The sequence below is a fragment of the Luteimonas sp. A482 genome (assembly GCF_054072655.1).
Genome location: NZ_JBSVRO010000002.1, coordinates 344,081 through 400,931, shown reverse-complemented (window position 1 = coordinate 400,931; position 56,851 = coordinate 344,081). Strand labels below are relative to the sequence as shown.

Below are 56,851 nucleotides of genomic sequence, written 5' to 3'. Positions count from 1 at the left end.
ATCCGCGAGACCTTCGAGTCGGCCGTGTCCTTCGGCGAAGCGGCGCTGCGGGCGGTCGGCGTGCCGGCCGACGAGGCGACGCAGATCGCCGCCCAGGTGCGGCGCCTGGACGCAGAGCGCTTCGAGCTGGAAACCGCGGAGAACGCGACCAGCGCGGGCATCCCGCTGCTGCTCAAGAACACCGATGGCGGCGCCGCTCCGCGGCCGACGCCGTTCACCCCGCCCCGGCGCCAGAGCCAGCGGATCGACGGGCCGGGTGGAGACCATCCTCCCGGAGCGTCGGGCCCGCCGGAAAGCTGACCGCCTGACCGCCTGATGCCCTGATTCTGCACGCCGGGGCCGGCACCGCCTGGACCGGGCCGGCGCCGCGCATGACCTCCGACACCCGCAGGCTGCCGGGCGCGGGCGTACAGTGCGCCCACATCGGCGTCGGCGGGGCCGTCGTCGCCGTCCACAGATCCGGAGACTGCCTTGAGCGCAACCGCCCCACGCCTGCTGCTGCTTTCCCTTGCCGTGACCCTTGCCCTGTCCGCCTGCCGCGGGGACGACGCGCCCGAAGCGGCGACCGAGGCGCCGGCTGCGACGCCGCCCGCCTTCACCCTCGACGAGGCCAGCCTGCCGGCCGTCAACCGCTTCCAGTTCGCCGATCTGGACGACAGCCGCAACGCCTGCGTCGATTTCGCCGGTTACGCGAACGCGAAGTTCCTCGCCGCCAACCCGGTGCCGGGCGACCGCACCAGCTGGGGCGCGTTCGAGATGCTCGACGAGCGCTCCACCGCGATCCAGCGCCAGCTGGCCGAACACGCCGCAGGCCTCGACAACGCCACCGGCGTGGAGAAGCTGGTCGGCGACTTCTGGGCCACCGGCATGGACGAGGCCAAGATCAATGTCCAGGGCATCGAGCCGCTGAAGGACGAACTGGCCGCGATCGACGCGCTGTCCGACAGCGCGGGCATCGTGCAGTGGCTGCAGCAGACCGCGGCCAAGGGCCAGGGTTTCCTGATCGGCGTCGGCGCAATGCCCGACTTCCAGGATTCCTCGATCAACATCGCCGCCACCGGCCAGGGCGGCCTGGGCCTGCCCGATACCACCTACTACAGCGACGACAAGCACGCTCAGATCCGCGAGGCCTACGTGGCCCATATCGCGAAGGTGCTGGAACTGTCCGGCGTGCCCGCGGCCGATGCGCAGCAGCAGGCCAAGGACGTGATGGCGTTCGAGACGCGGCTGGCGAAGGTGTCGAAGTCGCGCGCGGAGCTCTCTCGCGATGTCTCGCTGTACTACAACCCGATGCAGGTCGCCGACGCGGACAAGCTGACGCCGAATTTCTCGTGGACGAAGTTCTTCGAGGCCCAGGGCATCGCGCAGCCGAAGCTGTTCTCGGTGTCGGTGCCCGACTACTTCAAGGAACTCGACGCGATGCTGGCCGACGTGCCGGTCGAGCAGTGGAAGAGCTACCTGCGCTTCCACGTGGTCGACGGCGCGTCGCCCTACCTGTCCGACGCGTTCGTGCAGCAGCACTACGAGTTCCACAACAAGACGCTCAGTGGCCAGAAGGAAATGAAGCCGCGCTGGAAGCGCGTGCTCGACACCATCAACGGCCAGGTCGACGAAGCGATGGGCCAGATGTACGTGGACGTGGCCTTCCCGGCCGAGTCCAAGGCCAAGATGGAAGCACTGGTCGCCAACCTGGGCGATGCGCTGAAGGCGCGCATCCAGAACCTGGAGTGGATGAGCGAGGAGACCAAGGCCAAGGCGCTGGAGAAGCAGGCCGCCTTCACCACCAAGATCGGCTACACCGACAAGTGGCGCGACTGGAGCGGCCTGTCCACCAGCCGCGACAGCTATCTCGACAACGTGCTGGCGGCGCAGGCGTTCAACTACCGCTTCTCGATCGGCAAGATCGGCGAGCCGGTCGACAAGACCGAGTGGCAGATGCCGCCGCAGATGGTCAACGCCTACTACAACCCGCTGCAGAACGAGATCGTGTTCCCGGCCGCGATCCTGCAGCCGCCGTTCTTCGATCCCGAGGCCACCGACGAGGTCAACTACGGCGGCATCGGCGCGGTGATCGGCCACGAAATGAGCCACGGTTACGACGACCAGGGCAGCCGCTTCGGCGCGACCGGCAAGTTCGAGAACTGGTGGACCGAGGCCGATTCGGCCGCGTTCAAGGAGCGCACCGGCAAGCTGGTCGCGCAGTTCGACGGCTACAAGACCGCCGACGGGCGTGCGCTCAACGGCACCCATACGCTGGGCGAGAACATCGGCGACCTGGGCGGGCTGGCCATGGCCTACGACGCGATGAAAAAGGCTACCGCAGGCACGCCGGATCCGATGACCGACGGGCTGACGCGCGACCAGCGCTTCTTCCTGAACTGGGCCACGGTGTGGCGCCGCAACTTCACGCCCGAAGAGCTGAGCAAGCGCCTGGTCACCGATGAGCACGCGCTGGCCGAATTCCGCGCCATGGGTGCCCCGTCGAACCTGCCGGCGTTCGCCGCGGCCTTCAACTGCAAGCCCGGCGACCCGATGGTCCGCGACGGCGACAAGCAGGTCGTGATCTGGTAAGCGGACGTTCTCGTTACGCGCTCCTGGAAAAGCCCGGCAAATGCCGGGCTTTTTCTTTGTCGAAGCGAGTGGCTGCGCGGAAGTTTGTCGGGATTCCAACCTGCCTTCCCGTTGCCTGGCTTCGGCCAGAAGCCCCGCCCTGTCGCCTGGGAGTCGCTTTTCCCTCGGTCAGGGCCTCCTGCCCTGACTCGGGCGCGCGCCATCCATGGCGCGCTTGTCGCGACCCCCAGCCGCCAGTGCGGGGCTCGCGCCAATTCAATCTCCGGACTTCGGTGGGAAGGGAGGTCATTCGACAGTCCTTCCTTGCTCCGGCAGCCTCCCCAGATCAATCATCCACGAGCTCGCCGTGGACTTGGCAACCCGCAGGCACGACACCAGAAGTCGCGACGCCGCAGTGACCCGGGGGGAGAGGGCGCAAGCGGCACATGAATGTGCCGCGGCCGCGAGTGCGCACATGGACGTGTGCCCGAGCGGTGCGCCCTCTCACCCCGGGGCGCTGCGGCCCATCCGAAGTCGCGTGCGGCGGGGGTGAAGGCGACAACGGGGGTCTTGCTAGAATCCCGGGCTCCCCGTCATCCCGGACCTGCTCCATGCCGATCCAGAAGCCGCTTGTCGTTGCCCTCGCCGCCAGTCTCGTGCTGGTGCTGGCGTCCAGTGATGCCGACGCCCAGCGCAAGCGCCGCGCCGCGCAGCCGGCGACGCCCGCGATCACCGCGTGCAGTGACTTCTACAGCTTCGTCAACAAGGACTGGCTGGCCGCCAATACCGTCGTCGCCGGCAGCGGCCGGGTTTCGGCGCTCGGCACCCTGGGCCAGCGCGCACTGCTGCAGCAGCGGGCCCTGCTCGACGAGGCCGTGCTGAACCCGCAGAACGACGTGCAGCGCCTGCTTGGCGACTTCTGGGCGAGCGGCATCGACGAGGCGGCGATCGAACGCGACGGCGCCCAGCCGATCGCCTCGCTGATCAGCCGCATCAACGCCATCAAGCGCAGCAAGGATGTGGCGCCGTCGATCGCCGCCCTGCACCAGGTCGGGATCCCGGTGGCGTTCAACTTCACTGCCGACATCGACATGGGCGACTTCAACCGCCATGTCGGCTATTTCTCGCAGGGCGGCCTGGCCCTGCCCGATCCGGCCTTCTACACCCGCGAGGACGCCGACACCCGCGCCCTGCTCGGCCGCTACACCGAGTACGTCGAGAAGATCCTCGCCCTCACCGGCACGCCCGCCGACCAGCTCAAGGACGAGATGGCGCTGGTGCTGGACCTGGAAACCCGCATCGCGCGCTTGTCGCGCCCGATCACCTCGCTGCGCGACCCACGCGAGAACTTTGCGCCGGTGCCGACCGCAGGCTTCGCCAAGCAGTTCCGCAACCTGCAGCTGGCCGACTTCCTGGAGGCCCAGGGCGTCACCGCCGAATCGGTCTCGATGGTCCACCCCGACTACTTCACCCAGCTCGACGGCCTGGTGCGCACGCTCAAGCCGGCGCAGTGGAAGGTCTACCTGCGCTACCAGATCGGCAACGCGATGGCGCCGTACCTGTCGAAGGATTTCCGCGACGCCGACTTCTCCTTCAACGGCCGCGTGCTGCGCGGCTGGTCGGCACCGCCGGTGCGCGACGCACAGGTGCTGGATGCGATCAACCGCGCCGCCGGCCCGATGATGGCGCGCGAATACGTCGCCAGGTTCCTGCCCGAGACCACCCGCTCGCGCGCCGAATCCATCGCCGGCGATGTGCGTGGCGCCCTGCTGCGCGCGGTCGAGCGCAACAGCTGGATGTCGGACGCCGCGCGCACCGAGGCCAAGGCCAAGCTGGAATCGCTCGCCATCGAGGTCGGCGCCCCGCGCGACGACATCGACTACACCGTGCAGCCGATGGGGCGCACCAGCTTCGGCAGCAACATGCTGATCGCATCGACCTGGCACCATCGCGAAGAGATGCGCCGCATCGGCCGCGCCGACGCGCATCGACGCTGGGACCTGCTGCCGCAGGAACCTGCGCTGGCCTACGACCTGGCCCACAACCGGCTGGTCGTCTCCGCCGCCGCGCTGCAGGCGCCGGTGCTGGACATGGAGCAGGACATGGCCGCGCAGTACGGCAGCTTCGGCGCCCTGGTCGGCCACGAACTCAGCCGCGCGGTCGACCTCAAGGGCCAGCTGGTCGATGCCTCGGGTAACGTGCGCAGCTGGTGGACACCGGAAGACGAGGCTGCGTTCGCCGCCCGTGCCAACCAGCTGGCCACGCAGTACGCGTCCTACCCCTATCCGGCCACGACCGGGCTGCGCGTCGACGCCGCGCTGACGCGCGAGCAGAACGTCGCCGACCTGGCCGCGGTTGAGCTGGCCTTCGACGCCCTCGCCAGCGCCCAGCCGACGCTCGACAACGCCGCGCGCGAGTCGTTCTTCGGCGCCTGGGCCGGGCTGTGGCGCGAACAGCTGGCGGCGGACACCGCGACCCAGGACGCCTCGACCCGGCCCCATGCACCGGGCCAGTGGCGCGCGAACGGGCCGCTGGTCAACCATCCGGCCTTCGTCGAGACGTTCAAGTGCAAGGCGAGCAACGCGATGACGCGCAAGCCCGAGGAGCAGGTTTCGATCTGGCGCTGAGTGAACGCCCCTGTAGGAAGGCTTCAGTCGCGCGCTCACGAATGGCGCGCGATCCCGGCATCGCGCCGCGGTGTTCGCGGCTGAAGCCGCTCCTACAAGCAGCACGGCGAAGGCGAACCGTTCCTGTTGTAGGAGCGGCTTCAGCCGCGATCGCCACCCCAACGACTCATCCCGCCCCGTGGGTGTTTCCTAGACCACGCGCCGGATGCGCCTGCCGCCGAACGGCGGCTGGCCGCGCCAGTGCCGGATCAGCAGCCAGCCGAACAGCATGCCGCCCAGGTGCGCGAAGTGGGCCACGCCCGAACGCGTGCCGGTGACGCCGAGCACCAGTTCGACCAGGCCGTAGACGATCACCAGCGTGCGCGCCTTCATCGGCACCGGCGGGATCAGCAGCATCACCCGCTGGTTCGGGAACAGCATGCCGTAGGCGAGCAGCAGCCCGAACACGCCGCCCGATGCGCCCAGCGTGGGGTAGAAGCCGCCACCGTTGCGCACCCCCCAGGACACCACCGCCAGCTGGCACAGCCCGGCGCCGACCACGCACACCAGGAAATAGGTCAGGAACCGGCGCTGGCCCCACGTGTATTCGAGCTGCGCGCCGAACATCAGCAGCGCCAGCATGTTGAACAGCAGGTGCGCGATGTTGCCGGGGCTGTGCATGAAGCCGTGGGTGAGCAGCTGCCAGGGCATGAACCCCTGCTGCGCATACGGCGCCAGCTCGGACGGCAACCAGGGCCAGAGCATCAGCGGATCGAGCGCGGACCCGAGCAGCAGCTGCAGCGCGAAGACCGCGCAATTGGCGATCAGCAGGGCCTTGGTGACGGGGGGAAGGTTGGTGAACATCGGCGCTCCTGCACGGTCGTCCATGATAACGGTGGATGCCTGCGCGGCCGGTCGACGCGCGGCGGGATGGTCTTTCCCGCGGATATCGCGGCGCTCAGGCGCCCGGCCCCCACAGCGCGGCATCCAGGTCGTCGTCCGCATCGGCGCGCGGCATGCGCACGCGGCCCTTCTCCAGCACCACGCCTTCCGCGCGCAGCCGCCGCACCTGTTCACGGAAGCCAGGCGAGCCCGGCGGAAATGCGATCTTCCCGTCGCTGCGCAGGATGCGGTGCCAGGGCAGCGTATCGTCCTCGTTGCCGGACAGCAGCCGCGCCACCATCCGCGCGCGCCCGGGCAGGCCGGCGCGGCGCGCGATCTGCCCGTAGCCGGCAACCGCGCCACGCGGCACGTCACGGATCGCGGCCATGATGCGGGCGGCGGGCAGGTCGGCAGACACGGCGTCCATCGGCGACTAGGATATCCGTTCCGTCCGTGCGAGCCATCCGCGCCATGCAGAACTTCGAACAGATCCGCGGTCACCTCCTCGGCGGCGAGTTCCGGGTCACCATGCAGGAGCCGTACGTGATGTGCGTGGAGCTGACGCTCGACGCGGGGCGCCGCCACCAGGCGATCTTCCTGTCCGAGATCCAGGACGACGATGGCCGCAACTACCTGCGCACCAGCACCGTGATCGCGCCGATCACCGGCATCGACGCGCGCCGCGCGCTTGCCTTCAACTGGAGTACGCGCGTGGGCTACCTGGCCATCGGCGAACTCGATGGCGTGCCCTACCTGCAGCTGTGCGAGAACCGCCCCTACGACGGCCTGACCGCCGCCGAAGTCGGCCGGGTCCTGTACGAGATCGGCGGCATGGGCGACCGCCTGGAGCGCGCGCTCTCGGCCGAAGGCGACCTGCTGTAGGGAAACCGGGGTCGGATCAAAACTGGAAACCGGGGTCAGAGTCCCTTTTCGCTGTGTGATATCGCGGGTGCAGTACGTTGCCAGAGCGAAAAGGGACTCTGACCCCAACCCCGCGCCTTACGCCCAGCCCATGCCCTGCATCAGCCGGAACAGGCCGTAGGCGATGCCGGCCGACATCGGGATGGTCAGGATCCAGGCCCAGATCATCTTGTGGACCACGGTCAAGTTGATCGCGTTCAGGCGCTTGGCCGTGCCCACGCCCATGATCGCCGCCGAGATGTTGTGCGTGGTCGAGACCGGGATGCCCAGCGACGAGGCCGCCAGGATCACCGAGGCGGCGCTGGTCTCGGCCGCGAAACCGTGGATCGGATGCAGCTTGACCAGCTTGTGGCCAAGCGTCTTGATGATCCGCCAGCCGCCGGCGGCGGTGCCGGCCGCCATCACCAGGGCGCAGCTCACCTTGATCCAGGTTTCGATGTCGCCATCGACCAGCGCGCCTTCGGACGGGTGCAGGAACGCCAGCCAGCCCGGCAGATCGTCCAGCGTGCCGGCCGCCTGCGCGCTGACCAGGGTGAGCGCGATGATGCCCATGGTCTTCTGCGCATCGTTCATGCCGTGGGCAAAGCCCATGCCGGCGGCGCTGACGATCTGCGCCTTGCCGAAGAAGCCGTTGACCCAGCGCGGCCGCGCGAGCCATGCCAGCACCCCGCCGCTGCGCGCCATCATCGAAATCACGAAGAACAGCACGCCCATCATCAGGAAGCCGGCCGCGAAGCCCAGCACCGGCGAGGACACCATCGGCACGACCACCTTCCACAGCACGCCGGCGCTGTGGTAGATCGGCTCGGCCGGCTCCGACCAGATCACCACGCCGACGTCGTTGTAAGCCGCCGCCAGCGCCGCGCCGATCAGGCCGCCAATCAGCGCATGCGAGGACGAGGACGGCAGCCCGAACCACCAGGTGACCAGGTTCCAGGTGATGCCGCCCAACAGCGCGCACAGGATCAGCTGCGAACCGACCTCGATCACGCCGGCGTCGATCAGCCCCGACGCGATGGTCTTGGCCACCGCTGTGCCGGCCAGCGCGCCAATCAGGTTCATGGAGGCTGCCAGGCCCACCGCCTGCATCGGCGAGAGCACCTTGGTCGCGACCACGGTCGCGATCGAGTTGGCGGTGTCGTGGAAACCGTTGATGTACTCGAACACCAGCGCGGTGATCACCACGATCAGGACCAGGGTCAGCATCGTCGCGGCCCGGTCAGGAGTTCTTGAGCACGATTTCGTAGGCGACCACGCCGGCCTCGCGGCAGCGGTCGATCGCCTTTTCCAGGATCTCGAAGAATTCCTTGAGCAGGAACATCTGCAGCGGATCGAGCCTGCCCGAATAGATGTCGCGGTACAGCTCGAGCATCAGCCGGTCGGCCTCGTTCTCCAGTGAGCGCAGCCGGTCGTTGAGCGCCTTCATCGGCTCGAGCTTCATCGGGCGCAGGGCCTTGACCATCTGCACCACCACTTCGGAGGCCTGTTCGAGCATCGCCGCGCGCGGCGCGAAATCGATGTGCTCCAGGTGCTGGGTGGCCAGCGAGTAGCGGTCGGCGAACTTCTCGATCTGCTTGGGGATCTTGTACAGGGCCGAGCCCAGCGCCTCGATGTCCTCGCGCTCGATCGGGGTGATGAAGCTGTCCACCAGCGCCTGGCTGATCTTGTCCGAGGCTTCGCGCTCGCGCAGCCGGGCGAGCTTGAAGGCATCCAGCGCCGGCTGGCGGTCGGCCTCCTTGAGCATGGCGTGCAGGGCCCTGGCCGCGTCGTTGGCTGCCACCGCGGCGTCCTCGAGCAGCGAATAGAACTGGTTGCCCTGGCCGAACATGGTCTGCAAGGAGAACATCGGAAGATCCCGCCGTCTCGGGGTGGACGGCCTTCGGGGCGGAATTATGACCGTTCGATGACGCCCACGGCCATCGCCGCAAGTTCCCGCATGCGAGATGGCCTTGCCGGACAGGGTGTTATGATCCGCTGCCGCGCCCCCGTGCCGCGCCGCCGCCCCATGGACGACGACCCTCCCCCGCCTCTCCGCTGGCCAAGCAATGACCGTCCCATCCGCCCGGCGCCTGCATTGAGCGTCGCGCGAACGGCATCCGCAGCGGCTCCGGCCACGCATCCAGCCGCGCAGGTCCGCGATGCTTGAGCTGCTCATCGTCCTGGTCCTGATCGGCTGCAACGCCTTCTTCGCACTGTCGGAGATGTCGGTGGTCACCTCGCGCAAGGGCCGCCTGCGGCAGATGGCGGCGGGCCACCGCGGCGCGCGCAAGGCGCTGGAGCTGGCCGAGCACCCCGAGCGCTTCCTGTCCACCGTGCAGGTGGGTATCACGCTGATCGGCATCCTCACCGGCATGTTCGGCGGCGACGCCATCGGCGCGACCATCGGCGGCTGGCTCGTGCAGAACGTGCCCGCGCTGGGCAGCTACGCCGGCACCGTTGGCCTCGTCGTGGCGGTGGGACTGATCACCTTCCTCACCATCGTCCTGGGCGAGCTGCTGCCCAAGCGCCTGGCGCTGCTGGCCCCGGAACGGCTGGCGTCCATCATCGCCCTGCCGATGCACGGGCTCTCGCGGATCGCGACGCCCGCCGTCTGGCTGCTGACCACGTCCGTGCGCGCCTTGCTGCGCTTGCTGCGGCTGCACAAGACCGAGGCCGCGCAGGTCACCGAAGAGGAGATCCGCCTGCTGGTGAGCGAAAGCCATGAGCAGGGCGTGATCGACTCGGACGAGCGCAACATGATGAATCGTGTGCTGCGCCTGGGCGACCGCACCGCGGCCAGCCTGATGACGCCGCGCACGCGCATCGCCTGGCTGGACGTCGCCGAGGGCTTCGACGAGAACCTGGCGGTGATGCGCGCCACCCCGTTCTCGCGCTATCCGGTGTACCGCGGCAACGATGCCGACGTGGTCGGCATCCTCGAGGTCAAGTCGCTGATCGACCGCCTGGAGGAGCCCGAGTTCGACCTGTTCAAGTACCTGCGCGAGCCGCTGTTCGTGTCCGAATCGACGCCCGCGCTCAAGGTGCTGGAGATCCTGCGCGAGGAGCAGTACTCGCTGGCGCTGGTGGTGGACGAATACGGCGACGTGGCCGGGCTGGTGACGGTCAACGACGTGCTCGAGGCGGTGATCGGCCGCACCCAGACCGGCGAGGGCGCCGATGCGGTGTCGCAGATCACCACCCGCGACGACGGCTCGCTGCTGGTCGACGGCGGCGCTTCGGTGGAGACGGTGCGCGAACTGATCGGCCTCGGCGCCCTGCCCGGCGAGGAAGATCACGACTACCACACCGCGGCCGGCATGGTGATCGCGCGCTTCGGGCGGATCCCCAACGTGGGCGAGCACTTCGAATGGAGCGGTTGGCGCATCGAGGTGGTCGACCTGGATGGCCCTCGGATCGACAAGCTGCTGTTGCAGCGTGTGGATGCGAGCGACCGTGGACACTGAGGACGCCGCCGCATCCACCGGTCGCGCGGCGTCGGGACCCCTGGGTACGCGGGAACTGTTCGACGCCCTGGCCAGCGGCAACGGCGAAGACCACCTGCGGCTGGAGGACCTGCTGGCCGGGCTGAGCCGGCAGGTGTTCGGGATGCTGCTGTTCGTCTCGACCCTGCCAGCGTTCATCCCGATCCCGGGCGTGGCCGGCGCGATCAGCGGTCCGGCGACGATGCTGGTCGGGGTCCACCTGCTGGTCGGGATGCGCAGGCTGTGGCTGCCGCGTTTCGTCGCCCGCCGCGGCCCACGCCGCGCCACGCTGCAGGGGTTCCAGCGCACGCTCGATCCCTGGCTGACCCGGCTCGAACGCGTGGTCAAGCCGCGCCTGACCGCGGTCATCGAACACCGCGCCGCCTCGATGTTCACCGGCCTGCTGCTGGTGCTGCTGGGCATCCTGCTGGCGCTGCCGATCCCGTTCACCAACTACCTGTTCGGCAGCCTGCTGCTGGTCTACGCCTTCGCCCTGCTCGAGCGCGACGGCGGGCTGATGCTGGTCTGCTGGACCGCAGGCATCGTCGCGATCGTCGTGTTCGGCATCCTCAGCGGCACGCTGGCAGCGGCGGCCACGCAGTGGCTGGGCGGCCTGTTCGCCTGAAGCGACAGGCGGCCGCCCACGCGGTTCGCATCCCGCTGTTCATCCAGGTCCACCAAGGCGCAGCCGCACCGCGTCAGCACATCACTGCGCACGTCGAAGCGAAGTACCCCGGGCCACGAAGCCGCGGGGACGCGCGGGGACATGGCGCAAGCGGCACATGGATGTGCCGCGGCCGCGAGTGCGGACATGGATGTCTGCCCGAGCGGTGCGCCATGTCCCCGCGCGGCGCTGCGGCCCATCCGAAGGGCGTGACCTCACCGCGTCGCACCCTACCCCAGCAGCCGCACGAACTCCGCATTGGCCACCGGGTGGCCGAGCCAGAAACCCTGGGCCATGTCGCAGCCGCGTTCGCGCAGGATGGCGTACTGCCCCTCCTTCTCCACGCCCTCGGCGACAACCTGGATGCCCAGCGAATGGGCCATCGCGATGATCGCGGTGGTGAGCGCGAGGTCGTCCGGATCGCGCAGCACGTCGGCGATGAAGCTGCGGTCGATCTTGACCCCGTCCACCGGCACCCGGCGCAGGTGGCTCAGGCCCGAGAAGCCGGTGCCGAAATCGTCCAGCCAGACCTTCACCCCGGTGTTGCGCAGCCGCGCCAGCACGCTGCTCACGCGCGCCTCGTCGGCGATCACCGCGGTCTCGGTCAGCTCGATGTGCAGGTGCTGCGGCGCGAGCCCGGTCTCACGCAGCACCGCCTCGGTGTGTGCGGCCAGGTCGCCCGCGCGCAGCTGCCGCGGCGACACGTTGACCGACACGAACAGCCCCTGCGCACCGGCCACGGCGCGCTGCCAGCCGCGCGCGTCGATGCACGCCGCGCGCATCACCTGCGGCCCGATGACCTCGATAAGGCCACTCTGCTCGGCCACGTCGACGAACAGCGCGGGCGAGACCTGGCCGTGCTCCGGATGCCGCCAGCGCAGCAGCGCTTCGGCGCCGACCAGCTTGCCGTCCGACAGCCGGTACAGCGGCTGGTACGCCAGGCTCAGCTCGCCGCGCTCCCACGCGCCGCGCAGGTCTTGCTCCATGCGCACGCGCCGCTCGACCGCCTGGTCCATCACCCGGCTGTAGAAGCGGTAGCAGCTCTTGCCGGCGACCTTGGCCTGGTACATGGCGATGTCGCCGTTCTTCAACAGCGACGGCACGTCTGTCGCGTCGTCCGGGAACAGCGCGATGCCGATCGAGATGCCCAGGAACACCGGGCGCCCGCGCACCGGGATAGACCGGCCCAGCTCGGCCACCAGCACGTCGGCCAGGTGCCCGGCGCGCTCGCGGATATCGCTGCCCGGCTCGCCCTGCAGCAGGATCACGAACTCGTCGCCGCCAAAGCGCGACAGTTCCGCACCGGGGCCGCCGTGCGCGTCGATGACCTCGCCGATGCGGCCGGCGAACTGCATCAGCACTTCGTCGCCGGCATCATGGCCGATCGTGTCGTTGACGCGCTTGAAGTCGTCGATGTCGGTGAACAGCAGCGCCAGCTGCCGCGCCGCGCCATTGCTCTCGGCCACGCGCTGGTCGAGCATCTCGCGGAACGCCAGCCGGTTCGACAGCCCGGTCAACGCATCGGTGTAGGCCATGCGGCGGATATCGCGGTCATGCCGCGCGATGCTGTCGCGCATGTGCGTGAACGCACGCACCAGCTCGCCGATCTCGTCGGCACGGCGGGTGACCGGCACGACCGCCGCGAAATCGCCCGCCTCGATCCCGCGTGCGGCGTCGGCCAGCTGCCGGATCGGCGAGACCAGCTTGCGCTGCACGACCAGGCCGATCGCCGCCAGCAACGCGACCAGGCCGGCGAGCAGCAGCCCGAGCCACAGCAGCTGGCCACGGCTGACCTCGCCCAGGCGCCCCGACATGATGCCGCCGATCTGGCGCTCGTCGGCCTTCACCGCCTCCAGCGAATAGCCCACCCGTACGCCACCCAGGCGCTGGTCGCCCATCCGGATCGGCGCGGCGACGTCGAGCAACTGCTCGCCGGTCTGCACGTGGGGGCCGTTGATCGACAGCACCTCGTAGGCGAAGGGATCGGACATCGCCTGGCCATAGGTCGAGATGTCCGGGCTGCCGTCGTGGATCACCTGGCCTTCGTTGTCGTAGACGATGACGTAGGCCACGTCCGGCTGGCGCAGCACGTTGCCCAGCGCCGAACCGATCGCCTCCAGGTCGAAGTAGTACAGCGGATTGACCAGCGAGTCGGCCAGCTGCACCACCTGCGCCCGGCCCTGCGACAGCAGGCGCCGCGAAGAAAAATCGTCGATCGCCTGCAGGCCCAGCGTCTGCACCTCGCCGTGCAGCTCGTTCTGCCGCTGCAGCACCAGCGCCACCAGCAACAGCGTTGCCAGCAGCACGAAGGCACCGAGCAGCGCGAACCGGGCCTGCAGGCCGAAGCGCGGCTTGTTCACTCGACCTCCCGGACCACGCGCGCCACGCCCAGGCGCAGGCGTCGCAACCCGGCCGCGATGTCATCGTCGATTGGCGCGAAGCGCGTGGTCTTGAAGAACCGCAGCAGCGCCTCGTCCGCGTCCGGATCGGCGGCGGCGCCGAGCAGCACTTCGCGCAGCCGCTCGCGCACCCTCGGATCGAGATCGCCGCGCACCATCTCCAGCGCGCGCGGGAATTCGCCGGTCTCGCGCACGATGCGGAAGTCGCGGCGGTACGAGGGCGGCACCCGCTGCGGATTGACCCAGTCCAGGTTGCTCATCGCGCCGGCATCGACCAGGCCCTTGTGCACCCAGGCCGACACATTGAGTTCGGAACGCCCGAACACGTAACCGACCGAATCCGCGCCGGGCCGGTCCATCGGCGAAAGCAGGACCTCCAGGCGCAGGCCGATCCCGAGCAGTTCGTCCGCCGGCACGTAGTAGGCGCTGGTGGAGGAGCGGTTCTGGAACGCGATGCTGTGGCCGCGCAGGTCGGCCAGTTCGCGCACCGGGCTGTCGTTGCGGACGAAGAAGATCGTCCGGTAGCGGTCCACGCCGTCGCGTTCGGTCATCAGCAGGGGCAGCGCCCCGGCGCGGTCGGCCAGCACCATCGCGGTGCCGGCGGTTTCGGTCACCCAGTCGACGCGGCCCCGGCGCATGTAGCTCTGCATCTGCTGCACATCGCGCGCCATCAGCACGCGCCCCTCGCGGATGCCGACGTCGGCCATGCGCGGCACCACGTAGTCGAGCAGCGGCTTGAGCTGCTCGTAGTGGGCCTTGGGGTCGTCGCTGATGCGTCCAAGCACAAGCACGCCATCGTCGGCCAGCGCCGGCGCCAGGGAGGCGAACCAGAGCACCAGCAGAAGCAGGAGGCGATGGGAACCGGCTGGAGACGCAGGCAAGGGACGGTTCCGGATTCGGCTCGGGCACGGGTACCGCGGCGAGCCTAGCCGAAAACCGCCTTCGCCGGTAGCGACTGTTCGCGCTGCGCACGGGTTTGCGATGCGGATGGCCGGGTCATCGCGGGACATTCGATGTCCTGCCGTGGCCCCGCACACGGTGGGCGACCGCAGCAACGGCCTCGCAACGGCTCAGCCGTTGCGTTCGCCCGCCAGCCGCGCCATGCGCTGGGCGTCGGCCAGCACGCCGCGCAGCAGGCGCACGTCGCGATCGTCGAGGCGGCTGCGCAGGAAGATCCGGCGCAGCTTGCGCATCGCCGACTGCGGCGCGCGACCCTTGTGGAAATCGATCGCATCCAGGGTGTCGCCAAGCTGCGCGAAGAATCCCTCGAGTTCCGCGTGGCTCGCCGGCAGGTCGCCATCGGCGGCCACTGCGGGCAGCGGCGCCTGCGTGGCCCCGCGCAACCCGAGCATTGCAATGCGCAATTCGTACGACAGCACCTGCACCGCCGCGGCGAGGTTGAGCGAGCTGTACACCGGATCGGCCGGGATGTGCACCGCCGCATGGCAGAGCTGCAGCTCGGTGTTGTCCAGGCCGGTACGCTCCCGGCCGAACACCAGGGCCGCCGCGGTGCCGCCGCCGGCCGCGCCCAGCAAGCGCGCGGCGGCATCGGCCGGCAGCAGTTCGTCGAGCGCCACGCGCCGGCTGCGCGCGGTGCAGCCCAGCACCAGGCGACAGTCGGCCACTGCCTCGGCGAGGCTCGATACCCGTGTCGCGGCTTCAAGCACGTCGTCGGCGCCGGCCGCCATCGCCGACGCATCGGCGTGGGGAAACCGTTCGGGCGCCACCAGCACCAGCCGGCCCAGCCCCATCGTCTTCATCGCGCGCGCCGCCGCTCCGATGTTGCCGGGATGCTGGGTGCCGACCAGGACGATGCGGATGTGGTCGGCCGCGTGCAGGAATTCGCTCATGGCGCGGATGGTAAACTGCGCGCCCGGCCCTCGCGCCGGTCCGCTCTTTCCACCCGCCGCCCGCCGCGCCCCCACGGAGTTCCCCCCGATGCTTGCCCCCGCCGTCAATGTCATGGTCAAGGCCGCGCGCGCCGGGGGCAACGTGCTGCTGCGCCACATGCACCGCCTGGACGCGCTGAACGTGGTGGAAAAGGACCGCATGGACTACGCCAGCGAAGTGGACGGGCTGGCCGAGGAAGCGATCATCAAGGAACTGCGCCGGGCCAATCCGGACTACGCCATCCTCGGCGAGGAAGGCGGCGCGCAGAAGGGCAACCGTGGCCCCAGCCGCTATACCTGGGTCATCGATCCGCTCGACGGCACCAGCAACTACCTGCACGGCATTCCGCACTGGTGCGTGTCGCTGGCGCTGTGCGAAGGCCCGGAGCCGCTGCACGCGGTGGTGTTCGACCCGCTGCGCAACGAGCTGTTCACCGCCAGTCGCGGCGGCGGCGCCCAGCTCAACGAGAAGCGCATCCGGGTGTCCGAGCGCAGGGACCTGTCCGGCGCGATGCTGGCAACCGGCTTCGCGCCGCGCGAGCGCAAGCGCATCGGCGCGCAGCTGGACTGCCTGAAGCTGCTGATGGCCGAAGCCGAGGACGTGCGCCGCACCGGTTCGGCCGCGCTCGACCTGGCCTGGGTCGCAGCCGGCCGCTGCGACGCCTACTTCGAGGGCGGCGTGCAGGCCTGGGACGTCGCCGCCGGCGTGCTGCTGGTGCGCGAGGCAGGCGGCCGCGTGGCCGACTTCCGCGGCGCCGCGACGGCGCCGATGCATATCCCGGGCGCGGCGACCGGCCGGCAACTGCTGGCCGGCAACGTCAAGGTGACCGACGCGCTGCAGAAAGCCATCGTGGCGTCGGGATACGCGGCAGCGTTCGACTGATCTTCGACTGGGGCGTTGCGTCCCCACTTGGGCGAGCGGCACAGGTTGCGGCGGGGCGCCGGGGCAGAAAGGAGTTCTTTCGTGTGCGTGGAGCCTGCCATGGTGCGGAGGCGGACTCCCGCCTTCGGCCGGGGGGTCGTCCCAGGCCGGGGATTACTCCTCGGCTCGGTCAGCCATCCATGGCTGACTCGCCGCCGCAGCGCATCCATGCGCTGCTCTCCGCAACCCCCGCCCCGGAACGCCCATCGCCCAGTCACTGGCATGGCTCCGACAAGCTGCCCATCGAAGCGTCGCAGCCCCAATCCTAGTGAGCCGTGCACTGGCGACCGGGGATCGCGACAAGCAAAACATGGATGTTTTGCGCGCGAGTCAGGGCAGGATGCCCTGACCGAGCGAAAAGCGACCCCGGTCGACAGGGCGCGGCGTCCACCCGAAGACGGGGGCCCCATTTGAACAGCCTCCAACTCCATCGTGAGAACAGGCAAAGAAAAGGCCGCGCATTGCGCGGCCTTTTCGCATGGATCAGGGCGTGACCGCCCCCGTCATGGCCGGCGTGCCAGTGCCTCTTCGTCGCGGGCCTTTGGCAGCAGGTCCTGCTTGCTCACGCGCAGCACGCCGAAGGTGAGCAGCGGGCAGGCGACCAGGATCGAGGATGCCGTGCCGATCACGATGCCGATCATCATCGCCTCGGACATGCCCGCCAGCGAGCCGCCGCCGTACACGTACAGCGCCAGCACGGTCAGGAACGCCACCACCGAGGTGATGATCGTGCGCGAGAGTGTCTGGTTGATCGAGGCGTTGAGCACCGCCAGCGGTTCGGCGCGCATGCCGCGGAAGTTCTCGCGCACGCGGTCGAAGACCACGATGGTGTCGTTGATCGAGAAGCCCATCACCGTCAGCAGGCCGGCCAGCAGGGTGAGGTCGAACTCACGCCCGGCCAGCGAGAACCAGCCGGCGACAATCAGCAGGTCGCCCAGCGTGGTGACGATGGCCGAGACCGCGAACTTCCATTCGAACCGGAACCCGATGTAGATCAGGAACCCGAGCACCACGAACACGATCGCGTAGACGCCCTTCTTCGCCAGGTCCTGTCCGACCTGGGGACCGACGTAGGAGCGGCCCTTGATCGTGGCGGGATTGTCCTCGGTGCCCGCGGACCTCAGCACGTCGTCGGCGGTGCGGTTGATCGCCTCGGCATCGCTGCCCCCGTCCTTGGGCTGCAGACGGATCATCAGGTCGCTGGCCGTGCCCATGGTCTGCACCTGCGCGCCCGGGTAGCCGGCGGCCTCGAGCCGCTCGCGCACCGCGTCCACGTCGGCAGGCTTCTCGAACACCAGCTCCACCGAGGTGCCGCCGGTGAAGTCCAACCCGAAGTTGAAGCTGTTGACCGCGATCTGCACGATCGAGGCGACCATCAACACCAGCATGAAGCCGACCGTGACATGCCGCCACCGCATGAAATCGATGTGGGTGACGGCCGGGATGAGTTTCAACGGGAAAAGAGCCATGTGTCTTCCAGTGTGTCGAGCGATCAGATCGCGATCGACTTGAGTTTGCGCCTGCCGCCATAGAGCAGCGTGGCGACGCCGCGCGAGACGGTGACCGCGGTGAACACGGAGGTCAGGATGCCGATCACCATCGTCACCGCGAAGCCGCGCAGCGGCCCGGTGCCGAAGGCATACAGCGCCACGCCCGCCAGCAGCGCGGTCATGTTGGAGTCGAAGATCGTGCCCGACGCCTTTTCATAACCGGTGGCGATCGCCGTGCGTGGCGGCAGGCCCGCGCGCAACTCCTCGCGGATCCGTTCGTTGATCAGCACGTTGGCGTCCACCGACATGCCGATCGACAGCGCCAGGCCGGCGAAGCCCGGCAGGGTCATGGTCGCGCCGAACAGCGACATCACCGCCACCACCATCAGCAGGTTGAGCAGCAGCGCCACGCAGGTGATCAGGCCGAACATGCGGTAGTACAGCGCGAAGAACACCAGGGTGAACATGAACGCGTACAGCACCGCCTGGGTGCCGCGTGCGACGTTCTCTGCGCCCAGGCTCGGCCCGATCACGCCTTCCTCGACGAAGTCCATCGGCGCGGCCAGCGCGCCGGCCTTGAGCTGCTTGGCCAGCGCCGCGGCTTCTTCGCGGCTCAGGCCGGTGGTCTGGAAATCCTTGCCGAACACGCCGCGGATCGTCGACGAGCTGATCACGCGCTCCTCGGTGCGTGCCGAACGCACTTCCTCGCCGTTGACCACGGTGACCGTCGGGATGCGCTCGACGTAGACGATGCCGAGGCGATTGCCGACGTTTTCCAGCGTGTGGTCGAGCATGCGCTTGCCGCCGGCGGCGTTGAGCGTGATCGACACCGCCGGCAGGCCGGTCTGGGCATCGACCTGCGGCTGCGCGTTGACCAGCTCGTCGCCCGACACCAGCAGCCGCCGCGACAGCAGCAGCGGCTGGCCGTTCTGGTCGTGGTAGATGCGCGAGCCGGCCGGTACGTTGTTGTCGGCCAGCGCGGCCGCGGCCTGCGCCTCGTCGCCGGTGACGGCGCGGAACTCCAGGGTCGCGGTCGCGCCGATCAGGCGCTTGGCCTCGGCGGTGTCCTGCAGCCCCGGCAGCTGGATCACCAGGCGATCCTCGCCCTGGCGCTGCAGCGACGGCTCGGCCACGCCGATGGCATTGATTCGGTTGGCGATGACGTTGCGGTTCTGCTCGATGGCATCGGTGGCGATGCGGCCGAGTTCGGCGTCCGACAGCCGCACGCTGATGCGGTTGCCGTCGACGGAAATGGTCGGAGCACCCGTGCCCAGCGCCGCGCCGCCCAGCCCGCCCATCGCGGTGACGATCGCTCCGCGCGCGCGCGCCGCATCCGCGGCATTGGCCAGGGTGACCTGGATGGTGCCGTCCGGCCGGCGGTCGGCGCCGGTGTAGCCGATGCGCGCCTCGCGCAGCGTGGTGCGGATCGTGTCGGCGTAGCCGTCCAGGCGCTTTTCCAGCGCGGCCTTCTGGTCGACCTGCATCATGAAGTGCACGCCACCCTGCAGGTCCAGGCCCAACGACATGGGCCGCCCGCCAAGGCTTTCCAGCCATGCCGGCGTGGTCGGGACCAGGTTGAGTGCGGCCGAGAAATCCTGACCCAGCGCGGGGCGCAGCACGTCGGATGCGCGGGTCTGGGTCGGCGCATCGGGCAGCCTGATCAGGACCTGGTCGCCTTCAAGGGTGACCGAGCGCGGCGTGATGCCGGCCTCGGACAGCAGCCCTTCCACCCGCTGCACCAGCGCCTCGTCGACGACCGCACCCGGGCGGTTCTTCGTGACCTGCACCGAGGGGTCCTTCTGGTAGAGGTTCGGCAGCGCATAGAGCGTGCTGAACAGCACCACGATCACGATGAGGGCATATTTCCAGCGGGGAAATTCGAGCATTGCGGGTATCGCCTGGCGAAAGGGGGCGCACCCCCGGGGGTCGGCCCCCGACACGGTCGGGGAGCCGATGCGGCATTACGCCGTCCGCGGACCGGCCGCGGTGGTGATTCGCGGCCTCAGGCCGACTTGAGCGTGCCCTTGGGCAGCACGTTGCCCACCGCGCCACGCTGCACGCGGATCTCGACGCGATCGGCGATCTCGACGGTCACGAAGCTCTCGCCCAGCGCGCGTACCACGCCGGCGATGCCGCCGCTGGTGATCACCTCGTCGCCGACGGCGAGCTTCTCGACCATCGCGCGATGCTCTTTCTGCTTCTTCATCTGCGGGCGGATCATCAGGAAGTACATGACCGCGAACAGGACCAGGAAGGGAAGCACGGCGCCCATCAGGCCGGGACCGGTGGAGGCAGCGGCGGCTTGGGCGTGGGCCGGGGCAATGAGCAGGTCGAGCAGGTTCATGGTGGGATCCGTCGAAAAACAGCGGCCAATTATGCCACGGCGCCGCCGCTGGCCGGCGCCGTGGCCTGCGCGGGCAGGCCGCGCAGCGGGGACCGGCCCGGTCTGGACCGGAACGGAGGTGGTGGCGGCAGCGGCGGCGCGGGCGTGGCCAGCTCGCCCCGGGGGGCGCGTCGCGGACCGTCAGCGCGGCTGGCGCAGCGCGTGGAAGGACTCGCGGAAGGCGGCAAAGGTTCCCGCGGCGATCGCCGCGCGCATGTCGGCCATGAGCTTCTGGTAGTGCCACAGGTTGTGCAGGGTGCCCAGGATCGGCCCCAGCATCTCGTTGCAGCGGTCGAGGTGGCGCAGGTAGGCGCGGCTGTAGCCGCCGGCGCAGGCCACGCAGCCGCAGCCCTCCTCGATCGGGCGCAGGTCGCGCTCGTACTTCGCGTTGCGCACCCGGACCACGCCGGTGGAAGTGAAATAGTGGCCGTTGCGCGCGTTGCGGGTGGGCATCACGCAGTCGAACATGTCCACGCCGCGCGCGACCGCCTCGACCAGGTCCTCGGGCCGGCCCACACCCATCAGGTAGCGCGGGCGGTCGGCCGGCAGCTGGGGCGCGGTGTGCTCGAGCATCGCGTTGCGCTCGTCCTCGGTCTCGCCCACCGCCAGGCCACCGATGGCGTAGCCGTCGAAGCCGATCGCCTTGAGACCCTCCGCCGAGCGGGTACGCAGGTCGTGGTGCACGCCGCCCTGGACGATGCCGAACAGCGCGGCGTCGTTGCCCTCGTGCGCGCGCCTGGAGCGCTCCGCCCAGCGCAGCGACAGCTCCATCGAGCGCTCGACCACGCGCATCTCGACCGGCTTGCCGTCCACCTGCACCGGCGGGCACTCGTCGAAGATCATCACGATGTCGCTGCCCAGCACCTTCTGGATGTGCATCGACTCCTCGGGGCCAAGGAACACCTTGGAGCCGTCGGTGGGCGCGGCGAAGGTCACGCCGGCTTCGGTGATCTTGCGTCGATGCGCCAGCGAGAACACCTGGAAGCCGCCCGAATCGGTGAGGATCGGCCCGTCCCAGCGCGCGAAACCGTGCAGCCCGCCGTGCGCCTGGATCACCTCCAGGCCGGGCCGCAGGTACAGGTGGAAGGTGTTGCCCAGGATGATCTGCGCGCCGGTGTCGCGCACCTGCCCCGGCAGCATGCCCTTGACCGTGCCATAGGTGCCGACCGGCATGAACGCCGGCGTCTCCACCACCCCGCGCGGAAACGTGAGGCGCCCGCGGCGCGCGGCGCCGTCGGTGGTGATCAGCTCGAAGTGCATGCGGGACATGGGGTCAGGGGTCGGTGAGCGGAGTTGGAATTGGGATCGGGTCGGGTTGGAAACGTGACACTACGGAAACCGCACCAGCCCGTCGTCGGCCAGCCGCAGGCCCAGCATCGTGCCCGGCGCCTGCGCCAGGTCCGCGGGCAGGTCGGCCTCGACCATCTCGCCACCGCCCAGGCGCAGCAGCGCCACCCGACCCGGCCCGCGGAACGAGATCGTCACCACTTCGGCCTGGATCGTCCCGGCCGGATCCGGCAGCAGCAGGTCCGGTCGCAGCAGCACGCGTCCACCGCCGGCCAGGCCCAGCGCAGCCGCGGGCAGCACGCAGCCGCGTCCGATGAAGCTGGCCACGAAGGGGTCGCGCGGATGCGCGTACAGCGTCGCCGCATCGGCCCACTGCAGGATCCGGCCCTGGTCCATCACTCCGATCGCGTCGGCCATGGCGAAGGCCTCGGCCTGGTCGTGGGTCACCAGCAGCGCGGTGGTGCCGGTACGGCGCAGGATCACGCGCAGCTCGGCGGCGAGGTGTTCGCGGGTGTCGATGTCGAGGTTGGAAAACGGCTCGTCGAGCAACAGCAGCGAGGGCGATGGCGCTAGCGCGCGCGCCAGCGCCACGCGCTGCTGCTGGCCGCCGGACAGCTCGTGCGGCCAGGCGCCGGCGCGGTCGGGCAGGCCGACCAGCTCAAGAACCTCGGCCACGCGTGCCTCGCGCTCGCGGCGCGGCTGGCGCGACAACCCGAAGCCGACGTTGCGCGCCACGTCCAGGTGCGGGAACAGCGCGTAGTCCTGGAACATCATCCCCACGCCGCGCCGCTCCGGCGGCAGCATCTGCGTGGTCGAGGACAGCAGCTGGCCGTCCAGCATCAACGAGCCGGCCTGCAGCGGCTCGAAGCCGGCAATCGCGCGCAGCACGGTGGTCTTGCCGCAGCCCGACGCGCCGAGCAGGCAGCCGACCTCGCCCCGGGCCAGCGCCAGCGACAGCCCGTCGACCACCACGCGCGGGCCGGCCGGGGTGGGATAGGACACGCGGATGTCGCGCAGCTCGAGCATCGTTGCGCTCATCGCACCGTCACCTCGCGCCCGTAGGCCAGGCCGGTGCGCGCCAGCAGGATCACCGGCAGCAATCCGGCCAGCACGATCAGCAGCGCGGCCACCGCACCGTCCTCGTAGGCGCCGCGGGCCGCGTCCGCGTACAGCCAGGTGGCCAGCGTCTCGAAATTCAGCGGCCGCAGCAGCAGGGTCGCCGGCAGCTCCTTCATCGCATCGACGAACACCAGCAGCGCGGCCGCGGCCAGCGCCGGGCGCAGCAGCGGCAGGTGGACGCGCCGCAGCATGGCGCCGGGCGCGTGGCCCAGACCGCGCGCAGCCTGGTCGAGCGAGACCGGGATGCGCGCCAGCCCGGCCTCGGCGCCGCCGGCGGCAATGATCGCAAAGCGCAGCACATAGGCCAGCACCAGCGCCGACACCGAGCCCATCAGCAGCATCCGCGGCGTGCCCCCGAACCACTGCAGCACGATGTTGGCGCCGTCATCGAACCATGCCAGCGGCACCAGCAGTCCGATCGCCAGCACCGTTCCCGGCACTGCATAGCCGAGGCTGCCCAGGCGCAGTGCGGTCGCGGCCAGGCGCGGCGCGCGGCGCGCCTGCGCAAGTCGCAGGGCCCAGGCCAGCACCAGCCCGGCGACCACGGTGAGTACGGTGGCCAGTGCGGCCACGCGCAGCGTGTTCCAGGCGCTCGTCCACAGCATCGGCGACACGCCCGCGTCCTGCTCCAGCCGCTGCCAGGTTTCCGCGAACAGGTAGGCGGTGGGCGCGACAAAACCCACCAGCACCGGCAGCAGCGCCAGCGCCAGTGCAAGCCAGGCCGCGCCGCCGTGCAGGCGCTGGCGCTGCATCGGCCGCGGCCGCAGCGTGCTGGCATAGCGCTGGTGCCGGCGGCCATACCGTTCCAGCGCGATCAGCAGCACCACCAGCAGCAGCATCGCCAGCGCGATCTGCGCCGCGCCGGGCAGGTCGCTGCGGGTGATCCAGGTGGTGTAGACCGAGACCGTGAGCGTCTGCACGCCGAGGAATTCCGAGGCGCCGATGTCGTTGAGCGTCTCCAGCAGCGCCAGCGCCGCGCCCACCGCGATCGCCGGCCTCGCCAGCGGCAGCGCCACGCGCGTGAACAGCGCCACGCGTCCGGAGCCAAGCGTGCGCGCAGCCTCGAGCAGGCTCGCGGCCTGGGTCATGAACATCGCGCGCGTGGTCATGTACACATAGGGATACAGCACGAAGCCCAGCAGCACGATGCAGCCGACCAAGCCGCGGATGTCGGGCAGGCGGAAATCGCGCGGGCTGTCGAAGCCGAGCAGCGCGCGCACGGCGCCCTGCACCGGCCCCAGCGGATGCAGCAGATCGAGGTAGGCGTAGGCGACGATGTAGGTCGGCACCGCCAGCGGCAACAGCAGCGCCCAGGCCATGGTGGCGCGGCCCGGGAACTCGTAGGCGGTCACCAGCCACGCCGCGCCGGTGCCGATCGACACCACCAGCACGCCCACGCCCAGCAGCAGCAGCAAGGTGTTCCAGGCCGCGCGCGGCAGCACGTTGGCCGCGATGTGCGACCACAGCCCGTCGCTGCCCTGCACCGCCGTCCATGCCAGCGCCAGCAGCGGCAGCACGACCACCGTCGCGATGAGCAGCGCGGCCAGCAGCCAGCCGTCCAGGCGCGGCCACGACCGCGATGCGGCCGGCGGCGTCGCGGTGACAAGGGCGGTCATCGCGTTCTCACGCATGGCGCCGGACCAGGCGCATCGGTCAGTTGTCGAATCCAACCCGGTCCACCAGCTCGCTGGCCTGCTTGCGGTGCCTGGCGACCTCGGTGAGCGGCAGCGCGTCGATCTTCATCTGCCCGAAGCTGGCCACCACCGGATCGAGTTCAACGCCGGCCTTGACCGGATATTCGTAGTTCGCCTTCGCGTACAGGCTCTGCGCCTCGTCGGACACCAGGTACTCGAGCAATGTCACCGCGTTGTCGCGGTTGGGCGCGTGCAGCGCGACGGCCGCGCCGCTGATGTTGACGTGGGTCCCACCGTCGGCGGCGCTGGCGAAGGTCGGGCGGATCACCTGGATCGCCTCGCCCCACTGGTGCTGCTCGCTGCCCGGGTCGGCGTTCTTCATGCGACCGACGTAGTAGGCGTTGGCGATGCCGATGTCGCAGATGCCGGCGAGGATGTCGCGGGCCACGTCGCGGTCGCCGCCTGCGGCCTTGCGCGCGAGGTTGGCCTTGACGCCCTGCAGCCAGGCTTCGGTCTTCTCGACCCCGGCGTGCGCGATCATCGCCGCGATCAGGCTGGTGTTGTAGGGATGCTGGCCCGAGCGGATGCACACGCGCCCCTTCCACTGCGGGTCGGCCAGCTGCTCGTAGGTGAAGCTCTCGAGCTGCAGGTCCTTGTCGGCGTAGAGGATGCGGTCGCGCAGCGACAGCGCGAACCACTGGCCATCCTCGCCGCGCAGGTGCGCGGGCACCGCGTCGGCCAGCACCTGCGATTGCACGGCCTGGGTCTGGCCGTTGCCGACCAGGTCGAGCAGGTTGCCGGTATCGACGGTCATCAGCACGTCGGCCGGCGAACGCTGCCCTTCCGCGCGCACGCGCTCGAGCAGGCCGTCGCGCACGAACACGGTGTTGACCTTGATGCCCGAGGAGGCGGTGAAGGCATCGAGCAGCGGCTGGATCAGGCCAGGCTCGCGGGTGGTGTAGAGGTTGACCTCGCCGGCGGCGGCCGGCGCGGCGTCCGCGCCCGGTTCCGTCGCGGGCGCCGGGGTTTCGCGCTGGCCGCAGGCGGCCAGCAGGACCAGGGCCGCAAGAGCGGGTACGCGCGCGGCGTGGGCAAGACGCATGGTCGACTCCTTGGATCGTGGGGCGGGCGGCGCTGGCCGCATCCGGAATGAGAATTGTACTCATCCGCGTCCACGCAGGCACGCGGTGCCGGTGGAACGCGGGGTCCTGCACGCAGGCTCAGGCCCGGAATGCATCCCCGAGCAGCAGCATCGCGTCGCCATAGGAGAAGAACCGATAGCGCGCGCGCACCGCGTGCGCGTAGGCAGCCAGGATCCGCTCGCGCCCGGTGAAGGCCGACACCAGCATCAGCAGGGTCGATTCGGGCAGGTGGAAGTTGGTCAGCAGCGCATCCACGCTGCGGATGCGGTAGCCGGGAAAGATGAAGATGCTGGTTTCGCCCGAGTGCGGATGCAGCTCGCCATCGACCGACGCGCTCTCCAGCGCGCGCACCACGGTGGTGCCCACCGCGATCACGCGACCCCCGGCCTCGCGCGTGCGCCGCACCTGCGCGACCAGCCCGGCGCCGACGTTGATCCACTCGCTGTGCATGGCGTGGTGGCGCAGGTCGTCGACCCGCACCGGCTGGAAGGTGCCCGCGCCCACGTGCAGGGTGACGTGGCCCGATTCGATCCCGCGGTCCCGCAGGTCGGCCAGAAGCGCATCGTCGAAATGCAGGCCGGCAGTGGGCGCGGCGACCGCGCCGACCTCGCGCGCGAACACGGTCTGGTAGCGCTCGGCGTCGTCGCGGCCGGGTTCGCGGCGGATGTAGGGCGGCAACGGCAGGCGCCCGGCGCCGAGCAGCCAGGATTCAAGCGCGCCTTCGACTTCGAACTGCAGGTGGTAGAAACCGCCATCGCGATCCAGCACTTCGGCCGTGCCGCCCGCATCCAGCGCGATCCGTGAACCGGGCCTGGGCGCCTTGCTGGCGCCCAGCTGCGCCCGCGCCTTGTTGCCTGGCAGCAGGCGCTCGATCAGGATCTCGACCCGGCCGCCGGTCTCCTTCTGCCCGAACAGCCGCGCCGGGATCACGCGGGTGTCGTTGAACACCAGCAGGTCGCCGGGCCGCAGCCACTCGCCCAACTGGCGCACCTGCGCATCCACCAGCGCTGCGTCTCCCGCCGGCACCACCAGCATGCGGCTGGCCGAACGCTCGGCCAGCGGTTCCTGCGCGATCAGTTCGGGCGGCAGGGGGTAGTGGAAGTCGGACTTCTTCATCGGGGAATTGTAGGGGGTGGAAGCGCGGCTGCCGGGAGGAGATCCCTCACTGCGTTCGGGATGACAATCCCTGGAACTGTGCACACCGCCTGTCATCCCGAATGCAACGCCTGCCATCGAACGCAACGCCTGTCATCTCGAAACGCAACGCCTGTCATCTCGAAACGCAGTGAGAGATCTCACGCCGTGCCGCCGCGGCCTGCCCCACCCCACGGCTTGCTCCGCAAGCGGCTCCCACTCCCCGAAGCCGTCACCTTTCAAACTTGGTCGACAGGATCACCGCCGACGTCGTGCGCTCCACGCCGTCGATCGCGCCGATGCGGTCGGTCAGCTCGTCCATGTCCACCACCGTCGGCACCACGCCCATCGCCACCAGGTCGTGCGCACCGCTCACCGAATGCAGGCTGCGCACCTGCGGCATGTCGTGCAGGGCCTGCACCACCGCCGGCATCTGCTTGGGCAGCACGGTGATCAGGATGTGGGCGCGGATGTGTCCGCGCTCGACCTCCTCGTTGACCCGCACCGTGTAGCCGCGGATCACGCCCTCGCGCTCGAGCCGCTCCATCCGGCTCTGCACCGTGGTGCGCGACAGGCCTAGCTGGCGCGCGATCTGCGCCGTTGAGGCCCGGGCGTTCTCGCGCAGGGCGGACAACAGGAGCGCATCGGCCGGCGTGATCTTCATGATGTGCGCAAACCCTTCGTCGATTCGCCGAAATCATACGGAATTCTGCGCAGATCCACCCTGTCATGCGCCGATGGGATCGAGATAATAGAAGCCAGAGCGCCGTTTCGACGCCGCCCCACCCGCCCGGCACGCGACCGTGCCGCGGCCCGCTCCCTGGAGAAGCCGATGTCCATGACCGCTGCCCTCGCCCCCCTGCGCGCCCACGGCGGCCAGCGCCGCACCACCGGCCTGGACGATGCCACCGTCGAGCGCCTGGCCGCCGCGCATCTCGAGCTGCGCGAAGCCATCGACGCCGCCGCCGCCGAACACGCGCGGATCGCAGCGGAGTTCGCCGACCTGCTGGAGCTGGACGAATCCGCCCAGATCGAGGCGGTGCAGGCCGGCTACGTCAATTTCTATTCGGCCGATGCGGTGAATCCCTACGTCGCATTGACCGCGCGCGGGCCGTGGGTCGTCACGCTCAAGGGCGCCGTGGTCCACGACTCGGGCGGATACGGCATGCTCGGCTTCGGCCACGCGCCCAAGGCGGTGCTCGAGGCGATGGCCAAGCCGCAGGCCATGGCCAACGTGATGACGCCGAACCTGTCGCAGCTGCGCCTGGAGCGCGCGCTACGCCGCGAGATCGGCCACAGCGCCGGGGGCTGCCCGTTCTCGCACTTTCTGTGCCTGAACTCGGGCTCCGAAGCGGTCGGCCTGGCCGCGCGCATCGCCGACGTCAATACCAGGCTGATGACCGACCCGGGTGCGCGCCACGCAGGCAAGACGATCAAGCGCATCGTGGTCAAGGGCAGCTTCCACGGCCGCACCGAGCGCCCCGCGCTGTACTCGGATTCCTCGCGCAAGGCTTATATGCAGCACCTGGCCAGCTTCCGTGGCGAGGATTCGCTGATCGCGATCGAACCCTACGACGCCGACGCGCTACGCCGCGCCTTCGCCGACGCGGACGCCAACGGCTGGTTCGTCGAGGCGGTGTTCCTGGAGCCGGTGATGGGCGAAGGCGACCCCGGCCGCGCCCTGCCGCGTGCTTTCTACGACGCGGCGCGCGAACTCACCGCCGCGCACGGCACGCTGCTGCTGGTCGACTCGATCCAGGCCGGCCTGCGCGCGCATGGCGTTCTGTCGATCGTCGACTACCCCGGCTTCGAAGGCTGCGCGGCGCCGGACATGGAAACCTATTCCAAGGCGCTCAACGCCGGCCAGTACCCGCTGTCGGTGCTGGCGGTGACGCAGGCCACCGCGAAGCTCTATCGCAGCGGCGTGTACGGCAACACCATGACCACCAACCCGCGCGCGCTCGATGTCGCCTGCGCGGTGCTGGACGCGATCACGCCGGAGCTGCGCGCCAACATCCGCGAGCGCGGGCGTGAGGCTGTCGTCAGGCTAGAAGTGTTGAAGAGCGAACTCGGCGGCCTGGTGACCGGCGTGCAGGGCACCGGCCTGCTGTTTTCCTGCGAGCTTGCGCCGCAGTTCAAGTGCTACGGCGCGGGCTCGACCGAGGAGTGGCTGCGCGAGCACGGCATCGGCGTGATCCACGGCGGCGCCAACTCGCTGCGCTTCACCCCGCGCTTCGAGACCACCTCCGACGAGCTCGAACTGCTGGTGGCGATGGTCGGCAAGGCCCTGCGCGAAGGCCCGCGGCAGAAGGCGTTGGAAGCGGCCTGACGCGCGCTGCGCGCGCTCCCCCACCCCAACCCTCCCCCGCAAGCGGAGGAGGGAGCAGGGGCGAGCTTCCCCGGTGGCGACGTTCTGCCCCTCCCCGGCCGCAACGTTCCGCCCCCTCCCCGGTTGCGGTGCTCCGCTCCCTCCCCCGCTTGCGGGGGAGGGATGGGGTGGGGGCCACCGCCGCGATGATGGCGGGCGCAGCGCTCAGCGCCCCGCGCCCGGAAACCGCTCCAGCGCCTCGCGCACCAGCACTTTCGCCTCGGCCGCGTCACCAAAGCCGTCCAGCTCCACTGCCCCACGCCCCTCCGGCAGATCCTTGTAGACGCGGAAGAACGCCTCGATGCGCGCGCGCTCGGCCGCAGGCAGCTCGCCGATGTCGCGCACGTCCGCGTAGCTCGGGTCGACCGCGTCGACCGGCACGCCGATGATCTTGTCGTCCTGCTCGCCGTCGTCGCGCATGCGCAGCACCCCGATCGGACGGAACCGCACCAGCACGCCCGGGTGCAGCGGCGCGCGCGTCAGCACCAGCGCATCGAGCGGATCGCCGTCGCCGGCCAGGCTGCGCGGGATCGAGCCGTAGTTGGCCGGATACGCCACCGGCATCGACACGAACCGGTCCACGTACACCAGCCCGTCCGCCCCGATCTCGTACTTGGTCGCGCTGCCGGCCGGAATCTCCACCGCCAGCAGCACTTCCTCCGGCGCGGCCGCGGGCTGCACCGCATGGAACGGATGCAGCACCGCATCGCGCGCCGACAGCGGCAGCACGCAGGCGGCGAGCAGCAGCGCAACCAGCATCCGTTGCTTCATCACGCCTGCGCTCCCGGCGTTCATTCCCAGCACCGATCCGCACGGCCGCGCAGGGTCTGCGCGCGCAGGCAGCGGCGTTCGTCGATGCGTCCTTCCACCTGCTCCTCGATGCGCTTGCCGGCCGCGCCTTGATCGACCAGGGTAAACGCGTCGTACAGCCGCCCGGTGACCGTGCGCGCCTCGTACGACAACCGACCGTCCTGCAGCCGCAGCACCTGGAACAGCTGCGTGTCCTCGGCCACCGGCGACATGGTGGCGCGCGCCTGCTCGGAGACCCGGTACTGCTTTGGCCCGGCAACGGAGACCACGTACTGCGGCGTGGCTGCCTTCGCACTGCCGCCACCGCGGCGGCCGTAGGTGTGGTCGTGGCCCTGCAATACCAGGTCGACGCGATGCCTCTCGACCACCGGCTGCAGGTGGCGCCGCAGCGCGCGGTTGTCGCGCCCCGCGCGCGGCGAGTGGAACGGCTGGTGCACCAGCACGATGCTCCAGCGATGTGGATTGGCGGCCAGCACGGTGTCCAGCCACGCAGCCTGCGCGGGACCTGCGTCGAGGTCGAGTGTCGAGGTGCCGTCGAGCACGGCAAAGCGGATGCCCTGGTAGTCGAACCAGTACGTGGTCGCTTGCACGCCGGCCGCGCCGTTGCCCGGCAGCGCGAAATGCAGCTGCCACGGATCGCCCAGCACGCGCCGCTCGCGCGGGGTGTCCTCGAACTCCTCGAAGAACTCGTGGTTGCCCGGCGCCGGCGCCAGCAGCATCGTGGCCGACTGCGGCAGCGTCGCATCGAACCACTCGCCCCACTCGTCATCGTCGACGGCCTCGCTGACCAGGTCGCCGGCGAACAGCGCCAGGTCCGCGCGCGGCGCATGGCGCAGCGCCTCGTGCATCACCCGCGTCACCAGGCTGGCGTTGCGGTTCTGGGTGTCGCCGAAGTACAGGAACTCCAGCGGCGTGCCGGCCGGCGCGGCGGTGCGCAGCTGCCGCCACGGGCTCCAGGTGCCCTCGCCCTGCACGCGCCAGGCGTACAGGGTGCCGGCCTGCAGCCCATCGACCGCGACGCGGTGGTGATGGGCCGGGCCGTTGCCCGCATCCAGCGTGCGCGTCTGCGCACGTAGCCGCCTGGGCGGCATGTCGCCGTCCCACTGGTCGGGCGAATCCTTTGCCGTGGTGATCTCGAGCAGCGGTGCTTCGACGCCCACGCCGGTGCGCCAGCTCACGGCGAACCCGGTCGATGCATCCTGCGCGGGCACCGCGATGATGCGGTCCGGAAACACCGACGGCGCGTAACGCACCACGCCCGCCGGCACCAGCGTGTTCGCCTCGACCTCGCGCGCGGGCGCCTCGGCCAGTCCGGCCGATGCCGGCACCAGCAGCAGCGCCGACAGCAGGACGCGCATGCCACGGGATCGCAGCACCTCAGCGCACCTCGCAGGCCGGCAGTGACAGCGCAGCGGCAATCTCGCGCCAGTCGATCGCCACCATGCCCTGGTCGTCGTGCACCGCGTACAGCACGCCCTGCGGGAAGCGCGCCGTCGTCGCCTGGTGCAGCCAGATGCCGTCGGTATTGGCCACCGTCGCCCCGGCCACCGCGCCGGCGTGTTCCAGCGTCCGCCGGTCGAACAGGTGGAACACGGTGCGATCCTTGCCCTGCTCGGTGGTGATCCACCAGCCGCTGCCATCGCCGCATTGCCTGAGCACGATGCCCTCGGCCTGCGCCTGCAGGAACCGCGCGCCGATGGTCTGGCCGCTGAACCTGCCTTCCAGGTCGTAGACCTTGAACTCGTTGGCGTAGGTCTCGTCCTCTTCGGCCACCAGCAGGCGGCCGTGGTCCGGGTCGCCCCACAGCGATTCCACCACGCGCAGGGCGCCCTTGGGCGAGGTATCGCCGAACGCGCCGACATGGCGCGCGCGCAGACCATCGCCGTCGGCTGCGAGCGCGAAGCGCTGCACGCGGCGGTCGAGTCCGGCAAGCGGCGGCAGGATGTCTTCGCCCTGCGCGTCCTCGCCGGCCATGTAGGCATCGGTGACATAAACCTCGTAGCCACCGTCCAGCTTGTTGATCCACAGCCCGTACGGCAGCTGCAGCACGTCTGCGCCGAACTCGGCCACGTGTTGCATGCCCGGGAGGCGCAGCACCTGTACGCGACGGTTGTCGCGCTCGACCACGAAGGCCAGGTCGTCGACCACGGCGATGCCGTTGGGCCGGTCGAACTGGCCAGAGCCCGCACCACGCACGCCCACGTGACGGACGAGGGCGCCGGTCGCGCCGTCGTACAGCACCAGCCGGTGCGTGGATTTGGCCGTGGCCAGCACCAGCACGCTGCCATCGGGTGCGGTCCAGCTGGCCACCGAATCGATGTTGTCGTCGGGCGTCATCGGCGTGGCGAAGGCTTCGGGCACGCGCGCCGCTTCGGTGGCGGGCTGCGCGCGGACGGCTTCGCGGGCGCGGTCGGCGCGGTCCTCGCTGTCCTGCGTCGGCGTGGCGATCGGGGCGGCGCCGCCGCTGCACGCGGCCAGCGCAAGCGCGAGGGCTGCAGTCGCAGGTGCCTGCCAGCGGCCGCGGCGCATCTTCATTTCCTGATCCATATGCACCTCAGAAGTTGACCTTGACGCCGAGCGAATAACTGCGCCCGTACAGCTCGTTCTGCAGGGTGAAGTCGCGCGAGCCCTGGTACAGCTCCAGCGGTTCATCAAGCAGGTTGGAGGCCTCGAAGTACACGCTCCAGCCCGCACCCAGCCTGTAGTCCATGCTGAAATCAAGCTGGGTATTGGGCGCGACCCACAGGTCATAGCGCGCGTCGTCGCCGATCTCGTCCAGGTATTCGCTGCGGTGCACCGCGGCCAGGCGGGTGCTGATGCGGTCGTTCTCCCAGCCCACGTGCGCGCTGTACAGGCGGTCGGAGGCGTTGGGCAGCGAGTAGCTGGCGCCGCCCACGGAGTACTCGGTGTCGAGCCAGGTGCCGCTGAGCCCCACCAGCAGCCCGCTCCACGCACCCGGCAGGAAGTCGAGCTTCTGCTGCCAGTTGAGCTCGACGCCGAACACGTCGGCATCGTCGCCGTTCACGGGCCTGGTCACCTCGTAACCGGGGAACGCGGGATCGTCCTGGGTCCAGACGTCGACGATGTAGCCGTCGATCGACTTGTGGAAGATACCCGCCGAGAAGATGCCCGAATCACCGATGTAGCGCTCGAACGAAAGATCGAAGTTCAGTGACTCGTAGGGATCGAGCTGCGGGTTGCCCAGCTCCACTTCCTCGTCGTCGCGGTTGATGCTCACGCGCGGGGAGATGTCTCCGAAACTCGGGCGGGCGATGGTCTTGGTGACCGCGCCGCGCAGCACCCAGTCACCGTCGGTGTCGTAGCGCAGGTGCAGGCCCGGCAGCACGCTGGTGTAGGAACTCGACGCCGCGCTGCGGCTGGCAGTGAGTGCGCCATCCTCGTCCAGGTCGAGCATCCAGCCGCTGGCCTCGAACTGCGTGCGCTCCACGCGCGCGCCAGCGATCAGGCGCAGGTTGCCGAAGTCCATCGTCGCCATCAGGTAGCCGGCCAGCACGTCCTCGCTGGCGCTGTAGTCCTCGACCAGCGAGATCATGCTGTTCTCGGCCACGTCCTGCGGGCGGTCCGAGAACTCGCCCTGGTGAGTGGCCAGCCAGCGCCGCATGGCGTCGGACGAGAGGCCGTCGCCGAGATGGCCGTGGCGGTACGAGGGCGTGCCCGTGGTCCAGTCCGCCAGGTCTACGTCGGGGCCGCGCCGGTACTCGGCCTCGTCCACGTTGACGTCGCGATCGCGCCAGCGACCGAGGAAGCCCGCCTTCCATGTCACGCTGTCGCCCATGCGCGTGAAATCGAGCTTCGCGCTCAGCGACTCGTCGTCGACCTGCTTGGGCGCCACCACCAGGCGGTCGAGGCCATAGTTGGCGTTGCGCAGCCAGGCGTCGCCACCGGCCGGGTCGATCACGTCGAACGAAGGAAGGCTGCCGGGGCCGACCCGGATCGCCATGTCGTCCTCGCCCAGGTACTCGAAGCGCATCTCGACCTCGTCGTCCACGCGCTCGCGCACCTTGGTCCAGCCGAGCTGGTAGTCCAGCTGCGAGTTGCCGATGCGGTTCATGCCGCCGGCGCTGGCGGTGAAGGTGTCCTCGGCCTTGGTGCGGTAGCGCAGGCGGCGGCTGAAATCGTCGGCGGAAATCTCTTCCACCGTCCAGCTGTCGCTGTCGTAGCCGGCGATGTCGCCTTCGCCGACCGGGATGATCTGGTTCTGACGGGTTTCGGCGTCGGTGAAGTCGGTGTACAGCGTGCGCAGGTAGTAGTGGTTGTCCTTGTCGGGTCGCCAGTCGAGGTTGAGGTTGAGGCCGGTGCGCTCGCGGTTGATCGAGTACTTGCGCTGCTGGATCTCGACCGGCGTCAAGCGGTCGCCGGTGACCTCCTCGAACTGGTCGCCGTATTCGACCTCGATGTTGTCCGACTCATAGTCGCGATCCTGCCAGCTCAGGCCAAGCGCCACGCCGAACGTGTCGTTGTAGACCTCGCTGAAGTTGAACGCGGCCTTGGGGCTCGTCTCGCCGCTCAGGTTCTGGTGGCTGGCCTCGAGCTTGGCGCGCATGTTGCGGCCCCTGCGGTCGAAGGCCGAAGCCGATTCGACCAGGATCGCGCCGCCCAGCGAGTCGCCGGGCATGTCCGGGGTCGGCGCCTTGATCACGGTGAGCCGCTCGGTGGACTCGGACGGGATCACGTCCAGCGGCGCGGCGCGGCTGCTGTCCTCCGGCGTGCCCATGCCGATGCCGTCGACCACGACCGAATTCTGCGCGGCGTCGAGGCCGCGGATCACCACGTAGCGGCCCTCGCCCTGGTCGCGGGTGACGCTGATGCCAGGCAGGCGCGAGAGCGATTCGCCCACGTTCTGGTCGGGGTACTGGCCCATCGAATCGGACGAGATGCCGTCCTGGATGGCGTCGGCGCTGCGCTTGCTGTCGATCGCGCGCGCCTGCGATTCGTACTGCGCACGCACCACCACGGCATCGAGGTCGACGGCGGCTGGCCCGGGCATCTGGGGCGCGGCATCCTGCGCCATTGCGGGGACGGAACCAGCCAGCGCAAACGCGATGGCGAGACGGAGGGGATGGCGACGCGGCATGGGGATCCGGAAAGTGTGAATACCGGGTGCGCAAGCTATGTCGTTCGCGTTGCAGGGCGATGACAGCGCCCGCGCCGCGCTACCGGCGGCGTCGCGATTCGGTCACACTCGTGACATGAAGACGATGGAAGTCCGCCACCCGCTGGTACAGCACAAGATCGGCCTGTTGCGCGATGCTTCGCTCAGCACCAAGGCCTTCCGCGAGCTGGTCACCGAACTGGGCACGCTGCTGGCCTACGAGGCCACCGCCGACCTGGAAACCGAGCCCGCCACGACGCAGGGCTGGGCCGGCGAGGTGAGCGTGCGCCGCATCGCCGGCGCCAAGATCACCCTGGTGCCAATCCTGCGCGCGGGCCTGGGCATGCTGCCTGGCGTGCTGGCGCTGATCCCCGCTGCGAAAGTCAGCGTGGTCGGCCTGCAGCGCGACGAGAAGACGCTGCAGCCGGCCACCTATTTCGAGCGGCTGACCGGCCGCCTGGATGAACGCGACGCATTGATCCTCGACCCGATGCTGGCCACCGGCGGCACCCTGATCGCCACCATCGACATGCTCAAGCGCGCCGGCGCGCGCCGGATCCGCGGCATCTTCCTGGTCGCCGCGCCGGAAGGCCTGCGCGCGCTCGAAGCAGCGCACCCGGATGTCGCGGTCTACACCGCCTCCATCGACCAGCGCCTCGACGAGAAGGGCTACATCCTGCCCGGCCTGGGCGACGCCGGCGATCGCATCTTCGGCACGCGCGTGGACTGAAGTGGCACGGACGCGGATTCCGTGTCGCGTCCCGCACCGCGGTGCCCGGCTCTGCCATTCCGAGCCAAGGCGACGCTGAAAAATTGTCATTTCGAGCGTAGCGAGAAATCTAGCTTCTGATTTTCGGAGGGTCGCGTGCTTCGAATTGACGCCGCGCCCTGTCGACCGGGGATCGCTTTTCGCTCGGTCAGGGCATCCTGCCCTGACTCGCGCGCAAAACATCCATGTTTTGCTCTCCGCGACCCCCGGTCGCCAAGGCACGGCTCGCTGCGTTTGGTGCTGCGATGCTCCGGGTGGAGCTTTTTTTTCGAAGCCACGCCAATGACTCGACGATGGTCGTCCCGGGGTGGGGGTTGCGTAGAGCAGCGCATGGATGCGCTGCGGCGGCGAGTCAGCCATGGATGGCCGACCGAGCCGGGGAGCAACCCCCAGCCCGGGACGACTCCCGGCCACAGGCCTGATCCAGTCGCTTGCAATCCGGCCGACTCCTCTCGATGGAAGAACAACCGTTTTTTACGCCCGCGTCCATCGCTCCGCCATCCGTGCGATGACAGCAAACCCTACTCCGCCGGCGTCAGCGCCTCGATCGCAGCTGCCACGTACACCAGCGGCGCGTTCCAGTTGATCGCGATCTCGTTGCTGGCATAGCTGCAGTCGTGGTCGAGCCACGACAGCGCCGGCAGCTTCGAGGCATACGGCAGCGGGCAGTCGCCTGCATCCTGTTGCCGCGGATTGGGGCCTCCCGAAAGCAGCCCCGGCACCGGTTCGGCGATGCCGTCGGCCTGCGAAGGCCGGTGGTGGATGTGCATCGGCGTGCGCAAACCGTGCCCGGTCACGAAGGACACGCCCAGCGGATTGCGCCCCAGCACGTAGTCCAGCTGCGACTGCGCCGCGTCCAGGTATTCGCGGCGCGCCGACAGCCGATAGCCCTGCACCAGCATCAGCGCCTGGTTAAGCGCCTGCGCGCTGCTGCCCCAGACGAAATCCTCCGCCTGCATCGCCACGCGCCAGGGCGAGTCCGCCGACACCGCCGCCAGGCGTGCGGCCAGGCCCTCGATGCCGTTGGTCACGCGCGCACGCGCGGCTTCGGGCAGGCGTTCGCGATGGCGCGCCAGCGAGCTCCAGCCCAGGGCACCGACCTGCGCCCACGACGGCACTGCGGGCTCGGTGGCGTGGCGCTCGAAGGCCGCAAGATAGGCATCGTCGCCGGACAGCAGGTACAGCTCGGCCGCGGCCCAGGCGAACTCGTCGTCCAGCGACTCGTCGCCATAAGCACCGGTGTGCACGTCCGCGGGCTGCCGGTAGGCCACGTCCGGATGCGCCTGCGCCCAGCCCCAGGCACGCGTGGCCGCTTCGCGCATACGCGCCGGCACACCGGGGAACTGCGCCTCGAACGGCGCATACACGCGCGCAGCCATCGCCATGACCGCGGCGAAATCCAGCGCCGCGGCGGTGCCCTTCTGCACCACGTAGCGCGGCTTGGTGGCCGCATCGGGCATCACCACGCCGTCGAACCGGAGGTTGGTGAGCTTGTGATAGACGCCGCCGTCGGCCGGATCCTGCATCTCCAGCATCCAGCGCAGGTTCCACCAGGCTTCGTCGAGCAGGTCCGGCACGGCGTTGCCGCTTTCGGGAATGCCGATGTCGCGACCGCGGAAGAACTCCGGGAAGTCCTCCCACGCGGCCAGCAGCGTGTACATCGTGATGCCGGAATTGACCACGTATTTGTTGTAGTCGCCCGCGTCGTACCAGCCGCTTGGCGCCGAGACGAGGCTGCCCTCGGGCCTCGAGGCCGACGCGGCGGACGCGTGTACCCGTACCTGCGTATCCGGGTGCCCCGCCGCGCGTGCATACCGGCCCGCATGCGCGGGCTCGAGCGCCGTGCCCGCGCGGTTGAAGTAGAAGCCCTTGAGCGCGGCATCGGCCAGCGCCGCGTAGGGCTGCACATCCACGCGGAACGGATCAGACGCAGGCAACCCGTCCACTTTCAGCCGGTATTCGCCGGCCGGCAGCGCCGTGACGTCGGCGATGGCGGCAGCGCGATTGGCGGGCGCCCAGCGCGCCGCCGTCGACAGATCGCCTTCCAGCACCAGTTGCCCGTCAGTGTCGCTGACCACTTCAAAACGCGCGCCGGTTGCGCCTTCTACGACCGCGAGCTTGGCCGCATCGGGATGGAAGCCGAGCTGGTTGAACCGGATCTGCGGAGCCACTGCAGATGCCGCCGTGCCGGCCTCGCCGCTGGCGATTGCAGGGGTGGCGGGCAGCAGGGCCAGCGCCACGGCGCAAAACGAAAGAAGGCTGGATGGTTTGATCATGTCCCGATGCTGGCCGCCACGGGCGCGGCATGCAAGCGGGGCCGGGCCCCGAGGCGGGTAGGGACACCGCCAAAATAGATCCGGCTGGGCCGACAGATGCCGACCCAGCCGAACCTGCGCTTGCATCCAGCATCTCCCTGCGGCACCGCTCCTGATGGCTTCCTTCCCTGGAGCCGACGCGACCACGGTGCAACCCTCGGCCATGCGCGCGTTGCAAGCAATGGGCCAAGGGGGTCGGAATGCGACAGTATCGCTGACAATCCAAAATCTTGACTAATAAAATCATTGACTTGCGAAATCATGCCAACGAAGCTGGACAAGCGATGTCAATTTCGTTGACACGACAGAATCACTGTCATCGGCGAGCCGGACCCGTGCTATACCGTCTGGCCCCGCACACGGATACCGGCATGAAGTTGAGTACCCGCATCCGGACCACCCGGGTGCGCGCCGGCCTCTCGCAGGCCGAATTGGCCGAATCGCTCGGCGTCAGCCGCAGCGCCGTCGGCAACTGGGAGAGCGCGCGCGGCGGCGTCCATCCGTCCAGCGAGCGGCTGGCCGAACTCGCCATGGCCACCGGCGTGTCCTACGAATGGCTCGCGACTGGCCGCGGCACGGCGACGACGCCCAGCGAGGGCGTCCCCGCGGCCGATGCCGAGTTCGTCGACGACCTGGTCGAACGTCGCCTGCTGCAGGGCTTCCGTGCCTGCAGCGAACCGCTCAAGCAGGCGGTCCTGGTGCTGATCGAGGCGCAGCTGCCAAAGCGCGGGAGGCGCTCGCGCAGCGGAGACTGATGACCGGTGCGCTCAGACCAGCTGCACGGCCAGCATCTGCCACAGCCCCGCCAGCGCCATCACCAGCAGCAGCACGAAGGTGAGCAGGGTCCCGGCGAAACGTCCGAACGAGTAGCCCGCCGATCCACCCAGGCCAATGGCGTGCAGCAGGCGCGCGACCAGCAGCCCCAGGCCGCAGCTCCAGACCAGGACCGACGGGCTTCCGCACAGTTCGAGCAGGGCCAGCAGCACCAGCGCCAGCGGCACGTACTCGCCGAAGTTGGCGTGCACCCGCACCCTGAGCGCCAGCGCCTGGTCGCCGCCGCTGCCGACACCGATCCGCTTCGCGCGGCGCTGCAGCACCACGCGCACGGCCAGGACGAGGTACAGCAGCGCGTGCAGCGCGGCGATGAACAGGCTGATGCGTGGGGTCACGGCGTCGCGTCCCGGATCAATGCACGCGCGGCCAGCCGCGCGTGCTGGTGGACGGCGGAAAACCGCCCGCGCTCGTCGCGTGCCAGCTGCACCAGCGCCACGTCCGGATCATGGGTCAGGAACAGGTGCACGTCGCGCGCAAGCTTGTCCGCGAGGAAGGCCTGCTTCTCGTCGATCAGCAGCTCCGGGCAGCGGTCGTAGCCCATGGTGATCGGCACGTGCACCCAGGGCAGGCCCGGCACCAGGTCGGCGCAGAAGACCACGCCGCCGTGCGGCCGGCCCTCGCGCAGTTCGTGGCCGAGGATCTCGGCCAGCAGCATCCCCGGCGTGTGGCCGTCGCTGTAGTGGAAACGCACCGCGTCGCCCAGCGAAGGCGTGCGGTCGCCGTCGACGAACTCGATGCGGCCGGTGGCCTCAAGCAGGGCGGGCAGTTCGGGGATGAAGCTGGCGCGGTCGCGCAGGTGCGGACTGCGGGCGCGCTGCCAGTGTTGGCGGCCGATGACGAAGGTGGCGTTCGGGAACAGCAGCTCCAGCCCACGCTCCGCCGACCACGGCGCCAGCAGGCCGCCGGCGTGGTCGAAATGCAGGTGGCTGAGCACGACCACGTCGATGTCGGTGTGCTCGAAGCCGGCCTCACGCAGTGAATCGAGGAGTACGTGGTGGCTCTCGGCCACGCCGAAGCGTTCGCGCAGGTTTGGATCGAAGAAGGCGCCGATGCCGGTCTCGAACAGCACCGTCCTGCCGTTGAGCGGCGTTGCCAGCAGCGCGCGCGTGGCCAGGCTGACGCGGTTGAGTTCGTCCGGAACCATCCACTTGGTCCACATTGCCCTCGGCGCATTGCCGAACATCGAGCCGCCATCCAGACGCTGCGAATTGCCTTCGATCGACCAGAGCTTCATGCCGTTTTCCCGGGTTGGATCCTGCCTCAGCGCTCCGTGACAACCGCCGTTTCAACCGCCGCCTTGCCCACCGGATTGCGTGGGTCGCTGCCGCCGTGCAGGGTGTTGTCGCGCAGGTTCCATTCCACCGTCTGCAGGTTGCCCCAGACATGGCTGGAGCCGCGGCCACCTTCGGCCTCGTCGCCGGGCAGCCTGAGCGTATGGCCGAGCGCGCGCAGCGCCTGTGCCACCTGCGGCGTGAATGCGCCGCTCTCTGCGCCGATCACGTCCGGCATCCACTGGTGGTGGTAGCGCGGCAGCGCGGCGACGGCCTGCGCATCGAGCCCGGCGTCGTAGCCGAGGATGCCCAGCAGCACCATGGTGATGATGCGGCTGCCGCCGGGCGTGCCAAGCGCGACCACGCGCTCGCCCGATTGCATGAAGGTCGGCGTCATCGAGCTGAGCATGCGCTTGCCCGGTGCGGGCGCGTTGGCGTCGTAACCCATCACCCCGAACGCGTTGGGCGTGCCGGGCTTGAGCGCGAAGTCGTCCATCTCGTTGTTGAGCAGCACGCCGGTGCCGGGCGGCACCAGGCCCGAGCCGAACAGCAGGTTCACCGTCTGCGTGACCGCGACGCGGTTGCCGGCGCCGTCGATGATGGAGAAGTGCGTGGTTTCCTCGTCCTCCAGCGGCGTCTGCTCGCCCGACAGCATGTCGCTGGGCGTGGCCCGCGCTGGATTGATCGTCGCGCGCAGGCCGGCGGCGTAGTCGCTGCTGGTCAGCAGGCGCTGCGGCACCTGCACGAAATCCGGATCGCCCAGGTAGAAGGTGCGGTCGCGGAAGGCGCGACGCATCGACTCGACCACCAGGTGCGTGCGCGCGGCCTCGTCGAGCTGTTGGAGGTCCCATCCCTCCAGGATCTGCAGCATCTGCGCCAGCGCGATGCCGCCGGACGACGGCGGTGGCGCGGTGACGATGTCCCAGTCGCGGTAGCGGAAGCGGATCGGCTCGCGCTCCTTGATCGTGTACGCGGCCAGTTCGTCGGCGCTCCACTGTCCGCCCTCGGCGTTGACGCCGGCGACGAGCTTTTTTCCGACCTCGCCACGATAGAAGCCGTCGAAACCGTGCTCGGCAAGCAGCTGCAGCGTGCGCGCCAGGTCGGGCTGGCGGAACACGTCGCCTTGCTCCGGCGCAGCGCCGCCGGCGAGGAACACCGCGCGCGTGCCGGAGTAACGCTCCATCACCTCGCGCCGCTGCTGGTAGCCGCGGGCGAAGCGTTCGTAGACTGGAAAGCCGTCGCGCGCGACGCGGATCGCCGGCGCCAGCGAGGTCGCCAGTGGCAGCTCCCCGTACTTTTCCGCGAGGTGCACGAACGCCGCCGGCAGCCCCGGAATGCCCGCAGACCAGGGACCGTTGATCGCGCGGTCGCGATCCAACTCGCCATCGGGCGTGAGGTAGCGCTCCGGGGTCGCCGAGGCTGGCGCGGTCTCGCGCGCGTCGACGAAGACGTCGCGACCGGTCTTCGCATCGTGCAGCAGGAAGAAGCCGCCACCGCCCAGCCCCGAGGAGATCGGCTCGACCACCGACAGCACCGCGGACACCGTGATCGCCGCATCGAAGGCGTTGCCGCCGGCGCGCAGGGTTTCGAAACCGGCGTTGGTGGCCAGTGCATGCGCCGAGGCGATCGCCGCGCCCGGCGGATGCGCCGGCTTCGTCTCGCGCGCGAGTGCGGAGGAGCCAGCCAGGAAGGCCAGCAGCAGGACCGTGCGGAACAGGGTGTTCAAGGATTCTCCTCCGGCGCATTGGCCTGGGATTGCCCGCCCTGCAGGCGCAGCAGCTTGGCCAGCAGCTGCGGCTCGCTTTCGGGATGCTCGGGATCGGGGTCGATGCATTCGACCGGGCACACCATCACGCACTGCGGCTCGTCGAAGTGGCCGACGCATTCGGTGCACAGGTCCGGATGGATCACGTAGACGGTTTCGCCCTGGGTGATCGCGCTGTTCGGGCAGGCCGGCTCGCAGACGTCGCAGTTGACGCAGAGCTCGTTGATCTTCAGGGCCATGCCCGCATTGTATGCCCTGCACCGCCAACGGTCCGTTCCACCGGCGGAATGGCGCGGGCCGCCACTGACCCCAGGCTGTTTGCAGGAGCGGCCTCAGCCGCGATCACCACATGAGGTGGCGCGACGCATCGGGTCGCGCGATCGCGGCTGAAGCCGCTCCTACACGGGTGCCCCCATTCCGAACCCGCGCAGCGGGTGGAAGGAAGACCATCCGGCAGCCGCACCCGCTTGCGCGGGCGCGGCCGGATGGTCACTTGGATTCGACGAAGACGTATTCCACGCCGGCAGGCTCGACGGCGGCACGGACGCGGTCGTTGTTGGCGCTGTCGCCGATGTAGACCACGCGCACTTCCTTCATGGTGTTCGGGTTCACGGTCTCGAACGCGGACACGATCAGGTCGGCGGTCTTGGTCGGGTTGAGGCCGGCGTAGGCGAGGATGTTGCCCTTCACGATGCCGCGGCCGACGTCCATCGTGGCCTTCTCCAGGAGCCGGTTGTACTCCTCCGGATCATTCGGGTTGTCGTTGGCCGGCACGCGGTACACGTAGGGCTGGGCGGTGATGCCCTCCATGTGACGCGGGATCTGGTCGTTCAGGTAGTCCTGCCAGGCGGCCTTGTCGTCGGTGGTCGGCGAGGCGAGCGGCGCGCGCTCGACTGGCGCGGCCTCTTCCTTGTTGCATGCCGCGAGCGGCAGCAGCAGGCACGCGGCCAGCGCAATGCTGTTCAACAGTTTCATCTCGGGTACTCCGGGTGAGGTGTGGGGATGGATATCAATCCGCGGCGCGCTGCCACTCGGCCTGCAGCGCCTCGGCCACGGCCGCCGGCACGAAGCCGGACACGTCGCCGCCCAGGCGCGAGATCTCGCGCACCAGCGACGATGAAATGAAACCGTGCTGCTCGGCCGGGGTGAGGAACAAGGTTTCCACTTCGGGAATCAGGTGGCGGTTCATGCTCGCCATCTGGAATTCGTACTCGAAGTCCGACACCGCGCGCAGGCCGCGCAGCAGGATGCCGCCGCCCACCTCGCGCACGAAATGCGCAAGCAGCGAGTCGAAGCCCTGCACCTCCACGTTGGTGTGGTGTGCCAGGGCTTCGCGCGCGAGCCGCACGCGCAGCTCCAGCGACAGCGTCGGCTTCTTCGACGGGCTTGCGGCCACGCCCACCACGAGCCGCTGCCACAGCGGCGCGGCACGGTCGACAAGGTCGATGTGGCCGTTGGTGATCGGGTCGAAGGTACCGGGATAGACCGCGGTGCGGGTACGGGCCGGGCTCATGATCTTGGCGGTTGCGCAGTCGCTGTCCGGAGTCGCGGCCAGTGTAGCAGCGCGGCCCGGCGCCGTTCAGCCGATGCGCCGGTACAGTGCGTGGCGGGTCTCGCGGGTCGTGCCTTCGCGGTGCGGCCGCCAGCCCGTACCGGGTTCGATGCTGCGCTGCAGCGGCGCCTCGACGTAGAGCCAGGCCTCGTCGGCCAGCCACGGATCGAGCTGCGCGAATACCGGTTCCCAGAGGTCTGCTGCAAACGGCGGATCGACGAACAGCACGTCGAAGCGGCCGTGCAGCGGCGCGCGCAGGAAGGCCAGCGCGTCGGCCTGCACGATCGTCGCCGCCTGCCCGTCTTCCAGCCTGGCCGTCACCGCGCGCAGCGATTCGCACTGGCGCGCATCGCGCTCCACCAGCAGCGCCTCGCGCGCGCCTCGCGAAACCGCCTCCAACCCCAGCGCGCCGCTGCCTGCGAACAGGTCCAGCACGCGCGCGCCCGGCAGCACCGGCTGCAGCCAGTTGAACAAAGTCTCGCGGGTGCGGTCCGGGGTCGGACGCAGCCCGGTCGCGTCCGCCACCGGCAGACGCGTACCGCGCCAACGACCGCCGATGATGCGCACGCTGCCGGGCGCACGGCTCATGGCGCAGGCGCCGCCTTCTGCGCGGCGATGAATGCGCGCACCTCGTCCTCCAGCACCGGCAGCGGCACCGACCCGAGGTTGAGCACGGTGTCGTGGAAGGGGCGCTGGTCGAAGCGGTCACCCAGCTCACGCTCGGCCTCCGCGCGCAGGTCGAGGATGGTGCGGTAGCCCAGGTAATAGGCCAGCGCCTGTCCCGGCCAGGAGATGTAGCGGTCGACCTCGGTTTCCACGTCGTGCCGCGCCAGTGCGGTGTGGCTGGCGAGGTAGTCGACTGCCTGCTGGCGGCTCCAGCCGTACTCGTGGATGCCGGTATCGATCACCAGGCGCGCGGCGCGCCACATCTCGAAGGTCAGCCGGCCGAACTCCTCGTAGGGCGTCTCGTAGATGCCCATCTGTGTGCCCAGCCATTCGGTGTACAGGCCCCAGCCCTCGCCATAGCCGGAAAAGTAGATCTGTTGGCGGAACTCCGGCCGCGCCGGCGCCTCCAGTGCAAGCGCCGCCTGGAAGCTGTGCCCTGGCGCGCATTCGTGGACCACCAGCGCCGGCAGGTTGTACAGCGGGCGCGAGGCCAGGTCGTAGGTGTTGAACAGGCACGCATCCAGGCCGCCGCGGCCGGAAGTGTAGATCGGCGCGATGTCGTCGGGCACCGGCAGGATCGTGAAGCGGTAGCGCGGCAGCGTGTTGAACGCGTACTTGAGCTGGCCATCGACCTTCTTGGCGATGTACGACGCGGCGGCCAGCAGCTCGCGCGGGGTGCGCGCATAGAACTTCGGATCGGTACGCAGGTACTGCAGGAACTCCTCGAAGCTGCCCTGGAAGCCAGCGCGCGCCATCACCTCGCGCATTTCCGCCGAGATCCGCGCCACCTCCTCCAGCCCGATCTCGTGGATCTCCCGCGGCTCCATGTCGCGGGTGACGTATTCGCGCAGCTGGGTGCGGTAGAAGGCACGGCCGTCGGGCAGGTCGCTGGCCGCGATCGTGGTGCGCGCGCGCGGCATGTAGTCCTCGCGGATGAAGGACAGCAGCTTCGTGTACGAGGGCACCACGTGTTCGAGCACAAGCCTGCGCCCCTCGGCCTGCAGCTCGCTGCGGCGCGGCTCCGGGATCGAGGCCGGCATCGCCTCGATCGAGGCGATGAAAGGGTTTCCCGCATCGGTGCGGGTATAGGGCTCGATGGTGCGGTCGCGGCCCTCGATGCTGACGCGCGGCACGCTCCAGCCGCGCGCCAGGCCCAGCTCCATGTTGGCCATGTGCTGGTCGAAGTGGCGCGGCAGGTCGCGCAGGCGCCCGAACAGGCGCTCCCATTCCGCCTCGCGCGCATAGGGCTGGCGCGGGACCAGATAGCCCCAGAAGAAGGAGTCGCTGTTGAAGGGCGCCTCCCAGGTGCGCCAGGCGGCCGAGTTGTGGTCGGCCTCGATCATGCTGCGGAACACCGCTGCGTTGACACGCTCCTGCGGCGACAGCGCATCGGGCGCAATCACGTCGAGCGCTTCGAGCACCTGTTTCCAGTAGCCGGCGCGACGCTCCCAGTCTTCCGCGGCGATCGACGGCATGCGGCCCGACGCCTGCCAGCGGCCGTCGATCTTCTCGCGCTCGAACTCCCGCTGGCGCCATTCCCACTCCTGCGTGTACAGCGCGCGCAGTGCCTGGTCCGCCTGGCTGGCGGAGGCCGGATCGGCCGCTGCCGGGGCTGCCTGCGGCTCCACCAGCTGCGGCTGCGCGAGCACTGCCTGGCCCGGCGCAAGCGACAGCGCCAGCATCAGCGCGCCTGCCGGCAGGCGGAAACGGGGGGATTGCGGCATTGCGGACTCCTGCGACGGACAGCTTCAACGGGGAGTCGATGGAACCCGATCCGGACACGGATGCCAAGGGCCTGCAGTCACGGGTGGCCCCGCGCCCGGTGGTAGCATGGCCGGCCTTTGGGACCGCCCCCCGACCGGTCCGCACCCGCCCGATGATCCGACTGTTCGGCCGCAAGAAGCCAGACCACGAGACTGCTGACGACGACCGTAGCGGGACCGGCCCGGGCGAGCGCAAGAGCCGCTACAGCATCGAGGAACTGGCGGCCGCGTTTCCGGATGCCGGCGCCGTTGCAGCGCCTGTGGAGTCGGAGCAGCAGTCCGCGCCACTACAGCCGCCGCCTCCCGCGCAGGAACCGCCGAGCACGCCGGAGCCAACGGGCAAACCCTCGACGCAACCTTCCATCGCCGTGCCCTCGCAGGAAAGCGAAGCGGCATTGCCGTCTCCGGCACCCGCGGAACTGCGGGCGCCGTCTCCGCTGCCGCCCGCACCGGAGCCGCCGCCGGCAACGCAAGCTGCGCCGGTCGCGCCCGCGTCTCCCGCAGCTGCGGTTCCCATTGCATCTGCAGCATCCGGCCAGCCCCCTACCGCCGATTCGACGCCGCTTGCTGAACCCGCCCCTACGACGCCGCCCGCGGCCCCGGGCAAGACCGGCTGGCGCGATCGCCTGCGCGGCAGCGTATTCGCGCGCAGCGTCGGCGGCCTGTTCTCGCGCAACCCGAAGCTCGATGACGACCTGCTCGACGAGATCGAGACCGCGCTGCTCACCGCCGACGTCGGCGTCACCGCCACCACGCAACTGGTCGAACAGTTGCGCAAGCGGATGAAGGCCCGTGAGTTCGCCGACGCCAGGGCCATGCTGGCCGCGCTGCGCGCGGACCTGATCGCCATGCTGCAGCCGGTCGCCAAACCGCTGCTGATCGACCGGGCGGCCAGGCCGTTCGTGATCCTCACCGTTGGCGTCAACGGCGTCGGCAAGACCACCACCATCGGCAAGCTGGCGCGTCGCTTCAAGGATGAAGGGCGTTCGCTGATGCTGGCCGCCGGCGACACGTTCCGCGCCGCCGCCGTTGCGCAGCTGCAGGCCTGGGGCCATCGCAACGGCGTGGCCGTGATCGCGCAGGGCCAGGACGCCGACCCGGCCTCGGTTGCGTTTGATGCGCTGCAGGCGGCGAAGTCGCGCGGCAGCGAAGTGCTGATCGCCGACACCGCCGGGCGCCTGCATACCCAGCAGGGGCTGATGGCCGAGCTGAGCAAGATCCGCCGCGTGCTGGGCAAGATCGACCCGACCGCGCCGCACGAGGTGCTGATGGTGATCGATGGCACCACCGGCCAGAACGCGCTGTCGCAGCTGCGCCAGTTCCATGCCGCGGTCAACGTCACCGGCCTGGTGGTCACCAAGCTCGACGGCACCGCCAAGGGCGGCGTGGTGTTCGCGCTGGCGCGCGAGTTCGGCATCCCGATCCGCTTCGCCGGCATCGGCGAGCGCCCCGAGGACCTGCGCGTGTTCGACGCCGAAGCTTTCGTCGACGCGCTGCTGCCCGAAACGCTCGGGTGAGCGCGACCCCGCGCCAGGCCAGGCCGCCGCAGGCGCGCCGGCGCTGGCGACGGATCCTCCTGCTGCTGTGCGCGGCGGCGCTTGCGCTGCTGGTCCTGCTGTCGCTGGTTGTCTGGATCGCGCTGCCGCCGGAGCGGATCGTGCCGCTGGTGCTGGCCCGCGTCGGCGCGTCGATGGGACTGGAGATCAGCGCCGCAGGCGATGCGGCCACGCGGCTGGGGCGCCAGCCGAGTTTCGTGGTGCGCGACCTGGTCGTGCGTGAGCCCGGTGCGGAGCGTCCACTGCTGCAGGCACGGCGACTGCTGGTCTCCCTGCCGTGGCGCACGATCCGCGGACTTGGCGATCCGCTGGAGCTGGTGCGCGTCGAGCTGGATGCGCCGGTGCTCGATGTGGCGGCGCTGCAGCACTGGCTGGCCACGCGCCCGCCGGGCGATGGCCGCGTGCCCACGCTCACGCGCGGGCTGCAGGTGCGCAACGGCCGTGTCGAAGGTGGCGGCTGGCGGATCGAAGCCTTCGCCCTCGGCCTGCCGCAGCTGCGCGACGACACACCGGTGCGCGCACGCGCTTCAGGCCGCTACGTGGATGCGTCGATGCGTGCGCCCTTCGATCTTGCGGCGACGCTGCAGCGCCCGGCGAGCGGGCGCGGCTTCGCGGTCGTCGGCGCGGTCACACCCGCACGCGCAGGCTGGCGGCTGCCCGCGCAGGTGACGCTGTCGGGCGCCCTGCACTGGGATGGAGCACTGGCGCTGCTGCCGGCCAGGTTCGGCGCGGGCGGACACTTCATTTCGGGCGACACGAGCATTCCTTTTTCCCTGGGCCTGCAGGGGCCGCTGCGCGCGCATGACGGCGCCTGGACCCTGCTGCCGGCCGGCGTTGCGCTGCGCGGCGGCGGGCTGGTGCCGGAGCTGGATGCACGCGGACGGCTGGCACTGGGTCGCCAGCTGCTGGTGCAGCTCGACGGACGCATCGCGCAGTGGCCCGCCGACTGGCCGGCGCTGCCGCCGCCGCTGGGCGCCTCGGAGCAGCCGCTGGCGCTGTCCACCAGCTATCTGGGTCCTGTCGATTTCAGCGCGCCGCTTGCGCTGCGCGTGGAGCGCGACGACCTGCGCTTCGACGGCCAACTCGACGTGCCCGGGCTGGTGGCCTGGGCATCGGACATGGATCGGGGCAGCCTGCTGCCGCCGCTCAACGGGAGGCTTGAAGCCGACGCGATGGAGATCTCGGGCGCGAGGCTTGAAGGCGTCAGCATCGAGTTCGAAGACGTCGGGGCGTCAACACCATGAGCCGCGCCGCCATCAGCGACGAGCCGGCCATTGACCGTTACGCCGAGCGCCTGCTGCAGTGGTTCGACGTCTCCGGTCGCCACGACCTGCCCTGGCAGCATCCACGCACGCCGTATCGGGTGTGGCTGTCGGAGATCATGCTGCAGCAGACCCAAGTGCGCGTGGTCGTGCCCTATTTCGAGCGCTTCGTCGCTGCGCTGCCGGACGTGCGCGCGCTTGCCGCAGCCACGCTCGACGAGGTACTCGCACTGTGGTCGGGCCTGGGCTACTACGCCCGCGCGCGCAACCTGCATGCTGCCGCGCAGCGCTGCGTCGGGCTGCATGGCGGCGAGCTGCCGCGCGACTTCGATGCCCTGCTCGCCCTGCCCGGCATCGGCCGCAGCACCGCGGGCGCGATCCTGTCGCAGGCATGGGGCGAGCCCTTTGCGATCCTCGACGGCAACGTCAAGCGCGTGTTGTGCCGCGTGCACGGCGTCGGGGGTTGGCCGGGGCTTCCCGCGGTCGAGAAACGGCTCTGGACCATCGCCACGTTGCATGTTCCCGGCGTGCCCGAAGGCCGCATGGCCGACTACACCCAGGCGCAGATGGATTTCGGCGCGACGCTGTGCACGCGCCACGATCCGGCCTGCATGCTGTGCCCGCTGCAGCACGACTGCGTGGCGCTGCAACAGGGCCGCGTCGACGACCTGCCCACGCCCAGGCCTGGCAAGCCGCTGCCCGAACGGCAAACGCTGGTGCTGCTCATTCGCGATCCCGAAGGCCGTGTGCTGATGCAGCGTCGCCCGCCGACCGGCATCTGGGCCGCTCTCTGGTCATTGCCCGATCACCCGGAGGCGGGCGCCGCACGCACGTGGTTCGAACGCCACGTCCGTGATGGTTTCGACAGCGGCGAAGCGCTCGACCCGATCGCGCACGGCTTTACCCATTTCCGCCTCACGCTGCAGCCGATCACATGGCGCGGGGTCATGCTGCGCGCGTCGGTGCAGGACAACCTCGACCTGCGCTGGGTCAGGCGCGATGAACTCCGATCCCTCGGCATCCCCGCCCCCATCCGCACCCTCCTCGAATCAACCTTGCCCCCGTAGGAGCGGCTTCAGCCGCGACCCGAACCCGACGGGCCTACGCAGCCGCAGCAGGAAGCCGCCTCTTCAGCCGCCGATCGGCACGGCCGCAGCCCTCGCCACGCATCTATTCACATGAACGCCCCGCGGCTGAAGCCGCTCCTACAATAGGGGCTGGCATCTACCGGAGTGCACAGCATGGCCCGCACCGTTTTCTGCAGCTACGAACAACGTGATACGGAGGGCATGGACTTCGTGCCCTGGCCGGGCGAACTGGGCAAGCGCGTGTTCGCCAACATCGGCAAGTCCGCCTGGGCGACGTGGCTGGCGCACCAGACCATGCTGATCAACGAGAACCGCCTCTCGCCGCTCGATCCCAAGCATCGCGCCTTCCTCGAGGAAGAGATGCAGAAGTTCCTGTTCGCCGGCGGCGCGGACAAGCCCGCAGGCTACGTGCCGGAAGACGGAACGTCCTGAGCGGCTGTCGCGCTGCTTTTCGACGGCCGTCGGCTGCCGAGGAGCACCATGGATGACCAGCCCTGCGGGCTGTTGAAAATCGCTTCCAGCGTTCGCTGGAATGACGGTCAAGGTGAGGCGCTGCAACACCAGCAGCGGCCATCCCGGCGACGCAAACCACCGTCGCCCCAGCGAACGCCAGCCACCGTCATCCCGGCGAACGCCAATCACCGTCATCCCGGCGAAAGCCGGGATCCATTTTCACAGCCGCAGCGTCGCCAGGAGCAACATGAATCCCATGATTGCCTTGGAATGACGCTCGTCCAGCTTCGCACCCCATGCGCCGAACCCGCGTCGCGCGACAGCGACGTGCGCCTCAGGATCCGCTTTCGCGCTCCTGCACCTGCGCTTCGCGCAACTCCTTCTCCGACGCACGCAGCGCCTTGACATCCAGCGGACGGATCTCCCGGATGTGGCACGGCATTCGCATCGAACCTGCGCCCCGTGCGATGACCTTGTCGAAGCTCGCATGCACGCGATTCATCTGGCTGGTCAACCCGATCGCCGGCGCAAACTCCAGGTCCGGGCATGGGCCCTGCAGCGCCAGCAGCCAGGCTTCGGCGGGCCTGGTCCACACCACCAGTTCGCTGTCGCCCAATGGCGTCCAGCCGTTGATGCTTCCGAAGAAGCGGAAACTCGGCACCGGCTCGCCGGCATGCGCCTGGTAAAGCGCACGCTTTCCTGCCGCATCCAGCCCGGCACTGGAAGCACACGCAGCCAGCGCCAGCAGCGCCGCCGACGCGGCAATCGTCATCAGCTTCTTCGTATCCATCGTCGCCTCCTCAGGCCGCAGCTCGTGAGCCGACCTCATGATGCGCCCGTGGCGACTGCGGCAGGCCTTGCCTGGATCCGGAAGTTCAGGACCCGCTCGGCATCGCCGCCACGCGGACCGGATGCCACAATGCCCGCATGAGCCCATCGCACAGTCCGCATGACACCTGCTTCCGCCGATGAACCCCGCTTCGGCACGTTGATCGTCGGCGGCGGTGCCGCGGGCGTCCTCGTCGCAATCGGGCTGTTGATGGATGACCGCTGCGCGGAGCCGGTCGCGATCATCGAACCAGATGCGCAGCTTGCGCGCGGCGCGGCCTACGCCACCGGGCGCGCCGAGCACCTGCTCAACGTGGTCGCGTCGCGCATGAGCGCGATCGCCGGGCAGCAGGACCACTTCGTCCGCTTCCTCGCCCAGGATGCGGCCATCGGCGAGGACGGATTGCGCGACAGCTTCGCCCGCCGTCGCGACTACGGACGCTACCTGCGGCATACCCTCGAAACCCTGCCCGCGCAGCGCGCGCCCACGCACCTGCGCGAGCGCGCGGTCGATATCGAGCGCCTGGACGGCGGCTTCCGCGTGCACCTGGCCGACGGCGGCAGCGCACTCGCGCGCCACGTGGTGCTCGCCATCGGCAACGCGTCCCGGCCTCTGCCCGGATACCTGCAGCATCCCGGGATGCGCCTGGCCGAAGCCTGGGACTACGACGCGGTGCAGCGCATCGACCCCGACGACGCGGTCTGCATCCTCGGCTCGGGCCTGAGCATGGTCGATGCCACGCTCAGCCTCGCCGCGGCCGGACACCGCGGACCGATCCACGTGCTCTCGCGGCATGGCCTGATGCCGTTGCCGCATGCGCCGACCGGCCCGCAGCACGGCACGAGCGTCGATGACCTGCTGCCGCTCGGCGTTCGCGATCGCTGGCGCGTGCTGCGCAGCCGGATCGAGGCGGCGGTCGCGACCGGCGAACCCTGGCAATGGAGCTTCGACCGGCTGCGCCACCATGGCCAGGCGCTGTGGCAATCGCTCGACGACGCACAGCGTCGCCGCTTCCTGCGTCACGCCGTGCGCTATTGGGACATCCACCGCCACCGCATCGCGCCGGAGGTAGCCGCGACCCTGGACGCGCTGCGCACCAGCGGCCAGCTCCAGAGCAGGGCCGGCCGACTGCAGGCAATCACGGCGGACCCCGCCAACGGCAGCCACGTGCATTTCCGTCCGCGCCATGGGCTGCGCGAACACATGCTGCGCGCCGACTGGATCATCAACGCCACCGGCGTGGAGACCAACATCGACCTGCGCCCCGGCACCCTGCTGCAGGCGCTGCGCGGACGCGGCCTGGTCCTGCCCGGGCCGCAGGGGCTGGGCGTGGCCAGCAGCGACATCGGCCACGTCTACAACCGCAGCGGCCGGCCCGACCCGGGCCTGTACGTTCTCGGCGCCCTGCGCATCGGTGACCTGTGGGAGAGCATCGCCATCCCCGAGCTGCGTGAACAGGCGCAACAGATCGCCGCGGATATCCTCACGACCGGTGCGCAGTCCCGCAACTGAGGCCCGCAGCCCGCAGGGGCTTCAGTCAACCGCAGGTGGCGATGACCACCGACGTACCGCCACCCATCGGCACCAGCACCGCCGTGGGGTGGCCGGTTTCCACATAGCGGCGCGAGGCCATCGTGTGCGCCTCCTCGATCGCCTGCAGCTTGGTCGGACGGTACAGCGCCTCGGCCTCGGCCACGCCCTGGCTGCGCACCCGCCAGCCTCCCGCGGAGGCCTCGATCTCGATCAGTTCACGAATCATGTTCCGGCACCTTCGAAAGAAAGGTGCCCCGGCTGGTTCGGCATTCTCCGGCCGGACCCGCGTCCCTGCAGCGCCATTCTCCGATGGTCGCTGCCGGGGCGGAGACAAGCTTGCGCCGCGGCACGGGGAAGCACAGTCAGCGGCTAACGCGACGAGGTGTAGGAAAAGTCCTACACAGTTCAGACCCGGAGAACCGAGGGAGGCAGAAAAAAACCGCCCTGAGGCGGTCTCTTCTTCTCTCTGCAATGGTGGCCGGGGAGGGAGTCGAACCCCCGACACGGGGATTTTCAATCCCCTGCTCTACCAACTGAGCTACCCGGCCACGCGCTCCGGCGCTGGGCCGTGCGAGCCGCGCATGATACGGGCGGCCGGTCCGTCGGGCAAGCAGGGGAACCTGGTCCGCCAGGGATTCAGGCGCCCCGGCCAGCGCCCCGCCCCGCCCGACCAACCCCTACCGTACGTCGTAGTATCCTCGCGGCAGTCCGTGACGACGCGTGGGGTTGCGATGAAGCTTGGATGGCGTGTGCTGGCGTTGCTGGTGGTGGTGTCCCTGGTGGCGTGCTCGAGCCGCGGCGTGCCGCGGCGGGTGTCGGAGCCGACGGCCAGCCTGCAGCAGCTGACGGTCGGGGCCGACGGTAGCTGGTCGATCGAGCTGCGGCTGCAGAACTACAGCAGCATCCCGATGCGCTTCGAGGCGGTGTCGCTGGTCTTTACCGTCGACGAGCAGGCGGCCGGCACCCTGGCCGCGCAGCCGGCGCTGACCATCGGGCCGGAGTCGGCCGACGTGATCACCGTGGCCTTTGCTCCCTCCGCCGATGCGCGCCTGCTGCTGGCCGGCAGGCTGGCCGACGGCCGCGGGATGCAGTACCGGCTCGAAGGCACCATCGACGCCGCGCCCACCGACCGCGGCAAGGTCCGCGACTACGAGGTCAAGCGCGACAGCCGGCTGAGCCCGGTGCCCGGCCTGCCGGGCGTGCTGCGCTGACCGCACCGCCATTCGACCTGCGAGCATTCCGATGAGCACCTATTCCGCGCCGCTGCGCGACATGCGCTTCACCCTGTTCGACCTGCTGGACGTCGAGTCCGGCTTCGCCCGCCTTGGCTTCGCAGACACGGGACGCGACATCATCGATCCCATGCTCGACGAAGCCGCGCGCTTCAGCGGCACGGTGCTGGCGCCGTTGAACAAGGCCGGCGACGAGCACGGCGTGGTCTACGACAAGGACAGCGGCAGCGTCACCACTGCGCCCGGTTTTGCCGAGGCCTACCGCCAGTTCACCGAGGGCGGCTGGAGCGGCCTGTCGGCGCCGGCCGAGTTCGGCGGCATGGGTATGCCGCACGTGGCCGGCATGCCGCTGGAGGAGATGATCAACTCGGCCAACCTGGCCTGGGGCAACTTCCCGCTGCTCTCGCACGGCGCGGCCAGCGCGCTGCAGCACCACGGCGAGGAATGGCTGCAGAAGGTGTTCCTGGAGAAGCTCGTCACCGGCGAGTGGACCGGCACCATGTGCCTGACCGAGCCGCACTGCGGCACCGACCTGGGGCTGCTCAAGACCCGCGCCGAACCCGCGGCGGACGGCGCGTACTCGCTCACCGGCACCAAGATCTTCATCACCGCCGGCGAGCACGACCTCACTCCCAACATCATCCACCTGGTGCTGGCGCGGCTGCCGGACGCACCGGCCGGCAGCAAGGGCATCTCGCTGTTCGTCGTACCCAAGTTCAGGGTCGACCGCGAAGGCAGCGTGGGCGAGCGCAACGCGGTGCGCTGCGGCGCGGTCGAGCACAAGATGGGCATCCATGGCTCGGCCACCTGCGTGATGAACTTCGACGGCGCGGAGGGCTGGCTGGTCGGCCAGCCGCATCGCGGCCTGATGGCGATGTTCACCATGATGAACACCGCGCGCCTGGGCGTCGGCATCCAGGGCCTGGGCCTGGCCGAACGGGCCATGCAGAACGCGCTGCGCTATTCGCGCGAACGATTGCAGTCGCGCGCGCTGTCGGGCGCGAAGTTCCCCGAGCGCCCGGCCGATCCGATCATCGTGCAGCCGGACGTGCGGCGCATGCTGCTCACCTGCAAGGCGCTGGTGGAGGGCGGCCGCGCACTGGCCTACCACGCAGGCCTGCAGGTCGACCTGGCTGCACACGCGGCCAGCGAGGATGAGCGCAAGGCGGCCGACGAACTGCTCGGTTTCCTCACCCCGATCGTCAAGGGCTGCCTGACCGAATGGGGCGTGGAGTGCACCTACCACGCGCTGCAGTGCTTCGGCGGCCACGGCTACATCGCCGAGCACGGCATGGAGCAGCTGGCGCGCGATGCGCGCATCACCACGCTCTACGAAGGCACCACCGGCATCCAGGCGCTGGACCTGATGGGCCGCAAGACCATGCAACTGCAGGGCGCGGGGCTGAAGGCGTTCCTGGGCATGGTGCAGGTGTTCTGCGAGCAGCAGGTTGGCAACCCGGCGATGGCCGAGTTCATCGGCCCGCTGATGGAGAAGGCGCAGGAGTGGCAGGCGCTGACCATTGCGATCGCCAAGCGTGCGGCGGCGGATCCGGAAGAGATCGGCGCGGCGGCATACGACTACCTGTTCTATTCGGGCTACGTGGCGCTGGCCTACTGGTGGGCGCGCAGCGTGGCCGCGGCCGATGCCTCGTCGCAGCCGCAGGCCTTCAAGGATGCCAAGCGCGAGACCGCGCGCTTCTATTACGCGCGCCTGCTGCCGCGCACGCTGGCGCACAAGGCGGCGATCGACAGCGGCCCGGCGCCGCTGCTGTCGCTGGACGAGGCTGCGTTCGACGCCTGAGGCTGGTGCGCCCGCGTCGCGCTGCACGTCGTGTCGATACGCCTGATCGCCCCCGCAGTGGCCGGCTACGGGCACCGCCGCCGGTCGCGCAATCGTCACCGAATGGCGTTATGCTCGGCGTCCGATGGAGTCTGACAGAGCGCAGCTTCGCGAGATTCCCCCCGGAATCCCTGGGATTCCGGAAGGCGTCGTCGCCCCTCGATTTCCGGTCCCGCATGCACTGCCGCACCGCCTCGATTCGGTGCGGCTGCTTTCGCTCGACGCCCACGGCCGCGCGTTGAACTGGATCAGCTGGCAGGACGCAGCCTGCCTGTATGCGCGCGGTGCGGTCGCCTGGACCCTCGGCGACCCCTGCCTCAACGTGCGCGGCGGCACCAGCCGCCTCACCGGCATGCGCAGCACGCTCGAGCTGCATCCGATCATCGCCGCGCGCAGCACGGTGCGCCCGCAGGCGCTCGACCCGACGCCCGCGCTCACCAACGCCTCGCTGTTCGCGCGCGACCAGCACCTGTGCATGTACTGCGGCAAGGGCCACAGCCGCCAGCTGCTCACCCGCGACCACGTGGTGCCGCTCTCGCGCGGCGGCCGCGACACCTGGGAAAACGTGGTCTGTGCCTGCTTCCACTGCAATTCGCGCAAGGGCGGGCGCACCCCGCAGCAGGCCTCGATGCCGCTGCTGGCCGTGCCCTACCGGCCGAGCTGGATCGAGCACCTGATCCTGTCCAACCGCAACATCCTTGCCGACCAGATGGCCTTCCTGCGCTCGCACCTGCCCAAGCGCAGACGGCCGCGCCAGTAGGGGATCTTGCGGGCCACCGGGCAGGCCTGCCTGCCCTCGCCACGGCCCCCGGCACCCATAGCGGCCCTGCGGCCGCATCGCAGCTCGAGACCGGAGCGCGGGCGCGCCCGCGCTCCGGTCGGCTACACTCGCGGGATCATCCGTAATGAATCCGCGCAATGTCCCTGACCATCGGCCTGGCCGGGATGGACCCTGCAACCGAAACCGCACTCAAAGCGGCCTTCATCGAAGCCAACCAGCGCCTCGGCGGCCGTTGGCAGTTGCTCCCCGAAACCCAGGCCGACCACATCGTGGTCGACATGGACAGCATGTACGGTCCGATGAGTTGGCTGCGCCTGCACGCCTCGGGCAAGCGCGTGGTCGGCCTGACCTCGGCCACGCGCGCGCAGACCGACTTCCGACTCAGCCGCCCGTTCAGCGCCGACTCGATCGCCGCGCTGCTGCAGGAGGTCGCCAGCGAAGCCGAAGCGAAGCCCGCGCCGGCTGCAGTGGATGTCGTGGATGTCGCGCTGCCTGCAGCTGCGGAAGCCGCACCGGCTGGAGCCGCGGACGCGCCGCCCGCCCAGCCCACAGCAATGCCCGAAGCCGC

General features: G+C 69.7%; 50 protein-coding genes and 1 tRNA gene (2 of these 51 cut by a window edge). 19 read left to right on the top strand and 32 right to left on the bottom strand.

The annotated features are described in order from the left end of the window. The 3 genes from ACW5DW_RS10430 to ACW5DW_RS10420 form a co-directional block, all read left to right on the top strand. A protein-coding gene (locus tag ACW5DW_RS10430) for a monovalent cation:proton antiporter-2 (CPA2) family protein (protein ID WP_457018772.1) crosses the window boundary here: on the top strand, window positions 1-300 show its final stretch. 1,554 nt of this gene lie to the left of the window's left edge; only the last 300 of its 1,854 coding nucleotides appear in the window; its start codon lies off the left edge, out of view; it ends in the stop codon at window positions 298-300. 195 nt (window positions 301-495) lie between these two features. After that, window positions 496-2,571, top strand: a complete 2,076-nt coding sequence (locus ACW5DW_RS10425; protein WP_457018866.1) for a M13 family metallopeptidase — start codon at window positions 496-498, stop codon at window positions 2,569-2,571. 590 nt (window positions 2,572-3,161) lie between these two features. After that, window positions 3,162-5,177 carry a M13 family metallopeptidase gene (locus ACW5DW_RS10420; protein WP_457018771.1) on the top strand — a complete coding sequence of 672 codons (2,016 nt, stop codon included), beginning with the start codon at window positions 3,162-3,164 and terminating at the stop codon, window positions 5,175-5,177. Between the two features lie 189 nt (window positions 5,178-5,366). On the opposite strand, the gene ACW5DW_RS10415 is transcribed toward ACW5DW_RS10420, so the two are convergent. Both ACW5DW_RS10415 and ACW5DW_RS10410 read right to left on the bottom strand, forming a co-directional pair. Beyond that, entirely contained in the window at window positions 5,367-6,020 is a 654-nt protein-coding gene (locus ACW5DW_RS10415) for a rhomboid family intramembrane serine protease (RefSeq protein ID WP_457018770.1), read from the bottom strand. Between the two features lie 94 nt (window positions 6,021-6,114). Continuing rightward, entirely contained in the window at window positions 6,115-6,465 is a 351-nt protein-coding gene (locus ACW5DW_RS10410) for an MGMT family protein (protein ID WP_457018769.1), read from the bottom strand. A gap of 26 nt (window positions 6,466-6,491) precedes the next feature. Here ACW5DW_RS10410 and ACW5DW_RS10405 point away from each other — a divergent pair, with 26 nt between their 5' ends. Beyond that, entirely contained in the window at window positions 6,492-6,920 is a 429-nt protein-coding gene (locus ACW5DW_RS10405; protein WP_457018768.1) for a hypothetical protein, read from the top strand. Window positions 6,921-7,037: 117 nt separating this feature from the next. On the opposite strand, the gene ACW5DW_RS10400 is transcribed toward ACW5DW_RS10405, so the two are convergent. Together ACW5DW_RS10400 and ACW5DW_RS10395 are read right to left on the bottom strand one after the other, a co-directional pair. Continuing rightward, entirely contained in the window at window positions 7,038-8,165 is a 1,128-nt protein-coding gene (locus ACW5DW_RS10400; RefSeq protein WP_457018767.1) for an anion permease, read from the bottom strand. A gap of 13 nt (window positions 8,166-8,178) precedes the next feature. Beyond that, window positions 8,179-8,805: a DUF47 domain-containing protein gene (locus tag ACW5DW_RS10395; protein WP_457018766.1), complete on the bottom strand. Its 627-nt coding sequence runs from the start codon at window positions 8,803-8,805 to the stop codon at window positions 8,179-8,181. 292 nt (window positions 8,806-9,097) lie between these two features. On the opposite strand from ACW5DW_RS10395, the gene ACW5DW_RS10390 reads away from it, so the two are divergent. After that, window positions 9,098-10,402, top strand: a complete 1,305-nt coding sequence (locus ACW5DW_RS10390; RefSeq protein ID WP_457018765.1) for a hemolysin family protein — start codon at window positions 9,098-9,100, stop codon at window positions 10,400-10,402. Then, window positions 10,392-11,045, top strand: coding sequence for an exopolysaccharide biosynthesis protein (locus ACW5DW_RS10385; protein WP_457018764.1), 654 nt, complete (start codon window positions 10,392-10,394; stop codon window positions 11,043-11,045). The genes ACW5DW_RS10390 and ACW5DW_RS10385 overlap by 11 nt, the downstream gene beginning before the upstream one ends. A 269-nt stretch (window positions 11,046-11,314) precedes the next feature. Here ACW5DW_RS10385 and ACW5DW_RS10380 read toward each other — a convergent pair whose 3' ends face one another. From ACW5DW_RS10380 to ACW5DW_RS10370, 3 genes are all read right to left on the bottom strand, one after another. Then, a complete protein-coding gene (locus tag ACW5DW_RS10380; protein WP_457018763.1) occupies window positions 11,315-13,444 on the bottom strand; it encodes a putative bifunctional diguanylate cyclase/phosphodiesterase in 2,130 nt (709 codons plus the stop codon). Beyond that, entirely contained in the window at window positions 13,441-14,364 is a 924-nt protein-coding gene (locus ACW5DW_RS10375) for a phosphate/phosphite/phosphonate ABC transporter substrate-binding protein (protein WP_457018762.1), read from the bottom strand. The genes ACW5DW_RS10380 and ACW5DW_RS10375 overlap by 4 nt, the downstream gene beginning before the upstream one ends. A gap of 189 nt (window positions 14,365-14,553) precedes the next feature. Further along, window positions 14,554-15,333 (bottom strand): RNA methyltransferase, encoded by a 780-nt coding sequence (locus ACW5DW_RS10370; RefSeq protein WP_457018761.1) that lies wholly within the window; start codon window positions 15,331-15,333, stop codon window positions 14,554-14,556. Window positions 15,334-15,421: 88 nt separating this feature from the next. Between ACW5DW_RS10370 and ACW5DW_RS10365 the strand changes: the two genes are divergently transcribed. Next, the gene (locus ACW5DW_RS10365) at window positions 15,422-16,255 is read left to right on the top strand and encodes an inositol monophosphatase family protein (protein ID WP_457018760.1); all 834 of its coding nucleotides are present in this window, start codon (window positions 15,422-15,424) and stop codon (window positions 16,253-16,255) included. A gap of 542 nt (window positions 16,256-16,797) precedes the next feature. Here the strand turns inward: ACW5DW_RS10365 and secF are convergent. The 9 genes from secF to ACW5DW_RS10320 all read right to left on the bottom strand — a co-directional run bounded on the left by secF (window position 16,798) and on the right by ACW5DW_RS10320 (window position 27,147). Beyond that, complete coding sequence (secF, locus tag ACW5DW_RS10360) at window positions 16,798-17,763, bottom strand: protein translocase subunit SecF (RefSeq protein ID WP_457018759.1); 966 nt, start codon at window positions 17,761-17,763, stop codon at window positions 16,798-16,800. Between the two features lie 23 nt (window positions 17,764-17,786). Next, a complete protein-coding gene (secD, locus tag ACW5DW_RS10355) occupies window positions 17,787-19,670 on the bottom strand; it encodes a protein translocase subunit SecD (protein WP_457018758.1) in 1,884 nt (627 codons plus the stop codon). 116 nt (window positions 19,671-19,786) lie between these two features. Continuing rightward, window positions 19,787-20,128, bottom strand: coding sequence for a preprotein translocase subunit YajC (yajC, locus tag ACW5DW_RS10350; protein ID WP_457018757.1), 342 nt, complete (start codon window positions 20,126-20,128; stop codon window positions 19,787-19,789). A 180-nt stretch (window positions 20,129-20,308) separates the two neighbouring features. Then, on the bottom strand, window positions 20,309-21,436 hold the full coding sequence (gene tgt, locus ACW5DW_RS10345) for a tRNA guanosine(34) transglycosylase Tgt (protein WP_457018756.1): 1,128 nt from the start codon (window positions 21,434-21,436) through the stop codon (window positions 20,309-20,311). Window positions 21,437-21,496: 60 nt separating this feature from the next. After that, a complete protein-coding gene (locus ACW5DW_RS10340; protein ID WP_457018755.1) occupies window positions 21,497-22,492 on the bottom strand; it encodes an ABC transporter ATP-binding protein in 996 nt (331 codons plus the stop codon). Next, window positions 22,489-24,189, bottom strand: a complete 1,701-nt coding sequence (locus ACW5DW_RS10335; RefSeq protein ID WP_457018754.1) for an ABC transporter permease — start codon at window positions 24,187-24,189, stop codon at window positions 22,489-22,491. The genes ACW5DW_RS10340 and ACW5DW_RS10335 overlap by 4 nt, the downstream gene beginning before the upstream one ends. A 37-nt stretch (window positions 24,190-24,226) precedes the next feature. Further along, the gene (locus tag ACW5DW_RS10330) at window positions 24,227-25,309 is read right to left on the bottom strand and encodes a Fe(3+) ABC transporter substrate-binding protein (protein WP_457018753.1); all 1,083 of its coding nucleotides are present in this window, start codon (window positions 25,307-25,309) and stop codon (window positions 24,227-24,229) included. 118 nt (window positions 25,310-25,427) lie between these two features. Next, window positions 25,428-26,465 carry a tRNA preQ1(34) S-adenosylmethionine ribosyltransferase-isomerase QueA gene (gene queA / locus ACW5DW_RS10325; RefSeq protein ID WP_457018752.1) on the bottom strand — a complete coding sequence of 346 codons (1,038 nt, stop codon included), beginning with the start codon at window positions 26,463-26,465 and terminating at the stop codon, window positions 25,428-25,430. A gap of 250 nt (window positions 26,466-26,715) precedes the next feature. Next, entirely contained in the window at window positions 26,716-27,147 is a 432-nt protein-coding gene (locus ACW5DW_RS10320; RefSeq protein WP_457018751.1) for an Lrp/AsnC family transcriptional regulator, read from the bottom strand. 168 nt (window positions 27,148-27,315) lie between these two features. On the opposite strand from ACW5DW_RS10320, the gene ACW5DW_RS10315 reads away from it, so the two are divergent. Further along, entirely contained in the window at window positions 27,316-28,812 is a 1,497-nt protein-coding gene (locus ACW5DW_RS10315) for an aminotransferase class III-fold pyridoxal phosphate-dependent enzyme (RefSeq protein WP_457018750.1), read from the top strand. Window positions 28,813-29,016: 204 nt separating this feature from the next. Here ACW5DW_RS10315 and ACW5DW_RS10310 read toward each other — a convergent pair whose 3' ends face one another. From ACW5DW_RS10310 to ACW5DW_RS10295, 4 genes are read right to left on the bottom strand one after another with little or no spacing between them, the layout of a single operon-like run. Continuing rightward, the gene (locus ACW5DW_RS10310; protein WP_457018749.1) at window positions 29,017-29,622 is read right to left on the bottom strand and encodes an inorganic diphosphatase; all 606 of its coding nucleotides are present in this window, start codon (window positions 29,620-29,622) and stop codon (window positions 29,017-29,019) included. Window positions 29,623-29,642: 20 nt separating this feature from the next. Beyond that, the gene (locus tag ACW5DW_RS10305; protein ID WP_457018865.1) at window positions 29,643-31,019 is read right to left on the bottom strand and encodes a metallophosphoesterase; all 1,377 of its coding nucleotides are present in this window, start codon (window positions 31,017-31,019) and stop codon (window positions 29,643-29,645) included. Window positions 31,020-31,038: 19 nt separating this feature from the next. After that, window positions 31,039-32,196, bottom strand: a complete 1,158-nt coding sequence (locus ACW5DW_RS10300; protein ID WP_457018748.1) for a phytase — start codon at window positions 32,194-32,196, stop codon at window positions 31,039-31,041. A 19-nt stretch (window positions 32,197-32,215) separates the two neighbouring features. Then, window positions 32,216-34,756, bottom strand: coding sequence for a TonB-dependent receptor (locus tag ACW5DW_RS10295; RefSeq protein ID WP_457018747.1), 2,541 nt, complete (start codon window positions 34,754-34,756; stop codon window positions 32,216-32,218). Window positions 34,757-34,871: 115 nt separating this feature from the next. Here ACW5DW_RS10295 and upp point away from each other — a divergent pair, with 115 nt between their 5' ends. Beyond that, window positions 34,872-35,504, top strand: coding sequence for a uracil phosphoribosyltransferase (gene upp / locus ACW5DW_RS10290; protein WP_457018746.1), 633 nt, complete (start codon window positions 34,872-34,874; stop codon window positions 35,502-35,504). Between the two features lie 560 nt (window positions 35,505-36,064). Here upp and ACW5DW_RS10285 read toward each other — a convergent pair. Next, entirely contained in the window at window positions 36,065-37,819 is a 1,755-nt protein-coding gene (locus tag ACW5DW_RS10285) for a glycoside hydrolase family 9 protein (protein WP_457018745.1), read from the bottom strand. A gap of 410 nt (window positions 37,820-38,229) precedes the next feature. Between ACW5DW_RS10285 and ACW5DW_RS10280 the strand changes: the two genes are divergently transcribed. After that, on the top strand, window positions 38,230-38,613 hold the full coding sequence (locus ACW5DW_RS10280) for a helix-turn-helix transcriptional regulator (RefSeq protein WP_457018744.1): 384 nt from the start codon (window positions 38,230-38,232) through the stop codon (window positions 38,611-38,613). 12 nt (window positions 38,614-38,625) lie between these two features. Here the strand turns inward: ACW5DW_RS10280 and ACW5DW_RS10275 are convergent, their stop codons facing one another. From ACW5DW_RS10275 to ACW5DW_RS10240, 8 genes are all read right to left on the bottom strand, one after another. Then, on the bottom strand, window positions 38,626-39,027 hold the full coding sequence (locus ACW5DW_RS10275; protein WP_457018743.1) for an MAPEG family protein: 402 nt from the start codon (window positions 39,025-39,027) through the stop codon (window positions 38,626-38,628). After that, window positions 39,024-39,926 (bottom strand): MBL fold metallo-hydrolase, encoded by a 903-nt coding sequence (locus ACW5DW_RS10270; protein ID WP_457018742.1) that lies wholly within the window; start codon window positions 39,924-39,926, stop codon window positions 39,024-39,026. Before ACW5DW_RS10270 ends, ACW5DW_RS10275 begins: the two co-directional genes overlap by 4 nt. 26 nt (window positions 39,927-39,952) lie before the next feature. Further along, on the bottom strand, window positions 39,953-41,689 hold the full coding sequence (gene ggt / locus ACW5DW_RS10265; protein WP_457018741.1) for a gamma-glutamyltransferase: 1,737 nt from the start codon (window positions 41,687-41,689) through the stop codon (window positions 39,953-39,955). Next, a complete protein-coding gene (locus ACW5DW_RS10260) occupies window positions 41,686-41,967 on the bottom strand; it encodes a YfhL family 4Fe-4S dicluster ferredoxin (protein WP_457018740.1) in 282 nt (93 codons plus the stop codon). The genes ggt and ACW5DW_RS10260 overlap by 4 nt, the downstream gene beginning before the upstream one ends. A 250-nt stretch (window positions 41,968-42,217) precedes the next feature. Continuing rightward, entirely contained in the window at window positions 42,218-42,703 is a 486-nt protein-coding gene (locus ACW5DW_RS10255; protein ID WP_457018739.1) for a hypothetical protein, read from the bottom strand. A gap of 34 nt (window positions 42,704-42,737) precedes the next feature. Next, window positions 42,738-43,241 carry a pantetheine-phosphate adenylyltransferase gene (gene coaD, locus ACW5DW_RS10250; RefSeq protein WP_457018738.1) on the bottom strand — a complete coding sequence of 168 codons (504 nt, stop codon included), beginning with the start codon at window positions 43,239-43,241 and terminating at the stop codon, window positions 42,738-42,740. 66 nt (window positions 43,242-43,307) lie between these two features. Then, window positions 43,308-43,868, bottom strand: coding sequence for a 16S rRNA (guanine(966)-N(2))-methyltransferase RsmD (gene rsmD / locus ACW5DW_RS10245; RefSeq protein ID WP_457018737.1), 561 nt, complete (start codon window positions 43,866-43,868; stop codon window positions 43,308-43,310). Continuing rightward, window positions 43,865-45,670 (bottom strand): DUF885 domain-containing protein, encoded by a 1,806-nt coding sequence (locus ACW5DW_RS10240; RefSeq protein WP_457018736.1) that lies wholly within the window; start codon window positions 45,668-45,670, stop codon window positions 43,865-43,867. The genes rsmD and ACW5DW_RS10240 overlap by 4 nt, the downstream gene beginning before the upstream one ends. A 152-nt stretch (window positions 45,671-45,822) precedes the next feature. On the opposite strand from ACW5DW_RS10240, the gene ftsY reads away from it, so the two are divergent. From ftsY to ACW5DW_RS10220, 4 genes are all read left to right on the top strand, one after another. Continuing rightward, entirely contained in the window at window positions 45,823-47,226 is a 1,404-nt protein-coding gene (ftsY, locus tag ACW5DW_RS10235; protein ID WP_457018735.1) for a signal recognition particle-docking protein FtsY, read from the top strand. Then, the gene (locus tag ACW5DW_RS10230) at window positions 47,223-48,509 is read left to right on the top strand and encodes a hypothetical protein (protein ID WP_457018734.1); all 1,287 of its coding nucleotides are present in this window, start codon (window positions 47,223-47,225) and stop codon (window positions 48,507-48,509) included. Before ftsY ends, ACW5DW_RS10230 begins: the two co-directional genes overlap by 4 nt. After that, the gene (gene mutY, locus ACW5DW_RS10225) at window positions 48,506-49,594 is read left to right on the top strand and encodes an A/G-specific adenine glycosylase (protein WP_457018733.1); all 1,089 of its coding nucleotides are present in this window, start codon (window positions 48,506-48,508) and stop codon (window positions 49,592-49,594) included. The genes ACW5DW_RS10230 and mutY overlap by 4 nt, the downstream gene beginning before the upstream one ends. Before the next feature lie 174 nt (window positions 49,595-49,768). Next, entirely contained in the window at window positions 49,769-50,047 is a 279-nt protein-coding gene (locus tag ACW5DW_RS10220; protein ID WP_457018732.1) for an oxidative damage protection protein, read from the top strand. Window positions 50,048-50,402: 355 nt separating this feature from the next. Here the strand turns inward: ACW5DW_RS10220 and ACW5DW_RS10215 are convergent, their stop codons facing one another. Further along, window positions 50,403-50,858, bottom strand: a complete 456-nt coding sequence (locus tag ACW5DW_RS10215; protein WP_457018731.1) for a DUF6491 family protein — start codon at window positions 50,856-50,858, stop codon at window positions 50,403-50,405. A 159-nt stretch (window positions 50,859-51,017) separates the two neighbouring features. Here ACW5DW_RS10215 and ACW5DW_RS10210 point away from each other — a divergent pair, with 159 nt between their 5' ends. Next, on the top strand, window positions 51,018-52,409 hold the full coding sequence (locus ACW5DW_RS10210; RefSeq protein WP_457018730.1) for an FAD/NAD(P)-binding protein: 1,392 nt from the start codon (window positions 51,018-51,020) through the stop codon (window positions 52,407-52,409). Window positions 52,410-52,434: 25 nt separating this feature from the next. Here ACW5DW_RS10210 and ACW5DW_RS10205 read toward each other — a convergent pair whose 3' ends face one another. Next, window positions 52,435-52,656, bottom strand: a complete 222-nt coding sequence (locus ACW5DW_RS10205; RefSeq protein ID WP_457018729.1) for a hypothetical protein — start codon at window positions 52,654-52,656, stop codon at window positions 52,435-52,437. A 246-nt stretch (window positions 52,657-52,902) separates the two neighbouring features. Then, a tRNA-Phe gene (locus ACW5DW_RS10200) sits at window positions 52,903-52,978 on the bottom strand. Between the two features lie 183 nt (window positions 52,979-53,161). On the opposite strand from ACW5DW_RS10200, the gene ACW5DW_RS10195 reads away from it, so the two are divergent. From ACW5DW_RS10195 to ACW5DW_RS10180, 4 genes are all read left to right on the top strand, one after another. After that, entirely contained in the window at window positions 53,162-53,641 is a 480-nt protein-coding gene (locus ACW5DW_RS10195) for an NDR1/HIN1-like protein (RefSeq protein WP_457018728.1), read from the top strand. Between the two features lie 31 nt (window positions 53,642-53,672). Further along, window positions 53,673-55,463, top strand: coding sequence for an acyl-CoA dehydrogenase C-terminal domain-containing protein (locus ACW5DW_RS10190; protein WP_457018727.1), 1,791 nt, complete (start codon window positions 53,673-53,675; stop codon window positions 55,461-55,463). Window positions 55,464-55,587: 124 nt separating this feature from the next. Next, complete coding sequence (locus ACW5DW_RS10185; RefSeq protein ID WP_457018726.1) at window positions 55,588-56,262, top strand: HNH endonuclease; 675 nt, start codon at window positions 55,588-55,590, stop codon at window positions 56,260-56,262. A gap of 158 nt (window positions 56,263-56,420) precedes the next feature. After that, window positions 56,421-56,851 carry the 5' portion of a hypothetical protein gene (locus ACW5DW_RS10180; RefSeq protein WP_457018725.1) on the top strand. It continues 661 nt past the right edge of the window, so the window shows 431 of its 1,092 coding nt (coding positions 1-431); it begins with the start codon at window positions 56,421-56,423; the stop codon falls past the right edge of the window.

Coding starts and splice junctions, on each gene's coding strand:
- ACW5DW_RS10420 (WP_457018771.1), top strand. CDS start 3,162: ATGCCGATCCAGAAGCCGCTTGTCGTTGCCCTCGCCGCCAGTCTCGTG.
- ACW5DW_RS10415 (WP_457018770.1), bottom strand. CDS start 6,020: ATGTTCACCAACCTTCCCCCCGTCACCAAGGCCCTGCTGATCGCCAAT.
- ACW5DW_RS10410 (WP_457018769.1), bottom strand. CDS start 6,465: ATGGACGCCGTGTCTGCCGACCTGCCCGCCGCCCGCATCATGGCCGCG.
- ACW5DW_RS10400 (WP_457018767.1), bottom strand. CDS start 8,165: ATGCTGACCCTGGTCCTGATCGTGGTGATCACCGCGCTGGTGTTCGAG.
- ACW5DW_RS10395 (WP_457018766.1), bottom strand. CDS start 8,805: ATGTTCTCCTTGCAGACCATGTTCGGCCAGGGCAACCAGTTCTATTCG.
- ACW5DW_RS10390 (WP_457018765.1), top strand. CDS start 9,098: ATGCTTGAGCTGCTCATCGTCCTGGTCCTGATCGGCTGCAACGCCTTC.
- ACW5DW_RS10370 (WP_457018761.1), bottom strand. CDS start 15,333: ATGAGCGAATTCCTGCACGCGGCCGACCACATCCGCATCGTCCTGGTC.
- ACW5DW_RS10365 (WP_457018760.1), top strand. CDS start 15,422: ATGCTTGCCCCCGCCGTCAATGTCATGGTCAAGGCCGCGCGCGCCGGG.
- secF (WP_457018759.1), bottom strand. CDS start 17,763: ATGGCTCTTTTCCCGTTGAAACTCATCCCGGCCGTCACCCACATCGAT.
- secD (WP_457018758.1), bottom strand. CDS start 19,670: ATGCTCGAATTTCCCCGCTGGAAATATGCCCTCATCGTGATCGTGGTG.
- yajC (WP_457018757.1), bottom strand. CDS start 20,128: ATGAACCTGCTCGACCTGCTCATTGCCCCGGCCCACGCCCAAGCCGCC.
- tgt (WP_457018756.1), bottom strand. CDS start 21,436: ATGTCCCGCATGCACTTCGAGCTGATCACCACCGACGGCGCCGCGCGC.
- ACW5DW_RS10340 (WP_457018755.1), bottom strand. CDS start 22,492: ATGAGCGCAACGATGCTCGAGCTGCGCGACATCCGCGTGTCCTATCCC.
- ACW5DW_RS10335 (WP_457018754.1), bottom strand. CDS start 24,189: ATGACCGCCCTTGTCACCGCGACGCCGCCGGCCGCATCGCGGTCGTGG.
- ACW5DW_RS10330 (WP_457018753.1), bottom strand. CDS start 25,309: ATGCGTCTTGCCCACGCCGCGCGCGTACCCGCTCTTGCGGCCCTGGTC.
- queA (WP_457018752.1), bottom strand. CDS start 26,465: ATGAAGAAGTCCGACTTCCACTACCCCCTGCCGCCCGAACTGATCGCG.
- ACW5DW_RS10320 (WP_457018751.1), bottom strand. CDS start 27,147: ATGAAGATCACGCCGGCCGATGCGCTCCTGTTGTCCGCCCTGCGCGAG.
- ACW5DW_RS10315 (WP_457018750.1), top strand. CDS start 27,316: ATGTCCATGACCGCTGCCCTCGCCCCCCTGCGCGCCCACGGCGGCCAG.
- ACW5DW_RS10310 (WP_457018749.1), bottom strand. CDS start 29,622: ATGAAGCAACGGATGCTGGTTGCGCTGCTGCTCGCCGCCTGCGTGCTG.
- ACW5DW_RS10305 (WP_457018865.1), bottom strand. CDS start 31,019: ATGCGCGTCCTGCTGTCGGCGCTGCTGCTGGTGCCGGCATCGGCCGGA.
- ACW5DW_RS10300 (WP_457018748.1), bottom strand. CDS start 32,196: ATGAAGATGCGCCGCGGCCGCTGGCAGGCACCTGCGACTGCAGCCCTC.
- ACW5DW_RS10295 (WP_457018747.1), bottom strand. CDS start 34,756: ATGCCGCGTCGCCATCCCCTCCGTCTCGCCATCGCGTTTGCGCTGGCT.
- upp (WP_457018746.1), top strand. CDS start 34,872: ATGAAGACGATGGAAGTCCGCCACCCGCTGGTACAGCACAAGATCGGC.
- ACW5DW_RS10285 (WP_457018745.1), bottom strand. CDS start 37,819: ATGATCAAACCATCCAGCCTTCTTTCGTTTTGCGCCGTGGCGCTGGCC.
- ACW5DW_RS10280 (WP_457018744.1), top strand. CDS start 38,230: ATGAAGTTGAGTACCCGCATCCGGACCACCCGGGTGCGCGCCGGCCTC.
- ACW5DW_RS10270 (WP_457018742.1), bottom strand. CDS start 39,926: ATGAAGCTCTGGTCGATCGAAGGCAATTCGCAGCGTCTGGATGGCGGC.
- ACW5DW_RS10260 (WP_457018740.1), bottom strand. CDS start 41,967: ATGGCCCTGAAGATCAACGAGCTCTGCGTCAACTGCGACGTCTGCGAG.
- ACW5DW_RS10255 (WP_457018739.1), bottom strand. CDS start 42,703: ATGAAACTGTTGAACAGCATTGCGCTGGCCGCGTGCCTGCTGCTGCCG.
- coaD (WP_457018738.1), bottom strand. CDS start 43,241: ATGAGCCCGGCCCGTACCCGCACCGCGGTCTATCCCGGTACCTTCGAC.
- rsmD (WP_457018737.1), bottom strand. CDS start 43,868: ATGAGCCGTGCGCCCGGCAGCGTGCGCATCATCGGCGGTCGTTGGCGC.
- ACW5DW_RS10240 (WP_457018736.1), bottom strand. CDS start 45,670: ATGCCGCAATCCCCCCGTTTCCGCCTGCCGGCAGGCGCGCTGATGCTG.
- ftsY (WP_457018735.1), top strand. CDS start 45,823: ATGATCCGACTGTTCGGCCGCAAGAAGCCAGACCACGAGACTGCTGAC.
- mutY (WP_457018733.1), top strand. CDS start 48,506: ATGAGCCGCGCCGCCATCAGCGACGAGCCGGCCATTGACCGTTACGCC.
- ACW5DW_RS10220 (WP_457018732.1), top strand. CDS start 49,769: ATGGCCCGCACCGTTTTCTGCAGCTACGAACAACGTGATACGGAGGGC.
- ACW5DW_RS10215 (WP_457018731.1), bottom strand. CDS start 50,858: ATGGATACGAAGAAGCTGATGACGATTGCCGCGTCGGCGGCGCTGCTG.
- ACW5DW_RS10210 (WP_457018730.1), top strand. CDS start 51,018: ATGACACCTGCTTCCGCCGATGAACCCCGCTTCGGCACGTTGATCGTC.
- ACW5DW_RS10205 (WP_457018729.1), bottom strand. CDS start 52,656: ATGATTCGTGAACTGATCGAGATCGAGGCCTCCGCGGGAGGCTGGCGG.
- ACW5DW_RS10195 (WP_457018728.1), top strand. CDS start 53,162: ATGAAGCTTGGATGGCGTGTGCTGGCGTTGCTGGTGGTGGTGTCCCTG.
- ACW5DW_RS10190 (WP_457018727.1), top strand. CDS start 53,673: ATGAGCACCTATTCCGCGCCGCTGCGCGACATGCGCTTCACCCTGTTC.
- ACW5DW_RS10185 (WP_457018726.1), top strand. CDS start 55,588: ATGGAGTCTGACAGAGCGCAGCTTCGCGAGATTCCCCCCGGAATCCCT.